At 37.1% G+C, this 48,921-nt stretch carries 43 protein-coding genes and 1 pseudogene; 41 read left to right on the top strand and 3 right to left on the bottom strand.

Going from position 1 to position 48,921, the window contains the following annotated elements:
• Window positions 1–499: pseudogene (locus ABNX05_RS15845) on the top strand (transposase); the annotation flags it as partial.
• A 163-nt stretch (window positions 500–662) separates the two neighbouring features.
• On the opposite strand, the gene ABNX05_RS15840 reads toward ABNX05_RS15845, so the two are convergent.
• Window positions 663–1,832, bottom strand: a complete 1,170-nt coding sequence (locus ABNX05_RS15840; RefSeq protein WP_349660598.1) for an MFS transporter — start codon at window positions 1,830–1,832, stop codon at window positions 663–665.
• Between the two features lie 681 nt (window positions 1,833–2,513).
• On the opposite strand from ABNX05_RS15840, the gene nusB reads away from it, so the two are divergent.
• From nusB to ABNX05_RS15705, 27 genes are all read left to right on the top strand, one after another.
• Window positions 2,514–2,894, top strand: a complete 381-nt coding sequence (gene nusB, locus ABNX05_RS15830; RefSeq protein WP_053483714.1) for a transcription antitermination factor NusB — start codon at window positions 2,514–2,516, stop codon at window positions 2,892–2,894.
• A gap of 33 nt (window positions 2,895–2,927) precedes the next feature.
• Window positions 2,928–3,794, top strand: coding sequence for a bifunctional methylenetetrahydrofolate dehydrogenase/methenyltetrahydrofolate cyclohydrolase FolD (gene folD / locus ABNX05_RS15825; RefSeq protein WP_079561804.1), 867 nt, complete (start codon window positions 2,928–2,930; stop codon window positions 3,792–3,794).
• A 144-nt stretch (window positions 3,795–3,938) separates the two neighbouring features.
• Window positions 3,939–4,754 carry an undecaprenyl-diphosphate phosphatase gene (locus tag ABNX05_RS15820; protein WP_349660596.1) on the top strand — a complete coding sequence of 272 codons (816 nt, stop codon included), beginning with the start codon at window positions 3,939–3,941 and terminating at the stop codon, window positions 4,752–4,754.
• A 1,096-nt stretch (window positions 4,755–5,850) separates the two neighbouring features.
• Window positions 5,851–7,203 carry an exodeoxyribonuclease VII large subunit gene (gene xseA, locus ABNX05_RS15815; RefSeq protein WP_349660595.1) on the top strand — a complete coding sequence of 451 codons (1,353 nt, stop codon included), beginning with the start codon at window positions 5,851–5,853 and terminating at the stop codon, window positions 7,201–7,203.
• Between the two features lie 2 nt (window positions 7,204–7,205).
• Window positions 7,206–7,439, top strand: coding sequence for an exodeoxyribonuclease VII small subunit (gene xseB, locus ABNX05_RS15810; RefSeq protein ID WP_079561801.1), 234 nt, complete (start codon window positions 7,206–7,208; stop codon window positions 7,437–7,439).
• 3 nt (window positions 7,440–7,442) lie between these two features.
• On the top strand, window positions 7,443–8,324 hold the full coding sequence (locus ABNX05_RS15805; protein WP_349660594.1) for a polyprenyl synthetase family protein: 882 nt from the start codon (window positions 7,443–7,445) through the stop codon (window positions 8,322–8,324).
• A gap of 164 nt (window positions 8,325–8,488) precedes the next feature.
• Window positions 8,489–10,390, top strand: coding sequence for a 1-deoxy-D-xylulose-5-phosphate synthase (gene dxs, locus ABNX05_RS15800; RefSeq protein ID WP_349660593.1), 1,902 nt, complete (start codon window positions 8,489–8,491; stop codon window positions 10,388–10,390).
• A complete protein-coding gene (locus ABNX05_RS15795; protein ID WP_349660592.1) occupies window positions 10,390–11,208 on the top strand; it encodes a TlyA family RNA methyltransferase in 819 nt (272 codons plus the stop codon). Before dxs ends, ABNX05_RS15795 begins: the two co-directional genes overlap by 1 nt.
• 100 nt (window positions 11,209–11,308) lie before the next feature.
• Window positions 11,309–11,758 carry a transcriptional regulator AhrC/ArgR gene (gene ahrC, locus ABNX05_RS15790; RefSeq protein ID WP_079561797.1) on the top strand — a complete coding sequence of 150 codons (450 nt, stop codon included), beginning with the start codon at window positions 11,309–11,311 and terminating at the stop codon, window positions 11,756–11,758.
• A gap of 35 nt (window positions 11,759–11,793) precedes the next feature.
• On the top strand, window positions 11,794–13,485 hold the full coding sequence (gene recN, locus ABNX05_RS15785) for a DNA repair protein RecN (protein ID WP_349660591.1): 1,692 nt from the start codon (window positions 11,794–11,796) through the stop codon (window positions 13,483–13,485).
• A 121-nt stretch (window positions 13,486–13,606) separates the two neighbouring features.
• The gene (locus ABNX05_RS15780) at window positions 13,607–14,554 is read left to right on the top strand and encodes a SpoIVB peptidase S55 domain-containing protein (protein WP_349660590.1); all 948 of its coding nucleotides are present in this window, start codon (window positions 13,607–13,609) and stop codon (window positions 14,552–14,554) included.
• A 334-nt stretch (window positions 14,555–14,888) separates the two neighbouring features.
• Window positions 14,889–15,680 carry a sporulation transcription factor Spo0A gene (gene spo0A, locus ABNX05_RS15775; RefSeq protein ID WP_079561794.1) on the top strand — a complete coding sequence of 264 codons (792 nt, stop codon included), beginning with the start codon at window positions 14,889–14,891 and terminating at the stop codon, window positions 15,678–15,680.
• A gap of 166 nt (window positions 15,681–15,846) precedes the next feature.
• Window positions 15,847–16,161 (top strand): site-specific integrase, encoded by a 315-nt coding sequence (locus ABNX05_RS15770; RefSeq protein ID WP_349660589.1) that lies wholly within the window; start codon window positions 15,847–15,849, stop codon window positions 16,159–16,161.
• A gap of 206 nt (window positions 16,162–16,367) precedes the next feature.
• Window positions 16,368–16,502, top strand: coding sequence for a site-specific integrase (locus tag ABNX05_RS26405; RefSeq protein WP_432760151.1), 135 nt, complete (start codon window positions 16,368–16,370; stop codon window positions 16,500–16,502).
• A 1,749-nt stretch (window positions 16,503–18,251) separates the two neighbouring features.
• The gene (locus ABNX05_RS15765) at window positions 18,252–19,169 is read left to right on the top strand and encodes a hypothetical protein (protein WP_349660588.1); all 918 of its coding nucleotides are present in this window, start codon (window positions 18,252–18,254) and stop codon (window positions 19,167–19,169) included.
• Window positions 19,170–19,612: 443 nt separating this feature from the next.
• A complete protein-coding gene (locus ABNX05_RS15760; RefSeq protein WP_349660587.1) occupies window positions 19,613–20,026 on the top strand; it encodes a hypothetical protein in 414 nt (137 codons plus the stop codon).
• A gap of 30 nt (window positions 20,027–20,056) precedes the next feature.
• Window positions 20,057–20,923: an SU10 major capsid protein gene (locus ABNX05_RS15755; RefSeq protein ID WP_349660586.1), complete on the top strand. Its 867-nt coding sequence runs from the start codon at window positions 20,057–20,059 to the stop codon at window positions 20,921–20,923.
• A gap of 83 nt (window positions 20,924–21,006) precedes the next feature.
• Window positions 21,007–21,177, top strand: a complete 171-nt coding sequence (locus ABNX05_RS15750) for a helix-turn-helix domain-containing protein (protein WP_079561788.1) — start codon at window positions 21,007–21,009, stop codon at window positions 21,175–21,177.
• A gap of 31 nt (window positions 21,178–21,208) precedes the next feature.
• Entirely contained in the window at window positions 21,209–21,397 is a 189-nt protein-coding gene (locus tag ABNX05_RS15745) for a DUF5659 domain-containing protein (RefSeq protein ID WP_349660585.1), read from the top strand.
• Window positions 21,398–21,454: 57 nt separating this feature from the next.
• On the top strand, window positions 21,455–22,444 hold the full coding sequence (locus ABNX05_RS15740; protein ID WP_349660584.1) for a hypothetical protein: 990 nt from the start codon (window positions 21,455–21,457) through the stop codon (window positions 22,442–22,444).
• Between the two features lie 18 nt (window positions 22,445–22,462).
• Complete coding sequence (locus ABNX05_RS15735; protein ID WP_349660583.1) at window positions 22,463–22,852, top strand: hypothetical protein; 390 nt, start codon at window positions 22,463–22,465, stop codon at window positions 22,850–22,852.
• Window positions 22,853–22,855: 3 nt separating this feature from the next.
• Window positions 22,856–24,445 (top strand): terminase large subunit domain-containing protein, encoded by a 1,590-nt coding sequence (locus ABNX05_RS15730; RefSeq protein WP_349660582.1) that lies wholly within the window; start codon window positions 22,856–22,858, stop codon window positions 24,443–24,445.
• Between the two features lie 145 nt (window positions 24,446–24,590).
• Complete coding sequence (locus ABNX05_RS15725) at window positions 24,591–25,934, top strand: phage portal protein (protein WP_349660581.1); 1,344 nt, start codon at window positions 24,591–24,593, stop codon at window positions 25,932–25,934.
• Window positions 25,935–26,114: 180 nt separating this feature from the next.
• A complete protein-coding gene (locus tag ABNX05_RS15720; protein WP_349660580.1) occupies window positions 26,115–26,522 on the top strand; it encodes a phage holin family protein in 408 nt (135 codons plus the stop codon).
• 235 nt (window positions 26,523–26,757) lie between these two features.
• Window positions 26,758–27,090: a hypothetical protein gene (locus ABNX05_RS15715; protein ID WP_349660579.1), complete on the top strand. Its 333-nt coding sequence runs from the start codon at window positions 26,758–26,760 to the stop codon at window positions 27,088–27,090.
• A gap of 11 nt (window positions 27,091–27,101) precedes the next feature.
• On the top strand, window positions 27,102–27,710 hold the full coding sequence (locus ABNX05_RS15710; RefSeq protein WP_349660578.1) for a hypothetical protein: 609 nt from the start codon (window positions 27,102–27,104) through the stop codon (window positions 27,708–27,710).
• A 2,476-nt stretch (window positions 27,711–30,186) separates the two neighbouring features.
• Window positions 30,187–30,531 carry a hypothetical protein gene (locus ABNX05_RS15705; protein WP_349660577.1) on the top strand — a complete coding sequence of 115 codons (345 nt, stop codon included), beginning with the start codon at window positions 30,187–30,189 and terminating at the stop codon, window positions 30,529–30,531.
• A gap of 811 nt (window positions 30,532–31,342) precedes the next feature.
• Here ABNX05_RS15705 and ABNX05_RS15700 read toward each other — a convergent pair.
• The gene (locus ABNX05_RS15700) at window positions 31,343–31,744 is read right to left on the bottom strand and encodes a DUF3139 domain-containing protein (RefSeq protein ID WP_432760152.1); all 402 of its coding nucleotides are present in this window, start codon (window positions 31,742–31,744) and stop codon (window positions 31,343–31,345) included.
• A 339-nt stretch (window positions 31,745–32,083) separates the two neighbouring features.
• Here ABNX05_RS15700 and ABNX05_RS15695 point away from each other — a divergent pair, with 339 nt between their 5' ends.
• The 4 genes from ABNX05_RS15695 (at window position 32,084) to ABNX05_RS15680 (ending at window position 35,555) form a co-directional block, all read left to right on the top strand.
• Window positions 32,084–32,464, top strand: coding sequence for a PH domain-containing protein (locus ABNX05_RS15695; protein WP_323647051.1), 381 nt, complete (start codon window positions 32,084–32,086; stop codon window positions 32,462–32,464).
• Between the two features lie 245 nt (window positions 32,465–32,709).
• Complete coding sequence (locus tag ABNX05_RS15690; protein ID WP_349660576.1) at window positions 32,710–32,901, top strand: hypothetical protein; 192 nt, start codon at window positions 32,710–32,712, stop codon at window positions 32,899–32,901.
• A gap of 364 nt (window positions 32,902–33,265) precedes the next feature.
• A complete protein-coding gene (locus ABNX05_RS15685; protein WP_349660575.1) occupies window positions 33,266–34,837 on the top strand; it encodes a flagellar assembly protein A in 1,572 nt (523 codons plus the stop codon).
• Window positions 34,830–35,555, top strand: coding sequence for a glycerophosphodiester phosphodiesterase (locus ABNX05_RS15680; protein WP_349660574.1), 726 nt, complete (start codon window positions 34,830–34,832; stop codon window positions 35,553–35,555). Before ABNX05_RS15685 ends, ABNX05_RS15680 begins: the two co-directional genes overlap by 8 nt.
• A gap of 167 nt (window positions 35,556–35,722) precedes the next feature.
• On the opposite strand, the gene ABNX05_RS15675 is transcribed toward ABNX05_RS15680, so the two are convergent.
• On the bottom strand, window positions 35,723–35,959 hold the full coding sequence (locus ABNX05_RS15675) for a DUF2627 domain-containing protein (RefSeq protein WP_079561768.1): 237 nt from the start codon (window positions 35,957–35,959) through the stop codon (window positions 35,723–35,725).
• 562 nt (window positions 35,960–36,521) lie between these two features.
• Here ABNX05_RS15675 and ABNX05_RS15670 point away from each other — a divergent pair.
• The 9 genes from ABNX05_RS15670 to ABNX05_RS15630 all read left to right on the top strand — a co-directional run bounded on the left by ABNX05_RS15670 (window position 36,522) and on the right by ABNX05_RS15630 (window position 48,734).
• On the top strand, window positions 36,522–37,616 hold the full coding sequence (locus ABNX05_RS15670) for a Leu/Phe/Val dehydrogenase (RefSeq protein ID WP_349660573.1): 1,095 nt from the start codon (window positions 36,522–36,524) through the stop codon (window positions 37,614–37,616).
• 108 nt (window positions 37,617–37,724) lie between these two features.
• Complete coding sequence (gene lpdA / locus ABNX05_RS15665) at window positions 37,725–39,152, top strand: dihydrolipoyl dehydrogenase (RefSeq protein ID WP_349660572.1); 1,428 nt, start codon at window positions 37,725–37,727, stop codon at window positions 39,150–39,152.
• A gap of 239 nt (window positions 39,153–39,391) precedes the next feature.
• The gene (locus tag ABNX05_RS15660) at window positions 39,392–40,408 is read left to right on the top strand and encodes a thiamine pyrophosphate-dependent dehydrogenase E1 component subunit alpha (protein WP_349660571.1); all 1,017 of its coding nucleotides are present in this window, start codon (window positions 39,392–39,394) and stop codon (window positions 40,406–40,408) included.
• Entirely contained in the window at window positions 40,408–41,391 is a 984-nt protein-coding gene (locus ABNX05_RS15655; protein ID WP_349660570.1) for an alpha-ketoacid dehydrogenase subunit beta, read from the top strand. Before ABNX05_RS15660 ends, ABNX05_RS15655 begins: the two co-directional genes overlap by 1 nt.
• A 294-nt stretch (window positions 41,392–41,685) precedes the next feature.
• Window positions 41,686–43,029, top strand: coding sequence for a dihydrolipoamide acetyltransferase family protein (locus ABNX05_RS15650; protein WP_349660604.1), 1,344 nt, complete (start codon window positions 41,686–41,688; stop codon window positions 43,027–43,029).
• Window positions 43,030–43,161: 132 nt separating this feature from the next.
• The gene (locus ABNX05_RS15645) at window positions 43,162–44,853 is read left to right on the top strand and encodes a methylmalonyl-CoA mutase family protein (protein WP_349660569.1); all 1,692 of its coding nucleotides are present in this window, start codon (window positions 43,162–43,164) and stop codon (window positions 44,851–44,853) included.
• Window positions 44,850–47,003, top strand: a complete 2,154-nt coding sequence (gene scpA / locus ABNX05_RS15640; RefSeq protein WP_349660568.1) for a methylmalonyl-CoA mutase — start codon at window positions 44,850–44,852, stop codon at window positions 47,001–47,003. Before ABNX05_RS15645 ends, scpA begins: the two co-directional genes overlap by 4 nt.
• Complete coding sequence (meaB, locus tag ABNX05_RS15635; RefSeq protein ID WP_349660567.1) at window positions 47,003–48,100, top strand: methylmalonyl Co-A mutase-associated GTPase MeaB; 1,098 nt, start codon at window positions 47,003–47,005, stop codon at window positions 48,098–48,100. Before scpA ends, meaB begins: the two co-directional genes overlap by 1 nt.
• A gap of 193 nt (window positions 48,101–48,293) precedes the next feature.
• Window positions 48,294–48,734 carry a BrxA/BrxB family bacilliredoxin gene (locus ABNX05_RS15630; RefSeq protein ID WP_197141043.1) on the top strand — a complete coding sequence of 147 codons (441 nt, stop codon included), beginning with the start codon at window positions 48,294–48,296 and terminating at the stop codon, window positions 48,732–48,734.
• Window positions 48,735–48,921: the final 187 nt, after the last annotated feature.

Below are 48,921 nucleotides of genomic sequence, written 5' to 3'. Positions count from 1 at the left end.
GAGAGAAGCCTTAATCACGTACAATATGTATTTAAAAGAACAGAAGAAAAAGCATAAGCAAAACGAATTCAATACAGTGAACTGGGATTATGATAAAGAACATGATCGATACACTTGCCCAAACCAACAACAGCTTGTATTTAAATATCGTACTACGAAAACGGATAAGTATGATTTCACGCGTGAGTTTAAGGTATACGAATGTGAAGACTGTTCCGGATGCCCCCTCCGTTCATTATGTACAAAAGCAAAAGAAGGAAATAATCGTAAGTTAATGGTGAATGAGAAGTGGGAACAACAAAAAGAATATGTGAGAGCAAAGCTTTCAGAAGAAAAAACGAGTACCATTTATCGTCAACGCAAAATTGACGTGGAACCAGTTTTTGGATTCTTGAAGGCTAATTTGCGTTTCACTCGATTTTCTGTACGAGGAAAATCGAAGGTTGAAAACGAGATGGGCCTCGCATTAATGGCCGTGAATTTAAGAAAATTCACGGCCATTAGCTAAGAGCTATATGGAGACTACATAAAAAATAGAGAAATCCGAATTTGAATGAATTCAAATTCGGATTTCTCACTAATTGAAGCTAGTTATGTCCCAGCCTCTTCTTTTTTACGTTTTTCACGGAAATTGTTCAGCAGTGATTAGTATAGCTACTTTATTATATTTCTATATGCTTTGGCTTTCTCCAGAACAAAGCAAGGATAACGCCGAGTGTTAAAACAATTGTTGCAAAGTAATACGGATAGTTCAAATTGATATCGAATAGTACCCCACCTAAAATAGGGCCGAATATATTTCCTAGACTTGTAAACATAGAGTTCATGCCACCAACGAATCCTTGTTCATTACCAGCAATTTTAGATAAATAAGAGGTAACAGCAGGACGAATTAAATCGAAGCCGACGAAAATAAAGAATGTGACAAATAATATTGCGAAATAGTGGCTTACGAATGTCATAGCAAATGTTAAAACAGCAGATAGGACAAGTGAATAACGGATAAGATTAATCTCGCCCATTTTCTTTGTCAGCCAATCGAATAATACTAGCTGAGCAAGAGCCCCAACTACTCCGCTTCCCGTAATAATAATCGCAATATCTGAAGGCGTAAATGCGAATTTATGATCCACAAATAGACTAAATAACGATTCAAATGCAGCTAAACCAAATGATAGTACGAAAATAAGCACGAATGGAATAAGGTATAATGGGCTGAAAATACGCTTCACACTGCCTAAAATTGATGGTGCAGACTGTTCATCATCATCAGCACGTGTCGGTTCTTTTAGTAAAATAAATGACAAGAGCCCTGCTATAAATCCAAGTATACCAGCAGCATAAAATGGTATGCGCGTTCCGAATTCAGCCAAAAATCCACCGATACCAGGACCGATAATGAAGCCAGTACTAATCGCTGCACTCATATAACCCAAAGCCTTTGGACGTTGTGACAAGGTTGTAATATCAGCGATATATGCAGTTACCGCAGGCATGATGAAAGCAGCACTGATACCACCTAACATACGAGAGATAAAGAGTATTTCAACTGAGCGTCCAAGACCAAATAACAGCTCTGAAAAACCGAATATAAATAGACCCGCAACGATCATAATTTTACGGCCAATGTTATCCACCATTTTACCAGAAATTGGTGAGACGATAAGTTGAGTGATAGCAAATGCGGCCACCATATAACCAACGACAGAGCCTGAAATTTTCAGCTCATTCATGAGTGTTGGTAGCACAGGTATTACTAAACCAATACCTAAAAAGGCAATGAATAAATTCGATAATAAAATACTTAAGGTTAAAAGTTGTTTCTTATTCATACTGTTCTCCTTCAATCTTTCACGATACATGAATCAAAATCTACTAGAATATTTCCACGTAATACAATAAACCCTATAGTAACTATAGGGTCAAAAGATTTGTTTTAACTTCTTTCAGCCGGTTCCGGACGCAATTACCTATACTTAATTAATTTTTATAGTGTGGAAGTATTCGTTCGCGGTTATACAAAGTGTTTTATAATTCTTTCACGCTCCGATGTTAATGAAGCCTGCATAGTTATTTCTCTAAGTTTATTCATAAAATGCCTTTACTAGTAAGAGCTAAAGAAGTTTCTTATCGCATCAAAACGAATTTTATGTTTACAATTATCGCAGTAAAATAGGTGTGATTTGCATTCTTTGAATTGTTTATACTGTTCCTCGCCTTCATATAACTTGAAAGTTCTTTTGCAACTTATACATGTAACTTCATATTGCATAATGAACACCTCAAAAGATGATAATTAATTTCCTTAATTATAACATTCTTGGTATGTAAATAATAAAGGTTGATTTTAAATTTCAATATATTTCTTAGTAAAGTTAATTGCAGGGTGTTAAAATAAGCAAAAACTTGCTTGAAAAAGGTATCAGATTATTTAAAACTTGCTTGAATTTGTGTTTCTCTTACGAATTTATGCTATTATAAACCTTAATGCCACTTAAGAAGGAGAGCTTTACATGAAACGACATGAAGCACGCGAAAAAGCGTTGCAAGTTTTGTTTCAGCTAGACAATACCGATCTAACAGTAGAAGAAGCAATGGGTCATATTAAAGGCCAACCAACAAACGTCTTCTATGAAAAGATTGTTACTGGAACAGTTGAACATTTGGAGGAAATCGATGCTGCTTTAGAACAGCATCTTGAAAAGTGGTCGCTTGCCCGTTTACCTAAAATTGAAAGAACGGTTTTACGTCTAGCTGTATATGAGATTTTATACATGCCAGAAACACCAAAAAGAGTAGTACTTAATGAAGCAATCGAGTTATGCAAAACATTTGGCGACGATGGTTCGTCTAAATTTGTTAATGGCGTACTTTCTAAATTTACAGAACAATAACATGTGTTGAATTGGAAGGAGTAACTAAGGTCTATGTCAAGTGCAATTATTAATGGTAAAGAAATTGGTCAAGAAATTCGTAATTCAGTAGCAGAGCGAGTAACGCGTTTAAAAGAGCAAGGATTAACACCAGGCTTAGCGGTTGTTTTAGTAGGAGACAACCAAGCCTCGGCTACATATGTGAGAAATAAGCAAAAATCTTGTGAAGCCATCGGTATGTTCTCAGAGCTAATCAAACTACCAGAAGAAACTACACAAGAATCATTATTAGCACAAATTGAATTATTAAATAATCGTGAAGATATTCATGGTATTTTAGTACAATTACCACTCCCAAAACATATTGATGAGGATATTGTTATTGCCACAATTGCTGTTGAAAAAGACGTTGATGGCTTCTCACCGGTAAGTGTTGGGAAAATGATGCTTGGCCAAGAAACATTTTTGCCTTGTACACCGTTTGGCGTAATGAAGCTTCTTGAATTTTCAGGAATCGAAATAGCAGGAAAGCATGCGGTCATCGTAGGGCGTAGTCATATCGTTGGGAAACCAATGGGACAACTTCTACTACAAAAGGATGCAACTGTGACATATACGCATTCCAAAACACCAAATTTACCTTCGTTCACTAAACAAGCAGATATTTTAATTGCGGCAGTTGGACGTGCGAACTTTATTACAAAAGAGCATGTTAAAGAAGGCGCAGTTGTTATAGATGTTGGAATCAATCGTGATGAAAACAACAAGCTTTGCGGTGACGTAAACTTCAATGAGGTTGATGGAATTGCGTCTCATATAACACCTGTACCAGGCGGTGTAGGACCAATGACAATTACGATGTTACTATTCAACACAGTTCAAGCTGCAGAAAATAAGCTTGAACATATAGTTAAGCTATAATTTTGAATGACTCTCTATAAAAAGCTATCTCAATTTTAAATTGAGTTAGCTTTTTTTTGTTTGATTAAGTATTTCGAGAACTTTCACGTTGTTTTTAACGTCTAATATAACGTTTGGGTCATACATATGAATAGGGAGGTTTTTATGGAAAACATAGATTTAATACTGATTATCAAACATATTATTATCGGTCTTGTCCAAGGATTTACTGAGCCAATTCCTGTATCATCAAGCGGTCATGTTATGATTGCAAGTGAAATTCTTGGTCTTGGTGAGCAAGGATTTACTTTTGCTATTTTAACGAACACAGCTTCTTTACTAGCTATTGTCTATATTTATCGAGAGGATATTATCCGACTCATCACAAATTTTTTCCTTTATCTTAAAACGGGAGAGAATCGTTATAAAGCGGATTTCCGTTTTTCCATATTTATTGTGATCGGTTCTATTCCAGCGGGCATTTTAGGTGTTTTATTAAGTGATGTTATTGCGGATAATGTTAGTATGACAACGATTGCGCTTATGCTTTTTGTGACAGGTATTGCCTTATGGCTAATCCGTAATATGCGTGGTACGAAAAGAGATGCGGATTTGACTACGAAAGACGCCATCATCGTAGGTCTTGGTCAAGCTGTAGCATTAACACCTGGTATTAGTCGTTCAGGAGCAACGATTATTTCAGCCATTGCAGTTGGTATGAAACAGGAAACCGCTTTACGATTTTCCTTCATGCTTTATATTCCTGTAAGTCTTGGTGGGGTTGTCCTTGGGATTTCTGATTTTTTAGATGAGCCAAATAAAAGTGCATTAGCAATTCCTTATGCTGCGACATTTATAGCGACATTATTTATGACCTATTTTGCAATGCGTTGGTTTATGGGAATCATGAAAAGTGGGAAGCTTAGCTACTTTACATATTATTGCTTTCTTGTAGGTACGCTCCTTTTAATATTTTATTAATTTAAAAGCCTCATAACTTTAATTAGTTGTGAGGCTTTCTTGTTTGTTGAGAAAATAAAATGGTAGGTATTCGACTTCTATCCATCATTTCGACGATTCAATCCGTCGCTTCATTTTCATACCGTCGCTCTGGGGTTTCAATCCGTCACTTGTCTTGTTTTATCCGTCGCTCCAGCAGATCCATCCGTCGTTTCTCCTTCATACCGTCGCTTCGTCGGTTCAATCCGTCACTTAACTTGTTTTATCCGTCGCTCCGGCAGGTCCATCCGTCGTTTCGCTTTCATACCGTCGTTCTGGCGGTTTAATCCATCACTTGGTTTGTTTTATCCGTCGCTCCGTCAAATCCATCCGTCGTTTCGCTTTCATACCGTCGCTCCGTTGGTTCAATCCATCACTTCACTTGTTTTATCCGTCGCTCCGTCAGATCCATCCGTCGTTTCGCTTTCATACCGTCGTTCTGTCGGTTCAATCCATCACTTCACTTGTTTCATCCGTCGCTCCAGCAGATCCATCCGTCGTTTCTCCTTCATACCGTCGTTCTGTCGGTTCAATCCGTCACTTCACTTGTTTTATCCGTCGCTCCAGCAGATCCATCCGTCGTTTCGCTTTCATACCGTCGTTCTGGCGGTTCAATCCGTCACTTCACTTGTTTTATCTGTCGCTCCAGCAGATCCATCCGTCATTTCTCCTTCATACCGTCGTTTTGGCGGTTCAATCCATCACTTCACTTGTTTTATCCGTCGCTCCGTCAGATCCATCCGTCGTCCAAGCTGCATTTTCCACCTCGCTCCGTCTTCTAACCGTCATTCTGGCGTTTCAATCCGCCATTCTCGTAGCTCAATCTGCCACTTCGTCTCTTCTATCTGCTCTCCCAGCAAAGCACTCAGTCAAAACGCTACTCCACCGCACATTTCGTCGAAAAAACATACTTTATCTAATACGAGGTCTTAAGATATGTTATAGTAAGGTTTTCAATTCTATGAAAGACGGTCGTTTTTTCAAGCGAAACTGCATTTTGGCACGTCAGGCACAATAAAAAATGTTATGATAGGTGTAGTTTTGTGAAAAACTTGATTTTAGTAAAGGAGCCGGAAAAATGACATCTGCTTCTTATTTAACTGTAAAAGCATTAACAAAATATATTAAACGGAAATTTGATGCTGATCCGCATTTACGTGAAGTCTATGTAAAGGGAGAGCTATCCAATGTCAAGATTCATCAATCGGGGCATATTTACTTTACATTAAAAGATGATGGAGCACGGATTGCGGCTACAATGTTTAAATCAGCGGCCGGAAAGTTGGCGTTTGAACCTAAGGAAGGTATGCAAGTATTTATTCGTGGGGATGTAAACGTTTACGAAGGCTACGGTACATATCAACTATATGTACAGGAAATGCAACCAGATGGAATCGGTAGCTTGTTTGTTGCCTTTAACCAGCTGAAAGAGCAGTTACAAAAAGAAGGGCTTTTTAAACCTGAGTGGAAACAACCAATTCCAAGATTTCCTGAAAAAATCGGTGTTTTAACGTCTACAACAGGTGCAGCCATTCGAGATATCTGTACAACATTAAAGAGACGTTATCCACTTGCTGAAATTTTTATTTATCCTACCCTTGTACAAGGAGCACAAGCAGCGCCAAATATTGTTCGCAATATTGAGAGCGCAAATATGGATGCGAGTTGCGATGTACTGATTGTTGGGCGGGGCGGTGGATCGATTGAGGATTTATGGGCATTTAATGAGGAAGTTGTTGCAAGAGCGATTTTTGAAAGTCGTATCCCTATTATAAGTGCAGTAGGTCATGAAACAGATACAACTATAGCAGATTATGTAGCTGATTTGCGTGCACCAACACCAACAGCAGCGGCTGAGATGGCTGTACCTGATCAACAGGATTTATTTCAGCGGGTACTTACACAAAAATCACAGCTCCACCAAATTGTAAGAGCGCAACTTATTGCAGAACGGCAACGTCTAAATAAGCTCCAACAGGCTTATCCGCTGTCAATGCCAGAACGTCTATATCGACCATTTACGGAAAGGTTAGCACAACTTGAGTCGGGATTGCAAAAAGCAATGCAGGTCGATTTAATGAAGAAAACAGCGCAGTTTCAACAATTACGTAGTGCAGTAGAGCAGCACTCACCGAAAAAAGCATTAGCTTTCCATCAACGAGAGCTAGAAGCTCATGTCCAACAATTAACTCGTGCTACAACGCATTATGTAACGAAGCAAAAACAACAATTTGAGGCAACCGTCAGAACTTTAGAAGCATTGAATCCGCTTTCCATTTTAACAAGGGGCTTTACGGTAGCTTATAAAGATCAACAAATGTTGAAATCAGCAGCTGATGTTAAGGTACAGGATCAATTAACACTTTCTTTCCATGATGGAAAGGTAATTGCTGATGTGGTAAAGATCTTGCCTAAAAATGAGGGGGAATAATTGTGGCAGAGAAACAACAAACTTTCGCAGAAGCAATGACGGCACTAGAGGAAATTGTCCGTCAGCTAGAGCAAGGTGATGTGCCGCTAGAAAATGCGATTGATTTATATAAACAAGGCATGGAGCTTTCGCAATTTTGCCATAGCAAGCTACAAAATGCTGAAGAGCAGTTAATTTCAATTGTCCAAGAGACAGGTGAAACGACAGCATTTGATCCACTAAAGGGAGAGAACTAAGAAATGAACGAGCAATTAAAGCATTTTATTGAAAGCAACATACCACAAGTTGAAGCTGAAATGTTTGCACTAGTTGAGAAAATTGACGCACCAGCCAATTTAAAAGAGTCAATGCTTTATTCATTAAAAGCTGGAGGTAAACGTATTCGCCCTCTTTTCGTTTTGGCTGTTCTTGAACTATACAAACAAAATTTAATGCATGGTTTAACTGTAGGATCAGTCATTGAAATCATCCATACGTATTCGTTAATCCATGATGATTTACCAAGTATGGATAATGACGATTTCCGTCGAGGTAAGCCGACAAACCATAAAGTTTATGGCGATGCATTAGCGACGCTTGCGGGTGATGCATTGAATACACTTGCGTTTGGCATTTTAGCACGCATGGATGTATCAGCAGAAAAACGAATTGAACTTGTCAGTCTGTTAAGTGAAGCAGCTGGTGCAGAAGGTATGGTTGGGGGTCAAGTACTCGATATAGAAGGTGAAAAACGTCAGCTGAACATAGCTGAGCTTGAGCATGTCCATATTAATAAAACGGGTGCTTTATTACGATTTAGTATTGAAGCGGGAGCGGTGTTAGCTGATGTATCGCAAAAAGAGCGCGAAACTTTAAAAGAATATGCACATCATATCGGCCTTGCCTTCCAAATCCAAGACGATATTTTAGATATTGAGGGAACTACAGAAGAACTAGGAAAAACTGCAGGTAAAGATGTAGCAAGTGATAAAAGCACATACCCAGCTCTGCTAACTTTAGATGGGGCAAAGGAAAAGCTTGCTGAGCATTATCAGCATGCCAATAACGCACTAGATAAATTGCAAGTGGATGCCAGCTTATTACGTGATTTTGCAGCCTACATTGTTCATCGTAAAAACTAGGATAAAAACGAGGCGTTAAAGGCATAGAGTATGCTAGAATAGGTGAGGGCGTTTGCCAATGTGCAAACAATAAAGTGTTCGTACTTTTAGCATATTGATAACACTGTTATAATGGTGGAAACACAATTACGGTGAATAATTTATTGAAAAGGTGTGTGAGAAAGGTGGATTTAAATAAGATAACTAGTCCAGCCTTTTTAAAAAACTTAGATAAGAAGGCGCTTGAGCGACTTGCGCAAGAAATTCGTGCCTTCTTAATTGAAAAATGTTCTGTCACAGGTGGTCATATCGGACCGAACCTAGGTGTTGTGGAGCTAACGATTATGCTCCATAAAATGTTTGACAGTCCACAAGATAAGTTTTTATGGGATGTTGGCCACCAAGCTTACGTGCACAAAATTTTGACAGGTCGTGCAAGTCAATTTGATACATTACGTCAGTTCAAAGGACTTTGTGGTTTTCCAAAGCATGTGGAGAGTGAACATGATGAGTGGGAGACTGGGCATAGCTCGACATCTTTGTCAGCAGCTATGGGTATGGCAGCAGCACGTGATATTAAAAATGAAAAGAACTTCGTGATACCAATTATTGGTGATGGAGCTTTAACAGGCGGTATGGCACTAGAGGCATTAAACCATATCGGTCATGCTGAAACGAATATGATTGTCATTTTAAACGATAATGAAATGTCGATCGCTCCAAATGTCGGGGCGTTACACAATGTACTGGGACGTCTTCGTACAGCCAAGGAATATTCAAAAGCAAAAGAAGAACTGGAATCACTTATGAATAAGATTCCTGTGCTAGGCGGTAAGCTTGCTTCAACTGCTGAACGCTTAAAGGATAGCTTAAAATATTTAGTGGTATCAGGTGTGTTCTTTGAGGAGTTAGGCTTTAAATATCTAGGACCGATTGACGGGCATGATTTCGAAGCTCTTGAGGCAACTTTATCACAAGCTAAAAAAGTAAAAGGTCCAGTGCTCGTTCATGTGATTACGAAAAAGGGCAAAGGTTATAAACCAGCTGAAGATGATACAATCGGTAATTGGCATGGGACAGGTCCATATAAAATTGAAAACGGTGCCTTTGTAAAATCAGAGGCGAAAGGTCCAGCTTGGAGTAGTTTGGTTGCAGAGACTGTTCGCAAAATTGCTCATGAGGATAAACGAATTGTCACAATTACACCTGCAATGCCGGTGGGCTCGAAACTACAAGGTATCCAAAAGGATTTCCCAGAGCGTTTCTTTGATGTGGGGATTGCCGAGCAACATGCAGCCACGATGGCAGCAGGTCTAGCGACGCAAAAAATGAAACCATTTTTAGCCATTTACTCAACATTCCTTCAACGTGCCTATGATCAAGTACTACATGATATCGCACGTCCAAATTTAAATGTCTTTATAGGAATTGACCGTGCAGGCTTAGTTGGCGCAGACGGTGAAACCCATCAAGGCGTATTTGATATTGCATTCCTTCGTCATATTCCAAATATGACAATTATGATGCCAAAAGATGAAAATGAAGGTCAACATATGGTGAAAACAGCCATTGAATATGATGGCGGTCCAATTGCGTTACGTTATCCACGAGGTAATGGGATAGGCGTTCCGTTAGACGATGAGCTTAAGAGGTTACCAATTGGTAGCTGGGAAGTGTTGCGTGAAGGTAAGGATGCTACGATCTTAACCTTTGGTACGACGATTCCAATGGCAATGAAAGCAGCCGGTATTTTAGCACAGCAAGGTGTAGAGATAGAAGTAGTCAATGCTCGTTTCATAAAACCAATGGATGAGGATATGCTTCATCGTATATTATCAAGCCGTAAACCAATATTAACGATTGAAGAGGCGGTTCTACAAGGTGGTTTTGGTAGTGGTATATTAGAATTTGCCCATGACCATGGCTATTTAAGTGCACTGATCGATCGTATGGGTATACCGGATCATTTTATTGAGCATGGTAATGTAGACCAGCTTCTCGCTGAAATTCATATGACGGCTGAAGATACAGTGGCACGAATGCATGTGTTACTTCAACAAAAACAGCAAGTAGGTTTGAATAAATAATGACAAAACATCCAAAAGAACGTGTAGACATTTTACTTGTAGAGCGTGGGCTTTGCGAAACGCGAGAAAAAGCAAAGCGCTCTATTATGGCAGGGCTTGTTTTTTCTAATGAAATTCGCATCGATAAGGCGGGGGAAAAAATCGCTATTGATGCACCGCTACAAGTAAAAGGCTCTGATTTAAAATATGTTAGCCGTGGTGGCTTGAAGCTAGAAAAAGCGCTACAAATTTTTGATATGTCTGTAGAGGGGAAGCTAATGCTAGATATTGGCTCCTCTACAGGAGGATTTACCGATTGTGCATTACAAAATGGTGCAAGACATTGCTATGCACTGGACGTTGGTTCCAACCAACTAGCGTGGAGAATCCGTTCTGATGAACGTGTAACTGTCATGGAGAAAACAAATTTCCGTTATACGACAGCGCCAGATTTAACAGAGGGCTTACCAGACTTTGCAACAATTGATGTCAGCTTTATTTCATTATCACTTATTTTACCGGTCTTAAAAACGTTGTTAATGCCAGGTGGCGATGTAATGGCACTTGTAAAACCTCAGTTTGAAGCTGGGAAAGAGAATGTCGGTAAAAAAGGTATTGTTCGTGATAAAAAAGTACATTTAGAAGTTTTAGAAAAGACAGCTGCAATGGCGACAGAGGTTGGCTTTGTCGTTAAGGATGCTTCGTTTTCACCAATTACAGGAGGCGAGGGGAATATTGAATTTTTATTCCATTTAGTGAATCCTATTGGTGATGAAGATGTCTCTTCATATACAGCTTTTAATACACTCGTTGAAGAAGCGCATAGTGCACTAAAATAACACGTGCTCGTTTACAGAGCCGTGTTTTTTCTTGTGCTTTTATGCTTAAAATGGTAGTGTAAATATACAAATATTCAACTATTTATAAGAGGTGACCGAGATGAACAAAGGACAACGACATATACGAATTCGGGACATTATTGCCAATCATGAAATCGAAACACAAGATGATTTAGTCGATTTTTTAAAAGATGCAGGCTATAATGTGACACAAGCAACAGTATCACGTGATATTAAAGAACTTCATCTTGTTAAAGTACCTTTACAAGATGGACGCTATAAATATAGCCTACCCGCAGACCAACGCTTCAATCCTATACAAAAATTACATCGTGCATTAGCTGATGCTTTTGTCAGCATTGACGGAGCATCACACTTTTTAGTTATGAAGGCTCTTCCTGGTAATGCCAATGCTATTGCATCATTACTTGACCATTTAGATTGGCCTGAAATTTTAGGGACTATTTCTGGAGACGATACTATTTTAATTATTTGTCGTAATGAAGATGAGCGTGAAAATACTAAAAATCGCTTATTAGAAATGCTATAAAATAGCAGGGTAATTTGATACAGAGGTGACATTTTGTGTTAAGAGAGCTAAGTATAAGAAACTTTGCCATCATCGAGGATTTAACTGTTAGTTTTTCAGGTGGTTTAACTGTTTTAACAGGTGAAACAGGAGCAGGAAAATCCATTATTATCGATGCAGTGCATTTACTTGCTGGCGGACGAGGAAATACCGAATTTATTCGTCATGGAGCCAAAAAGGCAGAATTAGGTGGTTTATTTCAAATTTCAAGTTCTGGGCATCCAGTTCATAAGAAACTTGAAGAGGCAGGCATTGAAATTGAAGAAGATACCATTATTTTACGCCGTGATTTAAATGATTCTGGAAAAAGTGTTTGTCGAGTAAACGGTAAACTTGTGCCATTATCTGTTTTACGAGATATTGGGGCTAGCCTTATCGATATTCATGGTCAGCATGAAAATCAAGAATTAATGGATGAGAAGCAGCATATCTCTTTACTTGATCATTTTGCCGAGGAACAACTTACACCAATTCAAGAGGCATACAGTTCTCAATATGATGAATATCGTTCACTAAAAAAAGAATTAGCTTCGATTTCGATTGATGAGCAGTTAATGGCGCAACGTATTGATTTGTATCAATTCCAAATGAAAGAGCTGGAGGATGCCAATTTAAAGCTTGGCGAGGAAGATGAGCTTCTTGATGAACGCCGTCGTCTAATGAATTTCAATAAAATTTTTGAACGCTCCAGTGCAGCTTATGAAGCCATTCAAGGTGAATCGAAAGGCCTTGACTGGATTGGTAATGCAATGGGAGCCTTAGAGGATGCTGCCACTATTGACGAACAATTTAAAGAGGCATCCGAATCTGTTACTACTGCATTTTATGCGTTACAAGATGCTGCGTATCAGGTTAAAAATGTGTTGGACGAATTAGAATTTGATCCCGCTCGCTTAAATGAGGTTGAGCAACGTTTAGCGTTATTACAAAATTTGAAGCGCAAATATGGCTCAACAGTTGAAGAGATTTTAGCGTATTACGATAAAATTAAAACAGAGCTAAATGAGCTTTTAAATCGAGACGAAATTTTGCAAGTGAAAGAAAGAAAAGTGCTGGAAATGGAAACGGTACTTGAGGAGCTTGCTGCAGAACTTTCTACTGTTCGAAAAGAAGCTGCACATAATTTAAGTGAAGCTATTATGGCCGAACTGCGTGAATTACATATGGAAAAAGCAAAATTTATTGTTAATTTTGATGAATTACCTTTCTTTGATGCAAACGGAAAAGACCAAGTAATTTTTTATATTTCTACGAATGTAGGCGAGCCGCCAAAATCTTTGCCGAAAATTGCTTCTGGTGGAGAATTATCGCGTATGATGCTTGCGTTAAAGACGATTTTCTCATCGTCAAATGGCATCACATCTATTATTTTTGATGAGGTAGATACAGGTGTAAGTGGTCGCGTAGCGCAAGCAATCGCAGAAAAAATTGCAGCAGTATCCATTAACTCTCAAGTTTTATGTATTTCGCATTTACCACAAGTAGCTGCGATGGCTGATCATCATTATTTTATTAAAAAAGAAGTCGAGCATGATCGAACATTTACGTCATTGCTGGAAATAGATACGAATGCTCGTATCGAAGAAGTCAGTCGCATGATATCTGGAGCGGAAATTACAGATTTAACTTTGCAGCACGCAACAGAGCTCTTAAAAATGGCGAATGAACGGAAAAAACAAATGAGATAGCAAAAGAATCCAGAAACAGCTCGTTGTTTCTGGTTTTTTTCTTTTAGCGCAAATATTTACCGCTTATAAGAACGCCACAACAACACATAGTATAAAGACAAAAATAAAAAGGAGGTGTCGTATGTATCGTCGTTGGCGTCAATTTGTCATTTTGCCTATGCTCATCGTTTTATTATTCATGCCCGTAAAGGCTTTTGCCGCAAAAAAGCTAATTCCGATGGGCGAAGCAATTGGTATTCAACTTCAGCTATCACATGTATTTGTAGCACATGATGTGCTATTAGCTTCCAATCAGTGGATGAAAGGAGGCGCTGTAATTGAAAAAATAAATGATATTACAGTAAAAACACTTGCAGATGCCAAAAAAGCTGTTGCTCGACAAGGACAACAGAAATGGACGATAAAAAATGAAGGAAAAGAAGTGACACTTGAGTTACAGGAGCAAGAAGCTGAACATGTTATTTCCTTTCTAAAAGATGAAACAGATGGAGTAGGAACATTGACATACATTGATCCAGAGACAAAAAATTACGGTGCGTTAGGCCACCAAATCGTTGATTCAACCTTACAAGAAGCCCCTAATTTCCATGCTGGCTCCATTTTTTTAGCTTCGATTCAACAAATTCGTAAAAGTATACCTGGCCAACCTGGCTATAAAATATCCTCCATTGAAAAACATCAGGATCGATTAGGAAGTATAGATAAAAATACAGTTTATGGGATTTTTGGCCGTTGGGAAGACGGTTATCAACAAAGTTTGCCTAAAGCAATTGAAATTATGCATGAAAAGGATATAAAAGCAGGAAAAGCAGAAATCTATACGGCGATCAAAGGCAGTAAGGTGGAAACTTTTTCAATTGAAATTACAAAGGTTGAAAATGAACGCCTTGAATTCATAGTCACTGACAAAAAGCTCATTGAAAAAACAGGTGGTATTTTGCAGGGAATGAGTGGCAGTCCTATCATTCAAGACGGTCGTTTTGTAGGAGCGGTTACGCATATGTTTGTGGAGGAGCCGAAAAAAGGAGCAGCAATAACTGTAGCGGAAATGTTAAAAAAATCATCTTAAACGAAGGAGCTGCCAAAAGGTGGCTCCATTCTTTCATGAAAATATATTGTTCACCATGTATTTCGTTTATTTATGAAGCGATTAGCGATACTTAAAAAAAACTGTAGTTTTATCTCCATTTTTTCACTAAAATAAATGGTATAAGCATTCGAAGCTTTGTCAGTTATTTATCATAACTTGTCGATATTAAAAGAAAGTATCGGACTACATACTCATTTTTGGAAATTGAAAAGGTTTTTAAAACAAAAATGTCGAAAATTCCACAGTGTGCAAAAAAATGCATTGGGGTAGGTAACGGGATATTCGAAACACAGTTCAGAAGGAGGAATTTTAAATGACAAAGGTTAAAGTAGCGATTGCAGATGATAATCGTGAGTTATTAAAAACGATGGAGCAGTATTTTCAAGGACATCCAGAAATTGAAATCATTGCAACTGCTTCAAATGGGAAAGTTTGTTTACAAATGCTTGAGGAATTCACACCAGATATTTTGCTGCTAGATATTATTATGCCACATCTTGATGGGTTAGCTGTTTTAGAGTCGATGTATCAAAATGAACAAATGTCATCAATTCAAGTTATAATGTTAACCGCATTTGGTCAAGAAGATGTGATGAAACAAGCTGTAGACTTAGGTGCATCCTATTTCATGCTAAAGCCATTTGAATTTGATCAATTGGTTCAAAAAATCTTACATTGTGCTGGACAGAAAGCAACACTTCCTAAAAAGACAAGTGTTTTACAACCGACGGCACCTCAAAAATTAAATCAACATCAATTAGATAGCACGATTACGGCCATTATTAAAGAAATTGGCGTTCCTGCACATATAAAAGGTTACTCTTATTTGAGAGAAGCTATTCAGATGGTATTCGAAGATATCGAGTTATTAGGATCTGTGACGAAAATTTTATATCCAGAAATTGCTAAAAAATTCAATACAACGCCATCACGAGTTGAACGTGCGATTCGTCATGCCATTGAAGTCGCATGGAATCGTGGTAATTATGAATCAATTTCGTCGATGTTTGGTTATACGGTACATCATTTAAAATCTAAACCGACAAATAGCGAATTCATCGCCATGATCGCTGACAAGATTCGTATTGATATGATGGCGAGTTAAGGTTAAAGCCACAAAAGATTACAGGACTTATAGTTGATATATTATAGATTTATTCACCGATAAATCACTTTTTGAACCTTTAAATAACTAAATATTAAGCGGATAAATTTTAACGCACATTCATTTATTGAGTTTACGAAAATTCAAATGATGGAGGTGTGTTTTTTTGCGTAAAAAAGATAGATCAGTCACAGAGTTTGATTTACAGTTGGATTCCTTTATGTTGTATTGTGACGCTAAACATCTTTCACCAAAAACAATGAAAAGTTATGAACAGACATTAACGCTATTCAGAAATTACATGATACAAGAATTCAAAATTGAGGATGCAGCGAAGATAAAATCATCTCATGTTCGACAATATATCAAATATTTGAGAGAGCGTGGAAAGTACACTGTTTCTTCCTCTGACGAGGTATTAAACAATAACTATCCAGAAGTGGGGAAGATTATCAAAAGCCAATCTCGGACACTACAATAGCCAATTATACAAGGAAGATGAAAGTATTCTTTAACTTTTTGAAAACTGAACGAGAAAAAACGGTTAATCCAATGGAAACAGTCGAGCAGATTAAACCAAAGCGTAAGCAAAACAACTACTTCCCCCTGAGAAAACTAAATTAATTCTAGGTTTCAATCTTACAAAATTTCATGAGTACAGGACTTGGATTCAATTAAGGATTAATTTTGGATACGGGGCTTAAGGCTAATGAGTGTTGTTCTTTAATGGCCGAGGATATAGATTTCAAAATAAATTCTATTCTTGTCAAAAATGTCAAGAATGGACATCAACGTTATGTACTTCGGGGCATAAAACGTTAGTCAATTTAAGATGTTGGATGCAACAACTAGACAGATAATTCAGATTCGCCATTTTTATTTCCAACAAGCAGAGGAACTAGAGTAGATGTAAATATTTTGAAGATAGTAGGGAGGAAAGATTTAAGTGTTGGTTTATCTGTTTATCCAAGTTTAATACGAAATAACTTATTTCATCATTGAAGGAAAGAGAAAATTTGTAAGATTGAGTAGAATTTTAGGTCATAGAAGTGTAGAAACGACAATGAGAGCTAGTCTAGATTTGAAAATGAGATAGATAAAAAATAACAATTTCAGTCTACAAAATAATTTAGACTTTTAGGGGACGGAAAAGAATAGGAAAAAAAAGAGAAAATAAGAATGATAAACTACAAAGATTTTTTTCAGTACCACAGAATTTTGAAGGGTTCAATGATTTGCAACAGCGCAGGGGAATGTTGACACTAATTGTATCTAAAGGTGGTCAGAAAAAGGGTCTTAAATGATGTGAAAAGCTTGGGCAATCAAGATTGATGTAGATGAAGAACAGGAAAAAACTGTTTAGAAAACTCGACTAAGCGAGTATAAACAGGCATTAGGCTTAGTGCGTTCTCCTGTTGTCCTAGTGACGAAGTGAGAAATTGCGTAGAAAAAAGCTGTTAGTGTGCGAACACTAACGGCTTTTAACTGAATATGACTACCGTAAAGCGATAGCATACAAACCAATGTAACGCTATTTTACAGCCTATTCGAAATAAATCAACGTCTAGGCTATTTAAGTGTGCTTATTTTCGGTAGTCGAACGTGGAAGCCTAGTAACATATTCTCAAACTAAAACTTGACAGGTTTGAACGATAGCCGATTTAATTATCGTTAGTACTCTATGTAAGCGTACCTTGTTTCGCTTTGAATGCCATCGTTAAAGATCAGGAGCGGAATTTTGAGTGGCTACGGGAACGAAGAACACATCATATACTAAAAAGTTAGAGTTCCTGCCCAATAGAGGGATAAGTATTTATAAGCGGACGGCTTACAGGAACTACTGGGGGCAGAAGTATAAGGATTCTAGGAAAGAGGTTCAAGGAAATATGAAGGGTCTTGTTCTTGAAGTCTATTTATAGATTTATTGAGATAATGCAGCGCTTTTTCAACGAGATGTTGATACTTACTAGGCTCCGTGTTTGGGTGGGCGTAAAAAAATTTGATATAAGTATGTAAATACAGTTATATAAATGTTGTGCCAATTTTGTACAGTAATTAGACCCTATCCTATATGAAATGTGCCAATCCGGAACATTTTTTAGATAAGGAGGTCTAAAATATATGCTTAATTGGAACACATTCTGACAAGTTTAAAGAAAGAAACTATTTAAAGAAATAAATAGGGGTAAAGAAAAAACTATGACTGGCTTGCGCCTTAGTTTACTTTCATGGAAATATTTATTGATTGAACACATTAGTAGAACGGAGTTCTATGTTATAGATTTCCAAATAATGTACTGCATGACCACAAAGACAATTCAGTCAGACGGATATAGTTGTTAATTCAGAGATCTGATAACTAGAATAAGTACCCTTACTTCAGTAGAAGTAGTGCAAGCACCTATTTTTGTAGGGGTCTTTTTATTCGTGAAAAGTATTGCTAATATTTTTTGTAATAATATATTTCGATAATTATTTTCAGAAAAAGCGTTGGTAAATAATATAACAATATATAATGAGAACGAGAACTAGAGAATTATAATTTATGAAAAAATAAAAGGAGTATATTTAATGGATTTTAAACAAAAAATAGATCAACACAAATTAGGCAAATATGACTTAACAACAGAGTTGATAAGCATGGGAGCAAAGGTTGAATATGAGTTGTCCTTTCATTTGGTGACAAAGCATATGTACAGTTACATGGAGCCGAAACGAAAAGCAAAGGCAGAGGTTGCAGAGGATTATATAGCAATCTATATCAATTCGCTACAACAACGATACGCAAAGTATGTATACAAAAAGTATCTGTCAAATATTGAGAGAGCGCATGATGACATGAAAGCCGCAGACTATATTTATTACTATTTGTCACAGATTGGCGAGTATTATTACGTTGATGATTTTGATAAGATACCTGATAAAGTGTTGAAGCAAGTAGAACATGAAGAGTTTTATGAGTGCTTTAATGATATATTAAGGGTATTACCGTATGTCAAAAAAGAAAAAGCTGAAAAGATTGCTGAGACAGTTGAGCCTTTAAAAAAGGTGCTAAATGAAATTATCCCAAAGGTCGATACAACGAAAACTTACAAAGAGATTGTAAAGTATATCAATCATGGTATTAACAAAAAAATCTATCGTGAGATTGCCAAAGCAACAGGTACTAGAGAGTTTAACATTGATGGAGAGCGTTATTTTATCAATCAAAATGATATGAAGTTACTCAAAAATCAAACAAATTTTCGTAAGATATTTAAGTTTGATTTCTTAAATTTGTCGGAAAGACAAAAGGAATTTACAAATGGGTTGCTAGATCACTTGCAACGGGCTTTGGATAGCAAGCAGACAGATGTATTTACATTTAACCAAAATGGGGAAATTATCGACTTTAACAAACGCCACTTTGCTAGATTGATGGTGCTGGAAGAAAGCAACTTCAAAAAAAGATTGAAGCGTGTGCAAGATAAGTATGACTCTTGGAGATGACCTGAACTCGAAAGTCACACTTTTTGCGTACAAACTGTTCATAGTGAGAGGGTGATTTTCCTCTTGAATTTGTTGAGGTTTTAATAAAGATTTATCATAATTTCAATAATGTAATCAAAAAATGGTAACTGTTGAACGAAATCAGGGCTATTGTTTGAGGGCTACTAATTGTAGTCCTTTTTTTATTAGTCATTATTCAAATCTTTAACTGAGCATGTTCATAACATCTATTGAGTGAATGATAGCTTGGAACACCACCTGTGAAGTCTAGTGAGCGTCAATGGGTAATTCTTGATATTTAATGAGTGGTTTACTCAGAACGCTCTATATGACGTTTTATGGACTTATATGGAGAGATGGACAATTAAGCCATGAGTAGTTGCCTATTGGCTTTTTTAGTTTGTAGAAATATGGAAAATACCAAATCAGAAGGAGAATTATTAATGGGAAATTTACAAACAGCAGAAGCAATTGAAATGAATTCTATTGAGGTTATTGAGGAAGTTGAAGTAACTGAACAGGAACAAAGTGTAAATTCGTTTGAACATGAAAAACTAGAGCTACAAAAAGAAACCGAGCGTTTGGAACAAGAAAAAATTGAATTAGAAAATCTAAGATTACAGTTACAGCTTGAAGAACGAGGGTTTGGTTTTGCAAAGGAATTCGTAGAGAAGTTTAGTCTTACTAAAACACCAATAGAAAAAGTTGACGCACTAGCAGAGTTAATAAATGAAGTAAAACTTGAAATGGGCTTTAAGCCTAAAGAAGTTGCTAAGCAAGATGATTATACAGCCCATAAGCAAAATGATGACGCTAAAGGTATGATTGCTAGTAAGTTCGAAAAATTATTTAAGTAAAACAAATTAACAGGAAGAAGGAATTTAATAATGTTTACATCACAATCATTTACAGAATCAGAACGCATTTCATTAGCAAATGAGATTGCAGTAATTGGGGTTCAAGCAACGCCATTTACATCATTACTTATGGCTAAAGGCAATATTGAAAAGGCACTTAGCACTGTGTACACTTGGCGAGAAAACTCACTATCTAATGATGAAGATATTTCAGCAGTTGAAGGAGCAGATACAACAGTATTCTATGAATCTGCTAGAGCAGAGCTAAGTAATATCCTTGAGATTTTCAAGAAGGGTGTTCAGGTATCAGGTACAGCAGAAGCTATGCAGTCAACTCAGTTCTCAGAGGAAGTCGCTGACCGTTTACTAGAGTTAAAAGTTAACATGGAAAAGAAATTTATCAATGGTCTTAGAACGGATGGTTCAAAAACACCGTTTAAACGCCAATTATCAGGTCTAATTGAAATGGCTGATGCTTCTAATGCTGTAACAGCTCCGATTGATGAAAATGCAATTAAGCAAGTTATGCGTAATCTTTGGAATCAGGATTTAGCAGAAGGTCAAGTATATGCCTTTGTCAATGCTGATATTAAAGAAAATATTGACGCTATCTATAAGGATAACTACTCATACAACCATGTGACAACATCATTTGGCTTACTAGTAGATGAAATCAACACTAATTATGGTTCAGTAAAATTTGTGTTATCAAAACATGTTCCTGCTGACAAAGTTGTGTTCTTCAATGATGCTTATGTGGATTTAGCATATTTGCGTGAACCACACTTTGAACCACTTGCAAAAACAGGTGATTCAGTGAAAGGTCAAGTAATTGCAGAAGCAACTTTAAAGGTTGGTTCAAAGAAAGCAGTTGCAGTATTAACACAGGGTAAATAATCCCTTAGACACTCTCAGAAATGGGAGTGTCTTTTTCAATTCATTTCATGAAAATTTTTAACTAGAAGAAAGGAAGTAAGACCATGACACAAATAGAGCTGTTCTTAATGCGCAGACAGAAGCAAATTAGGCTAACTGATATTGCTAGGCACATTGGTTGCTCGATAGCTTTGCTCTCAAAATATGAGAATAACAAAGTAGCTATGGAAGCAAATAAAGTACAGAAATATAAAGAGTTTATTCTGAAAAACTAAGTGTTCAAATGGGCAGATAGGGGTTTATAACATGACAAACTTAACTGAAAAAGACTTCTTCTTTTGCTTTACAAAGAAACTATCAATCTATTTGAAAGAAGAAGGAATTTCATACATCATAAAAGCTAGAAGCATTAAGGATAATGCGATTTATACAGTCTATCACAAAACTGATGAACTACAGCGAGCGTTAGATAAATATAAGAAATTAACTAGGTAGTTACCAAGAAGGTGACTTCTTTTTTATAACAAAAATACAATCACACAGGAGTTTTTCATGATGGAATTTATAATGATTAACAATCAACTTATTTCAGATGGAAATGAGTTTCACCTAACACCGCAGGAACTATATGTCTATTCGTTGTTGTCAATAAGCAGGGACTTTAGAGAAGATATTTATATTTCGGTTTCATTGCTTCATGCCAAAGGACAAATTGACCTTGCAAGCAACAAAAAGCGAGCTGTTAAAGCAATCAAAGATACTCTTATTTCTTTGAGAGATAAAAAGGTTATTAGATTTACTAGTATTGATGGTGAGCTTGTAGATGAGTTTAATGCTAATGATATTCTTATTGCTGAATTAGTGGAATTTGAAGATATAAGCCATACACAACTTAAATTTGATGTGTTCAATGAGCTTACAGACATTCGCCAATTGTATGTATATCTTGCAACCTATAGATGGTCTAACAGTGAAAGTGGTATATTTACTTGTTCTAAATCACGTTGGGCGATAATTTTAAATTGTTCAGAGTCAACAGCAATCCAAGCAGTAAATAAAACAATTGAGGCAGGTTTAATTCACAAAAATATTGGAGATTACAACGATACAGGTAAGCAAAACACAAACCAATACAGAACAACACCTTTTGAAAATGATGAAATTACACATCATTCATTTAAGAAAAAGTATGTTGAAAAAGTAGTTGAAGTAGAAACAGACCTAGAGCATTCCACTGTAGAACAGTTAAAGGAAACAGAGCAGCGATTCAACAAATTTAGAGATGAAAATGGTGAAGATGTATTCCCTTTTGAACAGGATTATGTTGCTGTTTTAGACCTGCGAAAACAAGAAAGAGAAGTAGGTTTAACTGATATTGAGAAAAGAGTCTTGAGAGCGGGGGAAAACCGCATTAAGAAACTGAAAAAACAAGACTATTTAATAGATGAGTATGGTAATGAGTTTAAAATTGTTGATAGACACATTGAAAATGCAAGACTTTACATCAAAAACAGGGATGAAATGAACTCTGAATATCACTAAAAGAGAGGATTGATATTTATGGATATTTACAAAGCACTTGAAGCTGTTCCATACAAGAAAAGGGAATACTTCAAATGGAAGTTTGACCTATATGTTAATCGAACAGAAGAACTTTCAGAAGAAGCATTGTGTCTAAAGTTAGATGTGAAAACATTGAACCACATGAAGAAGTGGGAGAAATCTTCTGAGTATTTGATGTTGACTAATTTGTATCTTGAATCACGCATGGCGAATGATTTAGAGCAAATTTATCAAGTCACAGCAGAAAGGGCAATTGAGGGGGATGAAAAGGCTATTAAGCTTTTATTAGACCTTCAAAAGCAGGTCAGAGCATTTAATAAAGAGTTTAAGGTTACACAGGTCTATGAGCCACAAGAAAGCAATGCTTATGATGAATTGGTGATGTAGCACATGGCAACTAAATCAAATAAACTTGAAAAAGTTCTTAGTGAGTTCCCACTTTTTGCTAAGAATTTTATTTTTATTACAGACAACGAAAATCAGGTCATTAAATTTGAAATCAATGAAGCACAGCAAGAAATTGAAAATCTAATGCTAGAGAATCGCTTTGTTGTGATTGGTAAAGCAAGGCAAGCAGGTATTTCAACATTTGTGCTTGCTAGGGCATTATGGCGAGCATTAACTAAGCCTAACGAAAACATCTTGATTGTTAGTTATAAGGGTGATTCAGCAAAAGCGCTTTTTGAAAAGTTGAAGCAAATGAATGACGCTGTCCCAAGAGAAAAATTCCCTAATATATTCCCAAAGGTTCGCAGGGATAACAGAAGCGAGCTTTTGTTCACTAATGGTTCAAGAATATCAAGTGTTACAGCAGGGAACAAAGATATTGGGCGTGGTTCAACATATACCTATGTTCATTTATCTGAGTTTGCCTTCTATGCGTCACAAGAAACACAATTACTCTCGGTTGAACAATCCCTTGCAAAAGGGGCTGAGAGTACATTAACAATTGAAACAACCTCCAATGGTACAAGCAACCATTTCTACCGCCTGTATATGCAAGCCCTCAAAGGGAAGTCTAAGTATGTGCCTTATTTCATTCCTTTTTACCACAAACTATATAAAAAGCAGTTTGCCCATGACTATGATGAAGCGGAGCGTTGGTATAAAGCAACCAAAGGTGGCAAGCGATTTGCTTCTGATGATTTAGAAGAAGATGAAGTAGCTCTCTATAGAGAAGGTGCAACTTTAAGGCAATTAATGTGGAGAAGATGGAAGGTTCAGGACATGGAAAACGAACAGCAGTTTATGCAAGAGTACCCCTCAAATCCCTTTGAATCCTTTATTTCTACAGGTAGAAGTGTATTTGATCAACATAAGGTTTTAACTAGGCTTTCATATACAATTGAGCCGTTACCTAAAAATGAGATGCTGTCAGAAGTACCTGAGAGCGTTCGAAAATATATTGGTAAGGGCTTAGACCTTTTCGAGTTTCCTAAACGCAATATGAAGTATTATTTTGGTGTCGATACAGCGAGTGGCTCAGGTAATGATTACTCAACAATTACTGCATTTGATTCAGAAGGGCAACAAGTCATAAGTTTCTACCATAATAAAATTCCAGTCTATGAATTTGCTCAGATCATCTATGACTTGGGGATTTTTTATAATTATGCTTTTTTGACAGTGGAACGCAATTCATATGGTTTACCGGTTATTGAACGCTTACGCAAAGAGCGTGGCTATCTCAATATGTATAAGATGAAAACCTTTGATGACCGAGGAAAGAAGAAGTTGCAAATAGGCTTTATCACTTCTGAGAAAACAAAGGCGATAATGATAAGTGATATGAAAGAGCAATTTGAGCTTGGACTTATCAATATCGAATGTAAGACTACCTTACAGCAAATGCAGATGTTTGTTGAAACAAATGGTCGCTTAGGAAATAAGCGAGGGAATAGTGAATTGCACCATGATGATAGTGTTATTTCAACAGCATTGGCTATTCAAGGCATGAAGATAAATAAATGGTATGTATAGGAGAATCGCAGAATGGAAGTATTTAAAAAGTATTGTGACAGTATGGAATCAATATATCACATGCAAGGTTGCTACGAGTGATAGTAGTTTTTAGCCATACTCATTTAGGGTAAGGTTTATTTTGAATAAGAAAGGGAATAAGAAGATGAATTTAGATAGATATTTACAAGTAAAGCACAAGGGTAATCCCACTTGGTTCTTAGAGGAAATAAACTCTTATGACAACCAAGAGCGTTTGCAAGATGTGTTTAGTAAGAAAAAGTATTTAGATGGTCAACACAAGATACTACAGCGTGATTCATTTAAGTACAATGGTCAGTTCATTGAGCCACGCAAGATTGTGATTCAGTTGGCTAAGACTATTTTGAACTTCCAAACGCAATACCTGTTGAAGAACAGTGTCAATATCATTGGAGTAGAGAAAATGGTTGAGCAATTTTTGAAGGTAAATAAGCTAGGTCGCTTTGATGATAAGAATGTTATGATCCTAAACAAATTAATCAAGTTTGGTCAGGTAGCTGAATATCTTTTCTTTAATGCTAAAGGGAGAATTGATTCAAAAATTATTGATGCGGAGGATGGAACACCTGTGTTCAATCATCATGGGGAAATGATTGCCTTCGTTGAGCATTATGTCTTTGATGGTATTGCTTATTACACAATTTATACTGAGAAGTTAGTCCAAGAATGGTCAAATGAAGGTGGGGAATTAAAGCTAGTTGCTCAGTATGCTAATCTAAGTGGCTTACCTGTCCTATATAAAACTGACAATGAATTTAGTGATACAGAAGGTCGCTCAGAGTTAGATGATTATATGGGGATATTGGATAACATGGAAGATGTATTATCTAAGTATGTTGACAGCATGTATAAGTTTATGAATCCTATCCCTGTTGCAGTTGGTCAGCAACTCAAAGACTCATTACCTACTGATATTGTTGGTGGAGGCTTAAACCTAGATGATGGTTCTGACTTCAAAATGGTATCTAACCAATTAGATTCAAAGTCCTTTGAATTAGTCTACAAGACGCTACAACAGGCTTTATTAGATGTAAGTTCAACGCCTGCTGTATCCATGAACAAAACTGATGTAAGCAATCTATCGGAGGTTAGTATTAAGTTGCTGTTCTCATTGGCAGATACGAAAGCAGGATTAAATGAAACATACTTGAAGCAAGGTTTTTATGAGCGTTGGGAAAAGGTCTGTGAGCTGATGAGATACAAAGGGGTTCATATTTCAGAAGAAGATTTTATGACGCTTGAATTTAACTTTCAATACAACACACCATCTAACCACGCTGAGATTATTGACAATATGAGTAAGCAACATGCAATGGGGGCTTTAAGCACAGAAACAATCCTTGAGCAGTCGCCGTATGTGAATGATGTTACGCTTGAAATGAATCGTATACAAGATGTGAAACCATTTGAACAAATAGAACACAAGAATCTTGGTGGCTCTAGTAACCTTGCTGAAAAGGTATCATAGAGATGGATAAAATCAGAATAAAATAGGTGTCTATATTTAATAGAAATCATAAAGATTTTCGTTATGTATAGGCATTTTTATTTTGGTGAAAATTAGTGTTTTTTCGGGTGTAGAGGGTTGGAGTGATTATGTCCAATTTTTCACGCCTGTTACAACAGTTGTATTGGAGGTGAATGAACAATGGAGAAAATGAGTTTATTCACTATCCTAGCATTAACGGGAACATCATTATCCTTCCTTATTGGTGGGTGGCATGTATCATTGACTGTACTTGTAGTTTTTATGGTTATTGATATTGTTACAGGTGTAATTGTGTCACTTGTACAAAAGCGTCTATCCTCAAAGATTGCTTTTGTCGGATTCTTAAAGAAAGCCACTATTATGATTGTGATAGTTTTGGCGAATCTATTAGACGTCCTGACAGCGTCAGGTATTCCTGTCTTTAGAACAATGGCTATATACTTCTATATCGGAATGGAAGGGTTGTCTATCACTGAAAACTTAGCTAGGATTGGTGTGCCATTGCCTAAAGGGTTAAAGGAACGTCTACTACAGTTAGCAAATGAGGAAAATCAACAAAAATATTAATGTATAATATCGCCGTTTTTTATGCTGTATTTTCAATAGTCTATTGATATTTTGGAGGAAGAAACCTTGATATATCAACAATGTATAGAAAATTTATAAAAGAGGTATTTCTGCCGAACTTAAAGAATTTTGTTATATCAGTTGTTGGTGACTACTTTTAGTTTACCTAACTAAGGTTGTCGGCAGTTAAAATTGAATATTATGCAAAATAAATTAATTGGAGTGATTACTAAAAATGAATAATTTACAGCGCTTACAGTTGGAAACAAAAGGTATTGACCTTGAACAGAATGAGTTGATGGTGTATCTTGCTGAAAACGGTCTTGATGCTCATTCAGAGTACAATCCACAGTCTATGACAGACAAGAAGGCAATCTATTCTACTGCTCTCAGTATGCTTGAATCAGTAGCTAACAATCCAACACTGATGAAAGCCGTTAAAATTGATGATATGACAGTCAGTGAGTTCCACGAGAACCTAATGAAGCGTATTGACCAATTAACTTTTAAGGTAAGAGCCATGAGAACTGAAAATAGTAACACAGATGTGTTCATGCTATATGTCTAGGTGGTGGCAAGATGAAATTATTTGACGCACAGAGGCTCACAGACACATTCTTAGAACTTGTTCAACCTTACATGAAGAATGAGTTGACTGCTACACCAAGTACCGTAGAGGGCTTGTTGACAAATACTACTCTGTCTACTAACAGTACATTTCACTTCCATTCCTTAAGTGAGTTTAAGCGTGGCGATTACTTTACTATTAACGGTAGTTACTACCTTGTGACAGGTGATATAGTTGCTCATAGAGGGTTCAAATATAAAGCCTTAGTGGAATATTGCAACTATATCATTGAGCCAACTACTACAGTAAAAATCAAGGTAGGAACTGACGCTATGGGTAGACCAATCTACAAAACGGAAACTGTTGTAGACCGTTCCGAACCTGCTGTGATTTGCTATAAGGAAATGACAGTTGATGAGGATTCTATTGTAACGGCTACTAAGACACTTGTTATCAATGTCCAGGATAACGCTAAAAATCGAGAAGGCTTCCAAGTGAATAGTACAATAGTTATTCATGGGCGACCGTACAAAGTGATTAATGCTGAGATTGTGAAGGTTGGACTGATAGAACTAAAGGTGCAGTCAGAAGATGTGTTACTTCCATTGCTTGATGATTAGATAATGATACCCCAATCGAGTTTCTTCTACTAATACCATATCAATTTTCACACGCACATAATCCTATAATTAGTAACTATACAGTACTATTGTTATAGAATGAATATAAGAAAATACTGGTTGATGTAATATGGTTAATTTCACTAATATACTGTATATTAGGAAGTTTTATGTTGAGATCTAAATTTTTAATAGCTATTTTGGCACACATTGGTTATAGTTGCATGGATATAGAAATGAAGGAACATTCTTTTGTGGTCAATTAACACCTGTGATGGTGGATATTTTGATTCGTGGTATTTTTATTTGATAGAGATTCATTTGACAACGTATATCAAGCATTATTAGATGGAAATGTTGATATGAAAATTGCGGCAAGGATTCCTAGTATAGTTAGAACAAGGACAAGGGAATATGGCTATTGTGAAAGCTTTTGAGGGTTATTAATCACTGTAACATTCTTTCTTGTTCTGTTCTTTATTTATATTAATGGTAATATTTATGTATATCCAACGTTTCAATTCCTTCCCTTTGTAGGCATATAATTGAAAAAACTACTATGTAAGATAGCGGAAGGACTACAGTATTTGCTGTAGTCTTTTTTTACATATAATGTGTTCATGTCTTTTTAATTTGATGGCACTAATACACGAATTCAATGTAAAATAGGGTTGTGATACAGGGCAATACATAGGTGTGTGTGATATGAAAGATTTGAATGAACAAGTTTTTTGTTCTGGTTGTATGAGAAAAAGGAATCATGAAATTATTACTACATAATAGTGAATCTGCAAATGCAAGTGATGAATATGGCATACTGAATATTATATAATCAAATGTGCAGGATGTAATAAATTAGCATTTGTAGTCGGGTATGGTGATGAAGATACATGGAGATATATTGATGGACAAAGAGAGTGGATAGATGAATTTACAGTTTACCCAGAAAAACCAAAACAAGAGGCTTACATCAAATAGAAATAAAATATTTCAAACATGCTCCTGAGATTATAATTCATTTGAATGAACAGATTGTTGAATAATAAACATTTAATTTTGTGTACTTCTGGATTAAGAACTTTAATAGAGGGAATTTGTTCGCAATTAAAAATTAATAAAGGTTATTTATATGATGAAGAAAGAACAAAATTCTCAAACCAAGATCCTTAGGTGGACGAGTTTTCGGATTGTACGAGAGTGGTAATATATTATTTCCACAAGAATTAATACTTCAGAAGGTTAAAGGGTTTGGTAATAATGCGATACATGAAATAATCGTTCCAAACGTTAAAACTATAAAAGAAATTATTATCATTTTGTATGTCATTTATGTGTTGGGAAATCACGGGTATCTTAATAAATAAACTTTAAAAAGAGTGGAAATACCCTTCTTTTTTTAGCGATTTCACAAATCTAACAATATAATAGAAGAAAGTAAATTTAACTACCAATAAATTTACAAATATTGACCGATAAATATATGCTTTAGTTAAATAAAGTGTTTGAAAATATTGATATATAAACATCTCAATCTTCAATTTAGACAAATAACGAATTCATTGCCATGATCGCTGACAAGATTCGAATTGATATGATGGCGAGCTAAGTTAGAGCCACAAGGGATTACTGGACTTATTTAGAGAGAATTCATTGAATTTATACCGACGAGTTCATATAACTAATGTAATTAATTGAATTAAACTATGAAACACATTCATTTATGGGAAATTCCCGTTCATGGAGGTGTTTTTTTATAACTGATTTCGCCATTGAAATAGATCGTTTTATGCTTGATTGTGCGGCAAAAAGGACTAGCTGTAAAAACAATGAATTTGCACAATGATGATTTTCTGTTTGCAACTCGTAGTAACAGCCATATTCCAACAACTCAAGCATATAGAACCCTTCAAGAAAGGCTGCAGAGGTACTAGGACGTGATGATATTGGAGCTCATAAAATTTGATAAACATTCGGTTACCATCACTACAAGAAGAATAAATGTAGCTACGCTTCAAATATTGTTTAATTGATTCAGTACTAAGCATTACATTAAAATATATTGGAATTACTGCAGATGAAATTGATAAAACAATGGAAAATTTTACTTTGTAATAATAGTGATAAGTTCTAGAAACAGCTTGTTAATCACTCCGAAATTATAAGTAATATTTTCAATAAGTATATTAAACAATTTAAGTATATTTGTCTTGTAGATCATTTAAAATGCTGATTTAAGGTAATTATGCAGGGATAATTAAATATCAAAAAACTGTTTAAAGAAATCGATATATGACTGACCAGGTAGTTATACACAACCTGGGGAATATTAGTGAATATGTAGTTGTGGAGTTAAATTACTCTAGTGGAAATTGAGGATTATTTAGGATAGTTGTTGATGGATAAGAACAATCTCAGTTGGAGAAAATATTTGTGAACTAAAAAAATGTTCAAATATTAAGGATTGGGAGGACTAAATATGTCATCTGAAATGGAAGATATACATCGTACTGGTCGAGACATTAATGACGTAATAGTACACTTTGGTGGGCAAGCTGAGAGTGTTTTTAGTTCATTGGCTGAACAAGGTCGAGTTTCAATACAAAAGAAAGCAGACGAATTAGCTGCACAGTATCTTGAAGGTAATCCTAACCCAGACTATTATGATTGTGTTCAAATTGTAGCTGAGGGAGTTTTTACAGCAGGAAACGAAATAAAGGCTAGCAGTGGTTCTTGGGGAGAATCAGTAGATGCAGCACTTGATGCTGGTGTTGGAACTCCAGCGGCAAAAATAGCTTGTAAAAGAATAACAATGTCACATTAATTTTTGAAAAAGCATAGGCGTAAAAAGCTTATGCTTTTTGATATTTATAATCTCTATTATCCTCTCCTGAAATATAAAAAAGAAGAATCGATTTCTCAATCCATTCGATAGCGAATTATAATATAAAACTTTTGAAGGGTTTAAAAAATGTTAAACTGGAGCGAAAAATCAAAGTTATGCTCGAAGATAATAAATTAAAATAGTTTATCCGTTTTTTCGACGTTACGAAATTCGATCAATACTGCGACTAGGTTAAAGCTCGATTAATCTTTGATACTGGAGCTAGGAGAGAGTAATTGTTGGGAGTTGTAGCATCTGGTATAGATTTGCGGCGCAATGCATTGTTATTACGCAAAAAAGTCTGGAAAACAGCGCTTTGTTTATTATTCGCAGAAAACAGAAATCATCTTAAATCGTGATACTGGATTTGATCCATCAGCAGATTTAGGGGAAGAAATTCTTAACATGTTTTGTGGGGCTTTATTTGGGCCTCACCAAAGACTTTGAAGTCATTTGAACTAACTTTAACGCTCTTTAAAAATTACTTTAAGCATGAACTCAGAATTACAGATGCCTACTTGTTATTATATAGCTATGTGATAGGGATAGAGGTAGCTTACAAAGGACTTGTATGTAATTTTAAGCGCAAGTCCTAGATAGGAGTGATGGTTATTATTTCTATTGTTGATAAGGGAATAATAGTCTTGTTAACGTTTTAATTTTTCAAGATTTCTTCCAATAATATGGTTTGCGTTTGTGTTAGTGGAGGAATGTAAATGTGTGACAAATGAGAATTACCTTGGACATTTCATTATAAATCTCTATTATCAAAAGAATATTTACATTCTTTCTCACTATGTTTTGTCTCACCCTTAAATAGGTCAGTAACACCTTCCGCTGAAAGTACGTCTTTTTCACAAAATTGCTGAACTTGTTTTCCATTTTTAGTTATTCCATAATAATAGGTTGTATTCGGCTCATCTTTAAATATAACCATATAGTGTCCGTGATAAAAGTCTTTATTTATTAAGTACTTTGGCTCAACATAATGTGATTTTTCAATTATTTCGTCTGTATATCCCTTCTCTTCCAAATATTCTGGAACATACTTATTAGCGATGTATTTTGCATATGGATTACCATTGCTCAGTACATAAATAAAACCTGTTGGAATAGCAATGACAATAACAGTAATTAGGATACTAATTGTAATATATATCTTTTTTTCTTCATTTTACGTCACCCTTCTTTATTAACAATAATCATTTTTTACGCACAAGTCCTTGATGAGCTGTGTGATAGGCTTTGTTTTGCTTATTGAAAAATGAAATACCCCTATTATTTCGAGTAAAATAAAGCTACAAACTATTTGATCAATTTATCCACCAAAACAGCATTTAGTGTAATTTTACACTATTTTAGTATTTAGTCAATTGATAATTGCTACTTATTCGCAGTTTTAAATAATATCATTTAACGCAGTTGGGTTGAATTTATGGAAAAATAATCTCATATTCTAAATGAAGGATGGACATTTGGAGGGGGAGTAAAGATGGGGTTATTTGATGGGATAATAGGTAATGCAAGTGAAGTTAATCTAGAAAAGTTAAAGGAAGAAGTGAAAGGCTTATTAACACCTAATGAAACGATTAAGAATGCTTACAAAATAATAAGAGACACGTTTATTTTTACGGATAAAAGACTTATCTTAATCGATAAACAAGGAGTGACCGGAAAGAAAACACAATACCATTCAATTCCATATAAAAGTATTCTTCATTTTTCAGTTGAAACGGCAGGGACATTTGATTTAGATGCAGAGTTGAAAATTTGGGTTTCAGGTAATGAATTACCGATACAGAAAAGCTTTAATAAATCAACTAACATATATAAAATTCAAAGTGTATTGGCGGAACATGTATTAGGAAAGTAATAAATTAAGCGATCAACAATGCTGTTGATCGTCTATAACTTATTTCAGCGTGTGTCCATACACCCGCTGAAATAGAGGAACTCAGTCTAAGAACGCCACGTACTATGGCGATTTATCTGTGCGAAAGCGAAGCGACAGCGACAACAATAACAACAACACACGACAGAGTGATCAACATCGGATTGGCCCAAAGCCTATTCCGGACACAATAATACCGAGGTATAATTGATTTGGGGTGATAACAGATGAAAACCGTAAACATACAGCTTGACGAAAAAAACTCGTTAGAAATAACGCAGATAGAAGATAATTTATTTGAAGTGCGGCTTGGAATGAATGGAAGCATTAGCGTTTACTATATGACACGTGAGCAGCTCTTGAATTTTGATCAATTAGGCGCTCATTTGCGCATTGAGTCTATTCTGGAGAAAGATTAAGAGCCATCATTCGACTCTGTATAAATGGTTTCCGAGGGATATTTATTTAGTATTGAAGGCCTAAGTAAGATTATGAAAATTATGACAGATATATTATCTGATTTTTACGTTAGTTGAAGATTTAATAAATTTCCTGATTGTTAATAGTGAAATTTATACAATTTGGACAGTGAGATTTTGAGAACTGATTAAAATATTACTTTTGTATAGTATAAATCACCTAATTATCATATTAAAATGAAAATATTGGATGTGAATATTACTTATAAAGTATGTGTATCTTCTTTCTGAGTAGTGACAATTGTCTCTAAACAAATGTAAATAGATTGTATATACTTACAGTTAGAGGGAAGGAGGAGGTAGCTTGATTCTAGTTCGAAATGATAAATTCGAAATAACGGAAGAAAATGGCAAGGTATATATGCTTACTTACAGTGCCGGGTTTCCATTAAAAGAATTTGATAGTATTTTACGAAGTCATCCCCGACTCAAATTATCAAATTTTTCAATATTAAAAAATGTCTTAGCAACTGAAAGCGCAAGCCCTGTTGAAATTGGACGCTGGCTTCCAAATGTTGAAGCTGAAGTTGCAAGAGATAAAATGTCTGCCTCAATATTTATCTATGAAACACATGACTATATTCTAAAGAATAAAGAGAAATTAACGGAACAAATTTTGGAAACTATCAAAAACGAAGGAATTGTTCACGGCATATTAGATTTTGATATTTCTAACATTGAGACAGGAAAAGCATTTTTAATTGCTCAAGGTACACAACCAGTAGCAGGAACAGATGCACAAATTACATACTTACCTAAGCCAGAGAGAAAGCCAGTAATTCGTGAAGATGGCAAAGCTGATTATTATGACATGAACTTTATTTCTGAAATATCCGAAGGTTCGTGGTTAGGCGAGAAAATCCCTGCGACATTAGGTAAACCAGGGGAAAATGTACTAGGTGAAATGATGGCTGCAGTACCGGGTCGTGATTTTCCTATACGATATGATAAAAAATCGGCTTATGAAGTGGAAGAGGATGGGAAGACTGTCATCCGTTCAAAAATAGCTGGTGTATTAGATGATGTCAAAGGCATGATCGGTGTTAATAGACATTTGCCAATTAATGGAGACGTTGGCGTTGAAACAGGGAATCTCGAATTTAATGGCTCGTTAAGTATTAGAGGAACAGTTACATCAGGCTATACAGTCATTGCTACTGGAGATATTTCCATCGAGGGTGCCGAAGGTGTAAGCGGTGCCAAACTGATTAAATCCCTTGAAGGCGACGTCTATATTCGCGGAGGGATTTTTGGTCTAGGGTCAACGCTTGTAGAGGCAGGAGGCAATATTTTCGTTAAACATGTCAATGAAGCAAATCTAGTTGCAGCTGACAGCATTCATATAGGATCTTACGCATTGGGATCCCAGCTCACTGCCCATTCTATCTTTGTGGACGAACGAAAAGGAAAAATTATTGGGGGCCGTGCAGTAGCCAAAAATACAATCGTTACGGCTATCTCAGGAAATCGTTTAGAGCGTCGAACTGATTTAATTATCGAAAGCGTCAATAAACAAGAAAGCTATTCTATTATGCAAGAGAAGGCGGGGAAGCTTAAGCAACTGCAATCAGAAATCGCTGAGCACGAGGGGAAAATTAAAAGCTTACTGCCACACCTTAACCAAATGTCTAAGGAGCAAATAGCTACATTTGAGGGTACAAAACAAATTTTAACAAAATTGAAAGCGGATGCAGTGACCATTGATCGTGAGGTTAAACTCATAATGGATGAAATGCGTCATGCTGGAAAAGAAGAGATTATTGTTACGAAGGAAGCGCATCCTGGTACCTATATTCAAATTGGCAAAAAATCATCCTTATTAAGTAAGATTAAAAAGGGTAAATTTCTTATTGAATTTGGTGAGTTAAATGCTTAGTGAATCTTTTATTCCTGTATTTGCACATCGTGGGGCATCAGCGTATGCACTTGAAAATACTTTGAAGTCTTTTGAAAAGGCATTAGAGCTAGGGGCAGATGGAATTGAATTAGATATCCAGCTTTCAAAAGAGGGCATTCCAGTAGTGTTTCATGATCCACAACTATCAAGATTAGTAGGCATCAATAAGCTTGTGAACGAATGTACGAAAGAGGAGCTAATAAGCTTTAAACTTGGGAAGCCGTGGAGACGATTATTTTCAACGTACAAAATTCCGACGTTTGAAGTTGTTTTAGCATGGGCAAATTCTCAACAGCTCCCACTTAATATTGAATTAAAATCAACACTCCTTGATAATAAAAGCGCACTTATACAAATGCTACATGGGCTTACTTTGCCTGTTGGCAGTCATTTTTCATCGTTTCACTATGAGCTTTTAGAGATTGTGAAACAATATAAGCCAGACTATGAAACAGCACTTATAGCAACTAAAAAAATAAAATGGGATTTGCTTCGTGATTACAAAGCAATTGATAGTGTTCATATGCATAAAAGGTATTATAAACCAAGATATTTAGAGGCTTGTGTAGCGAGTGATAAAGCATGTCGTTTTTATGCAATTGATGGGAATGAAGCATTTTTAACAAATCCCCATCCTTCTGTAATTGGTTGGATTTCTGATTTTCCAGATAAAGTGATTAAGCGACAACAACGTTAATCAATGTCACCTCGGTAATATTGTTGCTGTCGCTTCGCTTTCGCACAGATAAACAATGTTGCTGTCGCTTCGCTTTCGCTACAGATAAACAGTGTAGCTGAAGATTTTGAATGAAGATAAAAATAGCTATCCAATAAGTTTGTTGAGACTTATTAGGATAGCTATTTTTATTTTTTCTGGAAGCGCGGAGCCACTTTTCCATTTTTCCGATCGCGGTGAAGTAAAAAACCTGCGAAAAAGCCAAAGCCTATAACAAAAAGAATAATGCCAACGACAAATTGTAGCCATAAAAATGGGAAAGGTGAAATGAGCTTACCAAATAATGTATCACGCATAAATTTAATGCCACCTGCAGCCATAAGACCGGGAATAAGCATTACTATAAATGCAGCAAAACGAGCCATGCATGTCCCTCCTTATTCCTAAGTTTAATTGTACCTGTGGATATTGGAATGTCAAGAAACGTTATAAAACTATGGAACTGATGAACTCAAAAATAAGTAAGACAAAACGTGATAATTGTAACTGAATCTTTAGAAAATTCTTACTTAAACAAGAAAATGTAATAATAGTTGCTAAATTGTGAAATTGTCAGTATTGTAAAATTAAATGGAGCAATATTATCCATTGTTAAACAATTTTAAATTTTTTCAGCAGGTATCCAAATACTTGGTGAAAGAATTTAAAGCCTCCGGCGGATGTCACAGAATCGGAAAACAATTCAATATAGGATGTTAGCCTAAAATCATCGCATCCATGCGAAAATGGCTAACTGACCTGCGTCGGTAAAAACGCCACGTCCTGTGGCATTACCGAAATGACCGACATCGTGTCGGCCCTCGTGCAGGCCTATGCACAAAGCCGATTCCGGACGCAGTTATGCCGAGGCATAATTGATACACTAATTATACTGAATTGGAATGGGCATTTGGGGATGCACTTTCCAAAGCAAAGGGGCGAGTTTTCATGGAAATCTTCAAGTATATGGAAAAGTATGATTATGAACAATTGGTATTTTGCCAAGATGAAGCATCAGGGTTAAAAGCGATTATCGCTATCCATGACACAACACTTGGACCAGCATTAGGCGGGGCACGTATGTGGACATATGCATCAGAAGAAAATGCAATAGAGGATGCATTGCGTTTAGCAAGAGGGATGACCTATAAAAATGCTGCAGCTGGTTTAAACCTTGGCGGTGGAAAAACGGTTATTATCGGTGACCCATTTAAAGATAAAAATGAAGAAATGTTCCGTGCACTAGGACGTTTTATCCAAGGGCTTAATGGTCGCTATATTACGGCAGAAGATGTAGGTACAACAGTATCAGATATGGATTTAATACATGAGGAAACAAATTATGTAACGGGAATTTCCCCTGCTTTTGGTTCATCAGGAAATCCTTCACCAGTAACTGCATACGGCGTTTACCTTGGGATGAAAGCGGCAGCAAAAGAAGCATTTGGATCTGACTCATTAGAGGGACGTACTATTTCTGTACAAGGTTTAGGAAACGTAGCCTACAAGCTTTGCGAATATTTACATAATGAAGGTGCAAAACTTGTTGTTACAGACATTAATCAGGCGGCAATTGATCGCGTTGTGAATGATTTTGATGCGACTGCTGTAGCACCGGAGGAAATCTATTCACAGGAAGTTGATATTTTCGCACCTTGTGCATTAGGGGCGATTTTAAATGATGAAACGATTCCGCAACTAAAAGCAAAGGTTATCGCAGGTTCTGCCAATAACCAATTACAAGATTCTCGACATGGTGATTATTTACATGAATTAGAAATAGTCTATGCACCTGATTATGTAATTAATGCTGGTGGAGTAATAAATGTAGCTGATGAATTATATGGATATAACCGTGAACGTGCAATGAAACGTGTCGAAGGCATTTACGATAGTCTTGAAAAAATCTTCGCGATTTCTAAACGTGATGGTATACCGACGTATGTAGCAGCTAATCGTTTGGCAGAAGAACGTATCGCTCGAGTATCAAAGTCTCGTAGCCAATTCTTAAAAAATGAAAAAAATATTTTACACGGTCGTTAATAACCGCTTATTCGTTGAAAGAAGTCGCATTGTCGACTTCTTCTAACTTTATCGTAAATTAATAGATTACATGAATGATTAGCATTTGTCTCACAAGGGGGAATCTATATGGCTCAAAACTATGATGTTGTCATTTTAGGCGGAGGTACAGGGGGCTATGTAGCTGCAATTCGAGCTGCACAGTTGGGCTTAAAAACAGCTATTGTCGAACGTGAACGACTAGGTGGAACATGCTTGCATAAAGGCTGTATACCAAGTAAGGCCTTACTTCGAAGTGCTGAAGTGTATCGTATGGCAAATAAAACTGCGGCAGAATATGGTGTTCATATTGAAGGGGTTACATTGCAATTCGACAAAGTGCAAGAAAGGAAGCAAGCTATTGTTGAGCAATTGAGCCAAGGTGTGAATACACTGATGAAAAAGGGTAAAATAGACGTTTATCAAGGAATAGGGCGAATTTTAGGTCCATCTATTTTCTCACCGATGCCTGGCACTATTTCTGTTGAAATGAGTAATGGCGATGAAAATGAAATGCTAGTTCCAACAAATGTTGTCATTGCCACAGGATCAAAGCCAAGAGGAATGGCGGGACTAACGGTTGATGGTAAATATGTGATGAACTCTGATCATGCATTGGAAATGGAAGAACTGCCAAAGTCGTTGTTAATTGTTGGCGGAGGAGTTATTGGAATTGAATGGGCCTCGATGCTTTGCGATTTTGGGGTTTACGTAACGGTCATTGAATATGGGCCATCCATTTTACCTGCAGAGGATGCGGATATTGTAAAAGAAGTAACAAAGCAACTTGAAAAAAGAGGCGTCCGCATTGTGACGAACGCTCGCTTAGATTCAGGATCCTTTAAAATTGAAAATGATAACGTTTTCATTTCTGCAAAAGTAAATGATAAGGATGAATTATTTGAGGCAGATAAATTATTGCTTTGTGTTGGACGTGAAGCCAATACACAAGGTATTGGTTTGGAAAATACAGAAATAGAAGTAGAAAATGGATTTATCAAAGTCAATGATTCGTATCAAACGAAGGAATCACATATGTATGCCATAGGGGATGTTATCGGTGGCTTACAATTAGCGCATGTTGCCTCACACGAAGGGGTGTCTGCTATTGAGCATATTGCAACGGGTAAAACAGAGGGACTTGATGTTCTAAATGTTCCAAAATGTGTTTATTCTTACCCTGAGGTCGCAAGTATTGGCTTAACAGAAAGGGATGCACAAGAGCAAGGTTTTTCATTGAAGGTTGGTAAGTTTCCGTTCAAGGCGATTGGAAAAGCACTAGTTAATGGAGAGACAGATGGTTTTGTAAAAATTGTTGCTGATGAAGAAACGAATGATATTTTGGGTATTCATATGGTAGGTCCACATGTGACAGATTTAATTGGAGAAGCATCGCTTGCTAAATTATTGGATGCAACGCCTTGGGAAATAAGTCAGGCCATTCATCCACATCCGTCACTGAATGAGGTGCTAGCGGAATCGGCGTTAGCGGTGGATCATCGCGCCATTCATTTTTAAGATTTGCAGTTTTTGTAACTAAAGTCTAGGGTCAAAACAAAAATCTGTTCTTGATTAACAGGTAGATTGATAAAAGTGCTCATAAAGAGGAAGGTGACGTCGTTCGAGGAAAATGTCCTTTCTGGAGTGGAATGTGCAATCAAGTACATATTTTGATGAAGAGCCATAATTACTTTAGTTATCTGTATCCAGAAAGGTGTTTTTGTAGCGAAAGCGAAACGTTCGAAAGGGGTGTTCGTATGCAAGGTGTTCAAATTAAGCATGAGGATTTAGGGTTAACAAATGAAGATGTGCTTGCAATATTCGAAACGATGTTAATGGCAAGAAGACTAGATGAACGAATGTGGTTATTAAATCGTTCTGGTAAAATTCCGTTTGTTATTTCTTGTCAGGGTCAGGAGGCGGCGCAAGTAGGGGCAGCCTTTGCTCTTGATCATAACAAAGATTATATTGCACCTTATTATCGTGATATGGGTGTTGTTTTACATTTTGGTATGACTCCGAGAGAATTGATGTTATCTGCATTTGCTAAAGCAGAGGATCCGAACTCGGGTGGGCGCCAAATGCCAGGTCATTTTGGACAAAAGAAAAATCGTATTTTAACAGGTTCTTCGCCAGTTACGACACAAGTTCCGCACGCGGTGGGTGTAGCTTTAGCAGGGCGCCTACAAAAGGAAGATTTTATTACTTTCGTTACACTCGGTGAAGGTTCATCTAACCAAGGTGATTTCCATGAAGGTGCGAACTTTGCAGGAGTGCATAAGCTTCCAGTAATTATAATGGTAGAAAATAATCAATATGCAATTTCTGTGCCAGTTGAACGTCAATTAGGCTGTGCGAAAGTATCAGATCGCGGTATTGGCTATGGTATGCCAGGTGTTACAGTTGATGGAAAATGTCCGTTGCAAGTATATAAGGTTGTGAAAGAAGCGGCTGATCGTGCTCGTAGAGGTGAAGGACCAAGTTTGATAGAGACAGTGACGTATCGCTTAACGGCCCATTCTTCGGATGACGATGATCGTCAATATCGAACTGCTGAGGATATAGCTGAAGGAAAGGCAAAGGATCCAATTTTGTTATTTGAAAAGTATCTAATGGATACTGGAGTTATGACGGAAAAACTTCGTGCTGAAATAGAAGAACGTGTCATGGCAGAGGTGAATGAAGCAACAGATTATGCAGAAGCTGCTCCGTATGCACCACCAGAGCATACTATGAAATACGTATATGCACCAGTGGACGGAGGTGACGTGTAATGGCAGTAATGTCTTATATTGATGCGATTACATTAGCGATGAAGGAAGAGATGGAACGTGATGAGCGTGTTTTCATTTTAGGAGAGGACGTTGGTCGTAAAGGTGGGGTTTTCAAAGCGACAACAGGTCTTTACGATCAATTTGGTGAACATCGGGTACTTGACACACCTCTTGCAGAAAGTGCTATTGCAGGTGTTGGTATTGGTGCTGCGATGTATGGAATGCGTCCAATTGCCGAAATGCAATTCGCTGACTTCATCATGCCTGCAGTTAACCAAATTGTTTCTGAGGCAGCAAAAATCCGCTATCGTTCAAACAATGATTGGTCTTGCCCGATGGTTATACGTGCACCATTTGGTGGTGGTATTCACGGAGCACTTTACCATTCGCAATCTGTAGAGGCACTTTTTGCAGGAACACCAGGGTTGAAAATTGTTATACCTTCAACACCGTATGATGCTAAAGGCTTATTAAAAGCAGCGATCCGCGATGAAGATCCAGTGCTATTTTTTGAGCATAAGCGTGCATATCGTCTTATTAAAGGCGAAGTCCCAGTAGACGATTACACATTGCCGATTGGTAAGGCAGATGTTAAGCGAGAAGGGGAAGACGTTACTGTTATTACGTATGGTTTAGCTGTCCATTTTGCATTACAAGCTGCAGAGCGTCTAGCAGCAGATGGTATTTCAGCGCATATTCTTGACTTACGCACGGTTTATCCGCTTGATAAAGAAGCAATCATTGAGGCGGCAAGTAAAACAGGTAAAGTTTTACTAGTTACTGAGGATAATAAAGAAGGCAGCATTATGAGTGAAGTTGCAGCAATCATTGCAGAGCATTGTTTATTTGAACTCGATGCACCAATTCAGCGTCTTGCAGGACCTGATGTTCCGGCAATGCCGTACGCACCGACGATGGAAAAATATTTTATGATCAACCCTGATAAAGTAGAGCGTGCGATGCGAGAACTTGCCGCATTCTAATATAAATGGATCTATTTCTGTTATCCACTCAAGTGGTTATAGAAGCTTTTAAACGAATTTAAGACTCTTCATCGAAAGTTCGGGATGACATTTCTTAAAACGTTATGTCGTGTATATAAGTTGGTTGGAGTTGAGACAGGGTTACTCCTCCTAGGGGGGATTGGACGCCCCTAGGAGAGCGTCAAGTCGGTACGGAAATCAACCCCACTTTATGGTGATGAGTATAGTATAAAATATGATAGTAATTTGATAGATACAATTACACCTAGGCATAATTGATGGGGGGAATAGATGATGGCTATTCAAAATATTACAATGCCACAGCTCGGCGAAAGTGTAACAGAAGGTACGATTGAAAAATGGCTTGTCAAACCAGGTGATACAGTAAAAAAATATGATCCACTAGCAGAAGTTGTTACAGATAAAGTAAATGCAGAAATCCCATCTTCTTTTGAAGGAGTCATATCAGAGCTTCTTGCAGAGGAAGGGCAAACGTTACCGGTTGGTGCAGTCGTTTGTTCCGTTGAAATAGCAGGTGACAGTGAGTTACCTCCACCACCTCCAGCTAAAAAATCAGCGGTAAGTACGGCAATTTTAAATGCAGGTGTACAAAAGAAACAGGAAACTCAGCAACCAACTACAGCTACAAGAGAATTGCAAAAAACAGTTCGTCAGGATAAAGTACGTTATTCACCAGCTGTTCTTCGACTTGCACAAGAGTATGAAATTGCCCTTGATCAAATCACAGGTACTGGTGAAGGTGGACGTATTACAAGAAAAGACCTAATGAAACTGATTGAAACAGGGAATGTGCCAACGCCTTTAGTGGAAACATCACCTGTAGTCGATGAAAAAGTTCCGCAATCAGCACCGGATACAACACATGCAGCACAAGAGAATACGAAAGCGGTCACACCTACACAACCAATGCAAGCAGGCGATATAGAAATTCCGGTAACGAAGGTGCGCCGTGCGATCGCCAATAATATGGTACGAAGCGTTCATGAAGTGCCACATGCATGGATGATGATGGAAGTGGACGTCACAGATCTAGTAGCATATCGTGATAGCATAAAGGCTGAGTTTAAGCAAAAAGAAGGATTTAATATTACGTATTTTGCTTTCTTTGTAAAAGCTGTGGCTCAAGCTCTAAAGGAATTCCCGATGATGAACTCTATGTGGGCAGAGGACAAAATTATTCAAAAGCATGACATCAATATATCCATTGCAGTCGCAACAGATGATGCGTTATTTGTTCCTGTTATAAAACACGCTGATGAAAAATCGATTAAAGGCATTGCGAAGGAAATTCATGAGCTTGCAGGGAAAGTTCGCGCCGGAAAATTATCGATGGATGATATAAAAGGTGGTACATTTACGGTTAATAATACGGGTGCATTCGGCTCTGTTCAGTCGATGGGCATCATTAATTACCCACAAGCGGCCATCCTCCAGGTGGAAAGTATTGTGAAAAAACCAGTTATTTTACCTGGTGGAATGTTCGCAGCACGAGATATTGTGAATTTATGTTTATCTTTAGATCATCGAGTTCTTGACGGACTTGTTTGTGGTAAATTCCTAAATAGAGTTAAAGAAATACTCGAAAATACAAATAAATCTTCAACGTCAGTCTACTGATGACTTGTCGGAAGCCTGTTATATAACGGTTTCCGATTTTTTTTTGCTTTGCGAGTCGCAATTTGTCATGTAGAATAACAAATAGAAACTACTAAGGGGGGAAGCTGATTAAGCGTCCGCATGTCAAACAACATGAAAAATATTGAATTTGAAAAGCCGTCCTATTCAGAATGGCAAGATGCAGCAATCAAGGCTTTAAAAGGGAAACCATTCGAGTCTCTTTTAACGAAAACGAGTGAAGGTATTACATTAGAACCTCTTTACACCCAAGAAAGTTTAGTAGCAAAACTTGGAGAAGAACTTGATAAACAAGTTGCTACGATCCGTTCCCTACAAAATAACGAAGCATTTCGAGTGGCACAGCAAATATATGCTGAAACAAGCGATGCGTTTTTCGCACAGCTTGATGATAGCTTAGCTCGAGGCAATGAAGTAGTAACAATTGATAGCCGTGTGAATTTTGAATGGACTGAAGAAGTAGTGGCACAATTAGCGACTTATTTCTCTGAATATTCGTTTAAAATTTCGGTTGAAAATTCAAATGACCCATTATTAGCAGTATTCGACAAAATAGCAGATAGTCAGCGAGAAGCTGTAAAAGGCTTCATCGTATCTAAAAATCCTATATCTTTAAATAATTTCCCGAACGTGCGCTCAGTCGGTGCGGACACAACGGTTTATCATAATGAAGGCGCAAACGCAGTGCAAGAGTTAGCTTATGCACTTGCATTAGCCGCAAAATACGCAAATCAAGAAGAAAGCTTTGAAGCGTTCACGAAGAAGTTTTATGTATCATTTGCAGTGGATACACAGTTCTTTACAGAGATTGCCAAACTCCGTGCTTTTAAAGTACTTTGGAAAGCGTTCTCATCTGCATATGGAGTATCTAATTGTATAAAAATTCCAACGATTGCTGAAACATCGTTAAGAAGCTTCTCGAAGCTGGATGTTTATGTAAACTTATTACGTTCGGCAAATGAAACTCTTTCTGGCTTAATTGGTGGTGCGGATGTCTTTACAGTTCACCCTCATGATGCATTAACGAAACCAACAGATCAATCGGTTCGTATTGCACGAAATGTATCTTTAATCTTAAAAGAAGAAACAAATGTTTTAAAAGTTATAGATCCAGCTGGTGGCTCTTACTTTATTGAGTCATTAACAGCAGATTTTGTGAAAGAAGCTTGGACATTATTTTTAGAAATTGAAGCAGCTGGAGGTATCGACGCTTACACTGCATCTGGAAAGCTTGCGGAAGAACTAGAAAAATCCTACCAAGCTCGTATTAAAGCGGTACAAACACGTAAGCAATCATTGATCGGTACAAATATTTATGCTAATCCAGCAGATGTGCTTGACAGCGCAACAAACCCAGCTTTTGCAGAAATTAAGCGCATTGCTAAACCTTTTGAACATTTACGTGCGGAAATGACAGCAGCAAATGTAACAACAGGAATCTTAGCATTAGGTACACTAAAAAGCTCAAAACCACGTGCTGACTTCGTGTCAGGATTCTTAAATACTGTAGGTCTAGTACCAGAAAAAAGTGAACCAATTGCTACAGCTGAAGAAGCATTAGCTTGGTTAAATGCTACAGAAGCAACATATGTAGTCATTGCAGGTAATGATGACGATACAAAAGAATTAGTACCAGCCATTTTAGCTGGCAAACGAGCAAACATAATTGTTGACGTTGCAGGTAAATTTAAAGACGAAGAAGAAGCTTGGTTAGCAAATGGCTTAAACGGCTTTATTTTCGCAGGACAGAACATCATTGAAAAATTAAATTCAGTGTTCGCTAGCATGAAGGAGGTCCAACGATGAGCAAGCCAAATTTTAGTGCAGTTGAAATCGAAAAAGTTTTAGCAGCAGAAGCGCCTCAAGCGTCAGAAGAAAAATTCATGACTAATGAAGGTATCGAAATTAAAGATATATACACAAAAGAAGATATTAAAGAGGCAAAGCATTTAAATGATGTAGCAGGTATTGCGCCTAATACGCGCGGTCCATACCCTACTATGTATGTAGCTCGTCCTTGGACTGTTCGCCAATATGCTGGTTTCTCAACAGCTGAAGAATCAAATGCATTCTATAAACGTAATCTAGCAATGGGTCAAAAAGGTCTTTCTGTTGCCTTTGACTTAGCAACTCACCGTGGCTATGACTCTGACCATCCGCGTGTAACAGGGGATGTTGGTAAAGCCGGTGTAGCGATTGACTCTGTAGAAGATATGAAAATCTTATTTGACCAAATTCCTTTGGACCAAATGTCAGTTTCTATGACAATGAATGGTGCTGTATTGCCAGTTCTTGCATTTTATATCGTTGCTGCTGAAGAGCAAGGAGTGACTCCTGACCAATTAGCGGGTACGATTCAAAACGATATTTTAAAAGAATACATGGTTCGTAACACATATATTTATCCGCCGGCAATGTCTATGAAAATTATTGCAGATATTTTTGAATATACAGCGAAATATATGCCAAAATTTAACTCTATTTCGATTTCTGGTTACCATATTCAAGAAGCTGGAGCAACAAATGACATTGAACTTGCGTATACATTAGCAGATGGACTTGAATATGTTCGTACAGGGCTTAAAGCTGGAATCGATATTGATGCCTTTGCACCACGTTTATCATTCTTCTGGGCAATCGGTATGAACTACTACATGGAAGTTGCAAAAATGCGTGCTGCACGCCGAATTTGGGCACAAATGATGTCAACGTTTAATCCGAAAAACCCGAAAACATTAGCACTTCGTACACACTCACAAACATCTGGTTGGTCTTTAACAGAACAAGATCCATTTAACAATGTGACACGTACATTAATCGAAGCAAATGCGTCATCAATGGGGCATACTCAATCTCTTCATACAAATGCACTTGATGAAGCGATTGCTCTACCAACTGATTTCTCTGCGCGTATTGCACGTAATACGCAGCTGTTCCTACAAGAAGAAACGGCTATGACGAAAGTTATTGACCCATGGGGCGGGTCGTACTATGTGGAAAAATTAACAGACGAGATTACAAAATCTGCATGGGCTTTAATTGAAGAAATCGAAGAGCTTGGCGGTATGGCGAAAGCGATTGAAACAGGTCTTCCAAAAATGAAAGTCGAGGAAGCTGCTGCAAAACGTCAAGCGAAGATCGACTCTAAAACAGAAACGATCGTTGGTGTAAACAAATATCGTTTAGATAAAGAAGAACCTATCGACATTCTTGACATTGATAATACATTAGTTCGTCAAAAACAAATTGAACGTTTAGAAGCTATGAAGGCGGCGCGCGATGAAGCAGAAGTACAAAAACATTTAGCTCGTTTAACAAAAGCGGCGCAAGATGGCGAAGAAAACTTATTAGCGATTGCAGTAGATGCTGCGCGTGCTCGTGCTTCATTAGGAGAAATTTCTGATGCAATCGAAGTTGTTTCAGGTCGCCATAAGGCAGTAATTCGTTCAATCTCTGGTGTGTACTCTGCAAACTTCTCAGATGAAGAGCAAATTGCTGAAGTGAAACAAATGACAGAGGAGTTCCTTGAAAATGAAGGTCGTCGTCCACGTATTTTAGTAGCGAAAATGGGACAAGATGGACATGACCGTGGTGCAAAAGTTGTAGCAACAGGCTATGCAGACTTAGGCTTCGACGTTGATATTTCACCATTATTTATGACACCTGCTGAAGCAGCTCAAATGGCTGTGGAAAACGATGTTCATGTCATTGGTGTTTCTTCATTAGCTGCAGGTCATAAAACATTAGTTCCTGAATTAGTAGCGGAGCTAGAAAAACTGGGCCGTGAAGATATCATTATTATTGTTGGAGGCGTTATTCCGGCACAAGATTATGAATTCCTTTATGAAGCTGGTGCAGTAGCTATTTTTGGACCTGGTACAGTTATTCCTGTATCGGCACAAAAGATTATTGAAGAGATTTACAAACGTTTAGGCTATGAGGAAGTGTCTGAATAATGGACAAAAATAAAGGAATGCCTGAAAGTGCGCTATTTGTTATGGACGGAGTAGAGGCAACTCACGACGGAATGCAATATGGTACACCGAAAAAGTTCCGAAAGAAAAAAGCAGACAATTTAAACATACAGGAGCTAGCACAAGAAGTACGTGCAGGCTCTCGTACACACTTGTCAAAAGCTATTACACTCATTGAAAGTTCAAATGCAACACATAAAGTGCAAGCACAAGAGCTTTTACAGGAGCTTCTACCACATACAGGAAACAGTGTCCGGATTGGGATAACAGGCGTGCCTGGTGCAGGAAAGAGTTCGTTCATTGAGGCTTTCGGAACGATGCTTTGTGAGTTGGGGAAAAAAGTGGCAGTCCTTGCAATCGATCCGAGCTCTTCTTTATCGGGAGGAAGTATTTTAGGTGATAAAACTCGAATGGAAGAGCTCGTGAAAAAACCTAATGCTTTTGTTCGTCCCTCTCCATCAGCTGGTACCCTAGGGGGTGTTCATAAAAAGACGCGTGAAACGATGCTTATATGTGAAGCGGCTGGCTATGATGTCATTTTAATAGAAACAGTTGGTGTTGGACAAAGTGAAACGTATGTCCGAGGGATGGTTGATTTCTTCTTGCTGTTAGTTTTAACAGGTGCCGGAGATGAGTTACAAGGCATGAAGAAGGGCATTATGGAGTTAGCGGATTCTATTGTTGTTCATAAGGCTGATGGTGATAATGTTCGTCTGGCTAAAAAAACGGTATCCGAGTACAAGCAAATTTTACATTTCTTACAGCCTGCAACTCCAGGTTGGATGTCCACAGCAATGCCGGTAAGCTCGTGGGAAAAACGTGGTCTCGACAAAGTCTGGGATACAATAGGGGAGTTCAGACAAATCGTTGAGGCAAATAATTACTGGTCAATCAGACGTCAAAATCAGACAAGAGATTGGTTCCAATCGATGATTACCGACCAGTTAATCGATATGTTTTATGGTAATCCAGAACGGAAAGCACAAGTGCAGCTTTTAGAACGTCAAATTTTAAATGGACAGTTGACAGTTACACAAGGTGTAGATCGTTTATTTAGCGATGAACAATCACAGAAATAATATCATCTAATATATGAGCAAGTAGGTGCACAAATTCGTCACTAACTGCTATGATAGGAGATGTATGAGCGTCGAATATCTAAAGCTAGTAAGTTTCACTTCTTTCAGCTGAAAAAAGTGAAAGCCACTGGACGCAATTATGTCGAGATATAATTGCTAATGATGACGCGATCTTGAAAGGAGCTATCGCTATATGAATATGGATTACGATTTATTTATGCAAGAAATTTTAAAAACAGCACGTGCAGAAATTGAGGCTGCTGGTTATGAGCAACTTCGCACGCCTGAAGCTGTTGAAGAGGCGTTTGCTCGCCCAGGTACAACATTAGTCATGGTAAACTCAGTATGCGGCTGTGCAGGAGGTATTGCACGTCCATCAGCAGCACAATGCGTACATTACGATAAACGTCCAGATCATCTTGTAACGGTGTTTGCTGGTCAAGATAAAGAAGCAACTGCAGCTGCTCGTTATCACTTCGGTGAAGATCATTTACCATCATCCCCATCATTTGTGTTATTAAAGGATGGACAAGTAGTAGCAGAAGTTGGACGCTATGAAATTGAAGGTCATGACCCAATGTCAGTAGTAACAAACTTACAAGCAAACTTTGAGGAATACTGCGACGAACTTTAATTTTATTCAATTATAGAAATGCTATTCATTTAGCAGAAAACTCCGCAGGCTATAAAATGTCTGCGGAGTCTTACTACTAAAAAATTCTCCGATTAGCATCGCTTTCTCCACTGATTTCAGTAGAATTGCATTTAGAATTTTTGTAATATTGGCTAAACGATTAGCTTATAGTTTTCTTTAAATTGAA

Source organism: Lysinibacillus zambalensis (assembly GCF_040183165.1).
GTDB classification, from domain to species: Bacteria; Bacillota; Bacilli; order Bacillales_A; family Planococcaceae; genus Lysinibacillus; species Lysinibacillus zambalensis.
Note: the sequence above shows the minus strand (reverse complement) of the source record. Positions and strands in the feature narration are given on the sequence as shown.

Bases quoted from the DNA above. Each gene is read 5' to 3' on its own strand.
- ABNX05_RS15760 (WP_349660587.1), top strand. From the start codon at position 19,613: ATGGGAAATTTACAAACAGCAGAAGCAATTGAAATGAATTCTATTGAG.
- ABNX05_RS15780 (WP_349660590.1), top strand. From the start codon at position 13,607: ATGTATCGTCGTTGGCGTCAATTTGTCATTTTGCCTATGCTCATCGTT.
- meaB (WP_349660567.1), top strand. From the start codon at position 47,003: ATGGACAAAAATAAAGGAATGCCTGAAAGTGCGCTATTTGTTATGGAC.
- ABNX05_RS15720 (WP_349660580.1), top strand. From the start codon at position 26,115: ATGGAGAAAATGAGTTTATTCACTATCCTAGCATTAACGGGAACATCA.
- nusB (WP_053483714.1), top strand. From the start codon at position 2,514: ATGAAACGACATGAAGCACGCGAAAAAGCGTTGCAAGTTTTGTTTCAG.
- ABNX05_RS15745 (WP_349660585.1), top strand. From the start codon at position 21,209: ATGACAAACTTAACTGAAAAAGACTTCTTCTTTTGCTTTACAAAGAAA.
- ABNX05_RS15655 (WP_349660570.1), top strand. From the start codon at position 40,408: ATGGCAGTAATGTCTTATATTGATGCGATTACATTAGCGATGAAGGAA.
- ABNX05_RS15675 (WP_079561768.1), bottom strand. From the start codon at position 35,959: ATGGCTCGTTTTGCTGCATTTATAGTAATGCTTATTCCCGGTCTTATG.
- ABNX05_RS15690 (WP_349660576.1), top strand. From the start codon at position 32,710: ATGAAAACCGTAAACATACAGCTTGACGAAAAAAACTCGTTAGAAATA.
- ABNX05_RS15670 (WP_349660573.1), top strand. From the start codon at position 36,522: ATGGAAATCTTCAAGTATATGGAAAAGTATGATTATGAACAATTGGTA.
- spo0A (WP_079561794.1), top strand. From the start codon at position 14,889: ATGACAAAGGTTAAAGTAGCGATTGCAGATGATAATCGTGAGTTATTA.
- ABNX05_RS15840 (WP_349660598.1), bottom strand. From the start codon at position 1,832: ATGAATAAGAAACAACTTTTAACCTTAAGTATTTTATTATCGAATTTA.
- ABNX05_RS15735 (WP_349660583.1), top strand. From the start codon at position 22,463: ATGGATATTTACAAAGCACTTGAAGCTGTTCCATACAAGAAAAGGGAA.
- ahrC (WP_079561797.1), top strand. From the start codon at position 11,309: ATGAACAAAGGACAACGACATATACGAATTCGGGACATTATTGCCAAT.
- ABNX05_RS15710 (WP_349660578.1), top strand. From the start codon at position 27,102: ATGAAATTATTTGACGCACAGAGGCTCACAGACACATTCTTAGAACTT.
- ABNX05_RS15630 (WP_197141043.1), top strand. From the start codon at position 48,294: ATGAATATGGATTACGATTTATTTATGCAAGAAATTTTAAAAACAGCA.
- ABNX05_RS15705 (WP_349660577.1), top strand. From the start codon at position 30,187: ATGTCATCTGAAATGGAAGATATACATCGTACTGGTCGAGACATTAAT.
- ABNX05_RS15805 (WP_349660594.1), top strand. From the start codon at position 7,443: ATGAACGAGCAATTAAAGCATTTTATTGAAAGCAACATACCACAAGTT.
- ABNX05_RS15650 (WP_349660604.1), top strand. From the start codon at position 41,686: ATGGCTATTCAAAATATTACAATGCCACAGCTCGGCGAAAGTGTAACA.
- ABNX05_RS15740 (WP_349660584.1), top strand. From the start codon at position 21,455: ATGATGGAATTTATAATGATTAACAATCAACTTATTTCAGATGGAAAT.
- ABNX05_RS15660 (WP_349660571.1), top strand. From the start codon at position 39,392: ATGCAAGGTGTTCAAATTAAGCATGAGGATTTAGGGTTAACAAATGAA.
- ABNX05_RS15680 (WP_349660574.1), top strand. From the start codon at position 34,830: ATGCTTAGTGAATCTTTTATTCCTGTATTTGCACATCGTGGGGCATCA.
- scpA (WP_349660568.1), top strand. From the start codon at position 44,850: ATGAGCAAGCCAAATTTTAGTGCAGTTGAAATCGAAAAAGTTTTAGCA.
- ABNX05_RS15725 (WP_349660581.1), top strand. From the start codon at position 24,591: ATGAATTTAGATAGATATTTACAAGTAAAGCACAAGGGTAATCCCACT.
- ABNX05_RS15715 (WP_349660579.1), top strand. From the start codon at position 26,758: ATGAATAATTTACAGCGCTTACAGTTGGAAACAAAAGGTATTGACCTT.
- ABNX05_RS15820 (WP_349660596.1), top strand. From the start codon at position 3,939: ATGGAAAACATAGATTTAATACTGATTATCAAACATATTATTATCGGT.
- ABNX05_RS15750 (WP_079561788.1), top strand. From the start codon at position 21,007: ATGACACAAATAGAGCTGTTCTTAATGCGCAGACAGAAGCAAATTAGG.
- ABNX05_RS15765 (WP_349660588.1), top strand. From the start codon at position 18,252: ATGGATTTTAAACAAAAAATAGATCAACACAAATTAGGCAAATATGAC.
- xseA (WP_349660595.1), top strand. From the start codon at position 5,851: ATGACATCTGCTTCTTATTTAACTGTAAAAGCATTAACAAAATATATT.
- ABNX05_RS15795 (WP_349660592.1), top strand. From the start codon at position 10,390: ATGACAAAACATCCAAAAGAACGTGTAGACATTTTACTTGTAGAGCGT.
- ABNX05_RS15695 (WP_323647051.1), top strand. From the start codon at position 32,084: ATGGGGTTATTTGATGGGATAATAGGTAATGCAAGTGAAGTTAATCTA.
- lpdA (WP_349660572.1), top strand. From the start codon at position 37,725: ATGGCTCAAAACTATGATGTTGTCATTTTAGGCGGAGGTACAGGGGGC.
- ABNX05_RS15755 (WP_349660586.1), top strand. From the start codon at position 20,057: ATGTTTACATCACAATCATTTACAGAATCAGAACGCATTTCATTAGCA.
- ABNX05_RS15730 (WP_349660582.1), top strand. From the start codon at position 22,856: ATGGCAACTAAATCAAATAAACTTGAAAAAGTTCTTAGTGAGTTCCCA.
- folD (WP_079561804.1), top strand. From the start codon at position 2,928: ATGTCAAGTGCAATTATTAATGGTAAAGAAATTGGTCAAGAAATTCGT.
- ABNX05_RS15645 (WP_349660569.1), top strand. From the start codon at position 43,162: ATGAAAAATATTGAATTTGAAAAGCCGTCCTATTCAGAATGGCAAGAT.